The 56,979-nt window shown below is 74.2% G+C and carries 51 protein-coding genes (2 of these 51 cut by a window edge); 12 read left to right on the top strand and 39 right to left on the bottom strand.

The window, feature by feature from the left end; translation table 11 throughout:
- The 3 genes in view from ACZ7LB_RS19895 to ACZ7LB_RS19885 are tightly spaced (at most 56 nt apart) and all read right to left on the bottom strand, a layout consistent with a single transcriptional unit that may run on beyond the window.
- Positions 1-1,035, bottom strand: the 5' portion of a protein-coding gene (locus ACZ7LB_RS19895) for an ABC transporter ATP-binding protein (RefSeq protein ID WP_471469811.1). 147 nt of this gene lie to the left of the window's left edge; 1,035 of the gene's 1,182 nt are visible here — the first part of the coding sequence; the start codon lies at positions 1,033-1,035; the stop codon falls past the left edge of the window.
- 5 nt (positions 1,036-1,040) lie between these two features.
- Entirely contained in the window at positions 1,041-2,288 is a 1,248-nt protein-coding gene (locus ACZ7LB_RS19890; RefSeq protein ID WP_471469793.1) for a polyamine ABC transporter substrate-binding protein, read from the bottom strand.
- 56 nt (positions 2,289-2,344) lie between these two features.
- Positions 2,345-3,880, bottom strand: coding sequence for a gamma-aminobutyraldehyde dehydrogenase (locus ACZ7LB_RS19885; protein WP_471469791.1), 1,536 nt, complete (start codon positions 3,878-3,880; stop codon positions 2,345-2,347).
- A gap of 203 nt (positions 3,881-4,083) precedes the next feature.
- On the opposite strand from ACZ7LB_RS19885, the gene ACZ7LB_RS19880 reads away from it, so the two are divergent.
- On the top strand, positions 4,084-4,713 hold the full coding sequence (locus tag ACZ7LB_RS19880; RefSeq protein WP_471469789.1) for an NADAR family protein: 630 nt from the start codon (positions 4,084-4,086) through the stop codon (positions 4,711-4,713).
- Between the two features lie 261 nt (positions 4,714-4,974).
- Here the strand turns inward: ACZ7LB_RS19880 and ACZ7LB_RS19875 are convergent, their stop codons facing one another.
- Positions 4,975-5,754 (bottom strand): DUF4190 domain-containing protein, encoded by a 780-nt coding sequence (locus ACZ7LB_RS19875; RefSeq protein ID WP_471469788.1) that lies wholly within the window; start codon positions 5,752-5,754, stop codon positions 4,975-4,977.
- A 595-nt stretch (positions 5,755-6,349) separates the two neighbouring features.
- Here ACZ7LB_RS19875 and ACZ7LB_RS19870 point away from each other — a divergent pair.
- Both ACZ7LB_RS19870 and ACZ7LB_RS19865 read left to right on the top strand, forming a co-directional pair.
- On the top strand, positions 6,350-7,414 hold the full coding sequence (locus ACZ7LB_RS19870; RefSeq protein WP_471469786.1) for an adenosine deaminase: 1,065 nt from the start codon (positions 6,350-6,352) through the stop codon (positions 7,412-7,414).
- A complete protein-coding gene (locus tag ACZ7LB_RS19865; protein WP_471469785.1) occupies positions 7,411-8,124 on the top strand; it encodes a glycerophosphodiester phosphodiesterase in 714 nt (237 codons plus the stop codon). The genes ACZ7LB_RS19870 and ACZ7LB_RS19865 overlap by 4 nt, the downstream gene beginning before the upstream one ends.
- A gap of 593 nt (positions 8,125-8,717) precedes the next feature.
- Here ACZ7LB_RS19865 and ACZ7LB_RS19860 read toward each other — a convergent pair.
- Entirely contained in the window at positions 8,718-10,157 is a 1,440-nt protein-coding gene (locus ACZ7LB_RS19860) for a gamma-aminobutyraldehyde dehydrogenase (protein WP_471469784.1), read from the bottom strand.
- Between the two features lie 182 nt (positions 10,158-10,339).
- On the opposite strand from ACZ7LB_RS19860, the gene ACZ7LB_RS19855 reads away from it, so the two are divergent.
- From ACZ7LB_RS19855 to ACZ7LB_RS19830, 6 genes are all read left to right on the top strand, one after another.
- On the top strand, positions 10,340-10,855 hold the full coding sequence (locus ACZ7LB_RS19855; protein ID WP_471469810.1) for an Lrp/AsnC family transcriptional regulator: 516 nt from the start codon (positions 10,340-10,342) through the stop codon (positions 10,853-10,855).
- A gap of 2 nt (positions 10,856-10,857) precedes the next feature.
- The gene (locus tag ACZ7LB_RS19850; protein WP_471469783.1) at positions 10,858-12,231 is read left to right on the top strand and encodes an aspartate aminotransferase family protein; all 1,374 of its coding nucleotides are present in this window, start codon (positions 10,858-10,860) and stop codon (positions 12,229-12,231) included.
- A 217-nt stretch (positions 12,232-12,448) separates the two neighbouring features.
- Positions 12,449-13,213 (top strand): ABC transporter ATP-binding protein, encoded by a 765-nt coding sequence (locus tag ACZ7LB_RS19845; protein ID WP_471469781.1) that lies wholly within the window; start codon positions 12,449-12,451, stop codon positions 13,211-13,213.
- Positions 13,195-14,667: a hypothetical protein gene (locus ACZ7LB_RS19840; RefSeq protein WP_471469780.1), complete on the top strand. Its 1,473-nt coding sequence runs from the start codon at positions 13,195-13,197 to the stop codon at positions 14,665-14,667. The genes ACZ7LB_RS19845 and ACZ7LB_RS19840 overlap by 19 nt, the downstream gene beginning before the upstream one ends.
- 245 nt (positions 14,668-14,912) lie before the next feature.
- The gene (locus ACZ7LB_RS19835; RefSeq protein WP_161226056.1) at positions 14,913-15,320 is read left to right on the top strand and encodes a VOC family protein; all 408 of its coding nucleotides are present in this window, start codon (positions 14,913-14,915) and stop codon (positions 15,318-15,320) included.
- Positions 15,321-15,600: 280 nt separating this feature from the next.
- A complete protein-coding gene (locus tag ACZ7LB_RS19830; RefSeq protein WP_471469778.1) occupies positions 15,601-16,389 on the top strand; it encodes an LAETG motif-containing sortase-dependent surface protein in 789 nt (262 codons plus the stop codon).
- Positions 16,390-16,643: 254 nt separating this feature from the next.
- On the opposite strand, the gene ACZ7LB_RS19825 is transcribed toward ACZ7LB_RS19830, so the two are convergent.
- From ACZ7LB_RS19825 to rpsB, 10 genes are all read right to left on the bottom strand, one after another.
- Entirely contained in the window at positions 16,644-17,450 is an 807-nt protein-coding gene (locus ACZ7LB_RS19825) for a maleylpyruvate isomerase N-terminal domain-containing protein (protein ID WP_471469776.1), read from the bottom strand.
- Between the two features lie 46 nt (positions 17,451-17,496).
- Positions 17,497-18,516, bottom strand: a complete 1,020-nt coding sequence (locus ACZ7LB_RS19820; RefSeq protein WP_471469774.1) for an ABC transporter ATP-binding protein — start codon at positions 18,514-18,516, stop codon at positions 17,497-17,499.
- Between the two features lie 2 nt (positions 18,517-18,518).
- Entirely contained in the window at positions 18,519-20,120 is a 1,602-nt protein-coding gene (locus ACZ7LB_RS19815) for an ABC transporter permease (protein WP_471469772.1), read from the bottom strand.
- Between the two features lie 203 nt (positions 20,121-20,323).
- Positions 20,324-21,436 carry a thiamine ABC transporter substrate-binding protein gene (locus ACZ7LB_RS19810; protein ID WP_471469770.1) on the bottom strand — a complete coding sequence of 371 codons (1,113 nt, stop codon included), beginning with the start codon at positions 21,434-21,436 and terminating at the stop codon, positions 20,324-20,326.
- A 228-nt stretch (positions 21,437-21,664) separates the two neighbouring features.
- Positions 21,665-22,771, bottom strand: a complete 1,107-nt coding sequence (rlmN, locus tag ACZ7LB_RS19805) for a dual-specificity RNA methyltransferase RlmN (protein WP_471469768.1) — start codon at positions 22,769-22,771, stop codon at positions 21,665-21,667.
- 740 nt (positions 22,772-23,511) lie between these two features.
- The gene (locus ACZ7LB_RS19800) at positions 23,512-24,651 is read right to left on the bottom strand and encodes a phosphatidate cytidylyltransferase (protein WP_471469766.1); all 1,140 of its coding nucleotides are present in this window, start codon (positions 24,649-24,651) and stop codon (positions 23,512-23,514) included.
- Entirely contained in the window at positions 24,651-25,208 is a 558-nt protein-coding gene (gene frr, locus ACZ7LB_RS19795) for a ribosome recycling factor (RefSeq protein WP_161226064.1), read from the bottom strand. The genes ACZ7LB_RS19800 and frr overlap by 1 nt, the downstream gene beginning before the upstream one ends.
- A gap of 182 nt (positions 25,209-25,390) precedes the next feature.
- Positions 25,391-26,149 (bottom strand): UMP kinase, encoded by a 759-nt coding sequence (pyrH, locus tag ACZ7LB_RS19790; RefSeq protein ID WP_161226065.1) that lies wholly within the window; start codon positions 26,147-26,149, stop codon positions 25,391-25,393.
- Between the two features lie 202 nt (positions 26,150-26,351).
- A complete protein-coding gene (gene tsf, locus ACZ7LB_RS19785; RefSeq protein ID WP_471469764.1) occupies positions 26,352-27,197 on the bottom strand; it encodes a translation elongation factor Ts in 846 nt (281 codons plus the stop codon).
- A gap of 83 nt (positions 27,198-27,280) precedes the next feature.
- A complete protein-coding gene (gene rpsB, locus ACZ7LB_RS19780) occupies positions 27,281-28,195 on the bottom strand; it encodes a 30S ribosomal protein S2 (RefSeq protein ID WP_471469762.1) in 915 nt (304 codons plus the stop codon).
- Positions 28,196-29,060: 865 nt separating this feature from the next.
- Here rpsB and ACZ7LB_RS19775 point away from each other — a divergent pair.
- Entirely contained in the window at positions 29,061-29,582 is a 522-nt protein-coding gene (locus ACZ7LB_RS19775) for a peptidoglycan DD-metalloendopeptidase family protein (RefSeq protein ID WP_471469760.1), read from the top strand.
- Between the two features lie 62 nt (positions 29,583-29,644).
- Here the strand turns inward: ACZ7LB_RS19775 and ACZ7LB_RS19770 are convergent, their stop codons facing one another.
- The 17 genes from ACZ7LB_RS19770 to ACZ7LB_RS19690 form a co-directional block, all read right to left on the bottom strand.
- Positions 29,645-30,202: a TetR/AcrR family transcriptional regulator gene (locus ACZ7LB_RS19770; RefSeq protein ID WP_161225576.1), complete on the bottom strand. Its 558-nt coding sequence runs from the start codon at positions 30,200-30,202 to the stop codon at positions 29,645-29,647.
- Between the two features lie 92 nt (positions 30,203-30,294).
- Complete coding sequence (whiG, locus tag ACZ7LB_RS19765) at positions 30,295-31,137, bottom strand: RNA polymerase sigma factor WhiG (protein WP_471469758.1); 843 nt, start codon at positions 31,135-31,137, stop codon at positions 30,295-30,297.
- A gap of 273 nt (positions 31,138-31,410) precedes the next feature.
- Positions 31,411-32,712 (bottom strand): DNA-processing protein DprA, encoded by a 1,302-nt coding sequence (gene dprA, locus ACZ7LB_RS19760; RefSeq protein ID WP_471469757.1) that lies wholly within the window; start codon positions 32,710-32,712, stop codon positions 31,411-31,413.
- A complete protein-coding gene (locus ACZ7LB_RS19755; protein WP_471469756.1) occupies positions 32,709-34,334 on the bottom strand; it encodes a YifB family Mg chelatase-like AAA ATPase in 1,626 nt (541 codons plus the stop codon). Before ACZ7LB_RS19755 ends, dprA begins: the two co-directional genes overlap by 4 nt.
- Positions 34,334-34,696 (bottom strand): YraN family protein, encoded by a 363-nt coding sequence (locus ACZ7LB_RS19750; RefSeq protein ID WP_265296245.1) that lies wholly within the window; start codon positions 34,694-34,696, stop codon positions 34,334-34,336. Before ACZ7LB_RS19750 ends, ACZ7LB_RS19755 begins: the two co-directional genes overlap by 1 nt.
- A gap of 411 nt (positions 34,697-35,107) precedes the next feature.
- Positions 35,108-35,416, bottom strand: a complete 309-nt coding sequence (locus tag ACZ7LB_RS19745; RefSeq protein ID WP_161225568.1) for a DUF2469 domain-containing protein — start codon at positions 35,414-35,416, stop codon at positions 35,108-35,110.
- Between the two features lie 56 nt (positions 35,417-35,472).
- Positions 35,473-36,000 carry an NUDIX hydrolase gene (locus ACZ7LB_RS19740; protein WP_471469755.1) on the bottom strand — a complete coding sequence of 176 codons (528 nt, stop codon included), beginning with the start codon at positions 35,998-36,000 and terminating at the stop codon, positions 35,473-35,475.
- Positions 35,990-36,763: a signal peptidase I gene (lepB, locus tag ACZ7LB_RS19735; RefSeq protein ID WP_471469753.1), complete on the bottom strand. Its 774-nt coding sequence runs from the start codon at positions 36,761-36,763 to the stop codon at positions 35,990-35,992. The genes ACZ7LB_RS19740 and lepB (ACZ7LB_RS19735) overlap by 11 nt, the downstream gene beginning before the upstream one ends.
- 345 nt (positions 36,764-37,108) lie before the next feature.
- The gene (lepB, locus tag ACZ7LB_RS19730; protein WP_471469751.1) at positions 37,109-37,963 is read right to left on the bottom strand and encodes a signal peptidase I; all 855 of its coding nucleotides are present in this window, start codon (positions 37,961-37,963) and stop codon (positions 37,109-37,111) included.
- On the bottom strand, positions 37,884-39,092 hold the full coding sequence (gene lepB / locus ACZ7LB_RS19725) for a signal peptidase I (RefSeq protein ID WP_471469749.1): 1,209 nt from the start codon (positions 39,090-39,092) through the stop codon (positions 37,884-37,886). Before lepB (ACZ7LB_RS19725) ends, lepB (ACZ7LB_RS19730) begins: the two co-directional genes overlap by 80 nt.
- Positions 39,085-39,807 carry a signal peptidase I gene (gene lepB, locus ACZ7LB_RS19720; RefSeq protein WP_471469748.1) on the bottom strand — a complete coding sequence of 241 codons (723 nt, stop codon included), beginning with the start codon at positions 39,805-39,807 and terminating at the stop codon, positions 39,085-39,087. The genes lepB (ACZ7LB_RS19725) and lepB (ACZ7LB_RS19720) overlap by 8 nt, the downstream gene beginning before the upstream one ends.
- Positions 39,808-39,852: 45 nt before the next feature.
- A complete protein-coding gene (rplS, locus tag ACZ7LB_RS19715) occupies positions 39,853-40,203 on the bottom strand; it encodes a 50S ribosomal protein L19 (RefSeq protein ID WP_161225563.1) in 351 nt (116 codons plus the stop codon).
- A gap of 136 nt (positions 40,204-40,339) precedes the next feature.
- Positions 40,340-41,173 (bottom strand): tRNA (guanosine(37)-N1)-methyltransferase TrmD, encoded by an 834-nt coding sequence (gene trmD / locus ACZ7LB_RS19710; protein ID WP_471469746.1) that lies wholly within the window; start codon positions 41,171-41,173, stop codon positions 40,340-40,342.
- The gene (gene rimM / locus ACZ7LB_RS19705; RefSeq protein ID WP_471469744.1) at positions 41,173-41,814 is read right to left on the bottom strand and encodes a ribosome maturation factor RimM; all 642 of its coding nucleotides are present in this window, start codon (positions 41,812-41,814) and stop codon (positions 41,173-41,175) included. The genes trmD and rimM overlap by 1 nt, the downstream gene beginning before the upstream one ends.
- 86 nt (positions 41,815-41,900) lie before the next feature.
- Positions 41,901-42,140, bottom strand: coding sequence for an RNA-binding protein (locus ACZ7LB_RS19700; protein WP_003973401.1), 240 nt, complete (start codon positions 42,138-42,140; stop codon positions 41,901-41,903).
- 2 nt (positions 42,141-42,142) lie between these two features.
- The gene (gene rpsP, locus ACZ7LB_RS19695) at positions 42,143-42,571 is read right to left on the bottom strand and encodes a 30S ribosomal protein S16 (protein WP_471469742.1); all 429 of its coding nucleotides are present in this window, start codon (positions 42,569-42,571) and stop codon (positions 42,143-42,145) included.
- Positions 42,572-42,842: 271 nt separating this feature from the next.
- Entirely contained in the window at positions 42,843-43,439 is a 597-nt protein-coding gene (locus ACZ7LB_RS19690) for a hypothetical protein (protein WP_471469741.1), read from the bottom strand.
- Between the two features lie 564 nt (positions 43,440-44,003).
- Between ACZ7LB_RS19690 and ACZ7LB_RS19685 the strand changes: the two genes are divergently transcribed.
- Complete coding sequence (locus ACZ7LB_RS19685) at positions 44,004-44,636, top strand: hypothetical protein (RefSeq protein WP_471469739.1); 633 nt, start codon at positions 44,004-44,006, stop codon at positions 44,634-44,636.
- Positions 44,637-44,789: 153 nt separating this feature from the next.
- Here ACZ7LB_RS19685 and ftsH read toward each other — a convergent pair whose 3' ends face one another.
- The 4 genes from ftsH to nsdA form a co-directional block, all read right to left on the bottom strand.
- Positions 44,790-46,739 (bottom strand): ATP-dependent zinc metalloprotease FtsH, encoded by a 1,950-nt coding sequence (gene ftsH / locus ACZ7LB_RS19680; protein WP_471469738.1) that lies wholly within the window; start codon positions 46,737-46,739, stop codon positions 44,790-44,792.
- 210 nt (positions 46,740-46,949) lie between these two features.
- Positions 46,950-48,500 carry a signal recognition particle protein gene (ffh, locus tag ACZ7LB_RS19675; protein ID WP_471469736.1) on the bottom strand — a complete coding sequence of 517 codons (1,551 nt, stop codon included), beginning with the start codon at positions 48,498-48,500 and terminating at the stop codon, positions 46,950-46,952.
- A gap of 179 nt (positions 48,501-48,679) precedes the next feature.
- Positions 48,680-50,053, bottom strand: coding sequence for an ammonium transporter (locus ACZ7LB_RS19670; RefSeq protein WP_471469735.1), 1,374 nt, complete (start codon positions 50,051-50,053; stop codon positions 48,680-48,682).
- A gap of 358 nt (positions 50,054-50,411) precedes the next feature.
- Entirely contained in the window at positions 50,412-51,902 is a 1,491-nt protein-coding gene (gene nsdA / locus ACZ7LB_RS19665) for a transcriptional repressor NsdA (RefSeq protein WP_471469734.1), read from the bottom strand.
- Between the two features lie 446 nt (positions 51,903-52,348).
- On the opposite strand from nsdA, the gene ACZ7LB_RS19660 reads away from it, so the two are divergent.
- On the top strand, positions 52,349-53,029 hold the full coding sequence (locus ACZ7LB_RS19660; RefSeq protein WP_471469732.1) for a bifunctional DNA primase/polymerase: 681 nt from the start codon (positions 52,349-52,351) through the stop codon (positions 53,027-53,029).
- Positions 53,030-53,080: 51 nt separating this feature from the next.
- Here the strand turns inward: ACZ7LB_RS19660 and ftsY are convergent, their stop codons facing one another.
- The 3 genes from ftsY to smc form a co-directional block, all read right to left on the bottom strand.
- A complete protein-coding gene (gene ftsY, locus ACZ7LB_RS19655) occupies positions 53,081-54,292 on the bottom strand; it encodes a signal recognition particle-docking protein FtsY (protein WP_471469808.1) in 1,212 nt (403 codons plus the stop codon).
- A gap of 194 nt (positions 54,293-54,486) precedes the next feature.
- Positions 54,487-55,905 (bottom strand): sugar porter family MFS transporter, encoded by a 1,419-nt coding sequence (locus tag ACZ7LB_RS19650; protein WP_471469730.1) that lies wholly within the window; start codon positions 55,903-55,905, stop codon positions 54,487-54,489.
- 454 nt (positions 55,906-56,359) lie between these two features.
- Positions 56,360-56,979: the end of a chromosome segregation protein SMC gene (gene smc / locus ACZ7LB_RS19645; protein WP_471469728.1), read on the bottom strand. The gene runs 2,941 nt beyond the window's last position; only the last 620 of its 3,561 coding nucleotides appear in the window; its start codon lies beyond the right edge, outside the window; the stop codon is at positions 56,360-56,362.

Genomic DNA, 56,979 nt, shown 5'->3' with positions numbered 1-56,979 from the left:
GTTCTGGACGTAGACCTCGAAGCCGGGGCAGGCCGCGCAGTCGACGAGGTACTGGGTGGAGACGCCGATGAAGCTGGTGCCGGTGATCCGTCCGCGGAGCCGGTTGCGGCCCTCGGGGACCGAGTCGGCGTCGTCGGCGTGGGTGATGCCGGTCTTCTCCGGGCGGACGCCGACGAGGACGGTGCCGCCCCGGCCCACCGGGGCGGGGCAGCGGGCGGCGGGCAGCGTCAGGCGGTCCCCGGCGGCCCGCACCACGACGTCCTCCCCCGAGCCGCCCTCGGCCTCGGCCGCTATCAGGTTGGAGGTGCCCAGGAAGTTGGCGACGAAGGTGGTCCGCGGGTTCTCGTAGAGGTCGGCGGGGGCGCCGAGCTGCTCCACGCGTCCGCCGTTCATCACGGCGACCGTGTCGGCCATCGTCATGGCCTCCTCCTGGTCGTGCGTGACGTGCACGAAGGTGATGCCGACCTCGGTCTGGATGCGTTTGAGCTCCAGTTGCATCTGGCGGCGCAGCTTGAGGTCGAGGGCGCCGAGCGGTTCGTCGAGCAGCAGCACCCGGGGGTGGTTGATCAGGGCGCGGGCGAGCGCGACGCGCTGCTGCTGCCCGCCGGAGAGCCGGTGCGGCTTCTTGCGGGCCTGCTCGCCGAGCTGGACGAGCCCGAGCATCTCGTCGACCCGCTTCTTCACGCCCCTGACGCCGCGCCTGCGCAGTCCGAAGGCGACGTTCTCGAAGATGTCGAGGTGCGGGAAGAGGGCGTAGGACTGGAAGACGGTGTTCACCGGCCGCTTGTACGGCGGCAGGGCGGTGACGTCCTGGTCGCCGAGGTGGACGGTGCCGGTGCTGGGCTCCTCCAGCCCGGCGATCATGCGCAGGGTGGTGGTCTTTCCGCAGCCGGAGGCGCCGAGCAGGGCGAAGAAGGAGCCCTGGGGCACGGTCAGGTCGAGCGGGTGCACCGCGGTGAAGGAGCCGTAGGTCCTGCTGATGCCGGTGAGGCGGACGTCGCCGCCGCGGCCGGTCGCGTCTGTGCTGGTCTTCATCGTCGTCACGCCCCAGTGAGCTTCGCGAACTTCTCTTCGCAGGCCGTCTCTTCCTTCGCGCCGAGCGAGCGGAAGGAGTGGGACCCGGCCTGCATGGCCCGGTCGGGAATGATCAGCGGGTTCTCCGCCGCGTCCTCGTCGATCCTCGCCAGTTCGTCCTTCACCCCGTCGACGGGGCAGACGAAGTTGATGTACGCGGCCAGCTCCGCGGCCTGCCGGGGCTCGTAGTAGTGGTCGATGAGCCGTTCGGCGTTGGTCTTGTGCCGGGCCCGGTTGGGGATCAGCAGGTTGTCGCTGGAGGTGATGTAGCCGCTCTCGGGGATGACGAAGCCCACGTCCGGGTTGTCCGCCCGGAGCTGGACGATGTCACCGGCCCAGGCGAGGCAGGCCGCCAGATCGCCCTTGGTGAGGTCGGAGGTGTAGTCGTTGCCGGTGAAGCGGCGGATCTGGCCCCGGTCGACGCCCTTCTGGAGCCGGGCGACGGCCGCGTCGTAGTCGTCGGCGGAGAAGCGGGCCGGGTCCTTGCCCATGTCCAGCAGCATCATTCCCATGGTGTCGCGCATCTCGGTGAGGAAGCCGACGCGGCCCTTGAGGCGGGGGTTGTCGAGCAGGTCGGAGACGGAGCGCACCTCGATGCCGTCCAGGGCCTCGCGGTTGTAGGCGACGACCGTGGAGATGCCCTGCCAGGGATAGGAGTAGGCGCGCCCGGGGTCCCAGTCGGGGCTGCGGAACTGGGCCGAGAGGTTGGCGAAGGCGTGCGGCAGGTTGGCCGGATCGAGCTTCTGCACCCAGCCCAGCCGGATCAGCCGGGCGGCCAGCCAGTCGGTGAGGACGACGAGGTCGCGGCCGGTGTCCTGGCCCGCGGCGAGCTGGGCCTGGATGCGGCCGAAGAACTCGCTGTTGTCGTTGATGTCCTCGTTGTAGGTGACCTTGACGCCGGTGCGGCGGGTGAACGCCTCCAGCGTCGGATGGCGCCGGCCGCTGTCGTCGACGTCCATGTACTCGGTCCAGTTGGAGAAGGTGACGGTCCGCTCCTCCTCGGACCGGTCCTCGGCGGCGGTGCCGCCCCCGGTCCGGCCGGCCGGGGGGATGCCGCAGCCGCCCAGCGCCAGGGCACCGCCGGCCGCGAGCGCCCCGCCCGCCGAGGCGCGCAGCAGCGAGCGCCGGGTGAGCGCGGCCCTGCCGTTGGTGAGGCTGCGCCGCAGGGCGGCCGCTCGGGCCGGGGAGAGGCGGTCGGGCTCGTACTGCTCCATGCGCGTGGTGCCCTTCCGGGTGGGCGGCCGCGGTCGGCGGCCGGGCGTCGTGGTGGCTATCGGTCCCCGAAGACGGTGCGGTGCCAGTCCTTGCGGACCACCGCGGTGTTGTCGAACATGACGTGCTTGAGCTGGGTGTACTCCTCGAAGGAGTAGGCGGACATGTCCTTGCCGAAGCCGGACGCCTTGTAGCCGCCGTGGGGCATCTCGCTGATGATCGGGATGTGGTCGTTGACCCAGACGCAGCCCGCCGCGATCTCCCGGGTGGCGCGGTTGGCGCGGAACACGTCCCGGGTCCAGGCGGAGGCCGCGAGCCCGTAGGGGGTGTCGTTGGCCAGCCGGATGCCCTCGTCGTCGCCGTCGAAGGGCAGGACGACCAGGACAGGGCCGAAGATCTCCGCCCGGACCGCCTCGCTGTCCCGGGGGGCGCCGGCGATCAGGGTGGGCCGGTAGTAGGCGCCAGCGGCGAGGGCTCCGCCGGGTGCCGCGCCGCCGGTCACGACGCGCGCGTAGCCGCGGGCGCGGTCGACGAACCCGGCCACCCGGTCCCGGTGGGCGTGGCTGGCCAGCGGGCCGAGGTCGGTGCCGGGGGCGAAGGGGTCGCCGAGGCGGACGGTGTCCATGAGGGCGGCGGTCCGCTCGACGAACGCCTCGTACAGGGGCCGCTGCACATAGGCGCGGGTGGCGGCGGTGCAGTCCTGGCCGCTGTTGATGAGGGAGCCGGCGACGGCCCCGTTGACGGCGGCGTCCAGGTCGGCGTCGTCGAAGACCACGAAGGGCGCCTTGCCGCCGAGTTCGAGGTGGACGCGCTTGACGGTGGCGGTCGCCAGCTCCGCGACCCGGCGGCCGACGGCGGTGGAGCCGGTGAAGGAGGTCATGGCCACGTCGGGGTGGGAGACGAGGTGCTCCCCGGCCACCGGCCCGGTGCCGGTGACGATGTTGACGACTCCGTCGGGCAGCCCCGCCGCGGTCGCCGCCCACGCGAACATCAGCGAGGTCAGGGGGGTGGTCTCGGCGGGCTTGAGGACGATGGTGTTGCCCGCGGCGACGGCCGGGAGGATCTTCCAGGCGGCCATCTGGAGCGGGTAGTTCCAGGGGGCGACGGAGCCGACGACGCCGATCGGCTCGCGCCGGACGTACGAGGTGTGGCCGCCCTCGTACTCCGCCGCCGCCTGGCCCTGGAGCCGCCGGGCGGCGCCCGCGAAGTAGGCGGTGTTGTCGATGGTGCCGGGCACGTCGAACTCGCGGGTCAGCTTCAGCGGCTTGCCGCACTGGAGGGACTCGGCGTGGGCGAGGTCCCCGGCCTGCTCGGCGAGGACGGCGGCGAAGCGGTGCAGGACGTCGGAGCGTTCGCCGGGGGTCGCCCCGGCCCAGCCCGGGAACGCCTCGCGGGCGGCGGCGACGGCCGCGTCCACGTCCGCGGTCCCGGCCAGCTCGTAGGCCAGCACCTCGGCGCCGGTCGCCGGGTCGACGACGGTGTGCGTGGCGCCCGAGGTGCCCCGCGCCGGGCGGCCCGCGATGTACTGCGCCCCCTCGGCGAAGCGGTCCCCGGCGGGAAGGCGCCGGGGGGTGGCGTGACCCGGATCGGGCATGTCGGCTCTCCTCCGTGTCCCCCTGCGCCCGGACCCGGAGGGGGAACCGGACGGGGGGCGGCGTGGTACGGGCTCGATGTGAGTGCCGATCCTGACAGAGCACCGGATCACCAACAAGTGATTCCGTTGTTGCCTTTTGATTACGCGACGGAATCTGTCGACCAGATGTCGAGTCGCCACGGAAAAGGGCGGACGGAGTGTCCGTGGCGCGTGCCAGACTCGCGTGCGACGGCGACGGGACGGCACCGGAGGGACGGGACGTGGGGACGGCGATCGACGACAGAACGGCGCTGGTCCGCCTGGTGGAGGGCGGCGCGCGGGTCCGGTACCTGTTCTTCTGGGGCCACCGGCCGGAGCGGGACGGCACGCCCGGCCGCGGCTGCCTCAGCCAGTGGTGGCCCGCGCCGTTCACCGTGGACGGCGTGGAGTACCCGACGGCCGAGCACTGGATGATGGCCGCCAAGGCCCGCCTGTTCGGGGACGCGGAGGCCGAGCGGCGGGTGCTGGCCGCGGGGCATCCGGCGGCGGCGAAGAGGGCGGGCCGGCTGGTGCGCGGCTTCGACGAGGCGGTGTGGCGCCGGGAGCGCTTCCGCGTGGTGACCGAGGGCGGCGTCCACAAGTTCGGCGCCGATCCCGCGCTCCGCGCCCACCTGCTGTCCACCGGCGACCGCGTGCTGGTCGAGGCCAGCCCCGTGGACCGGATCTGGGGCATCGGCCTGTCCGCCGACGACCCGGCGGCGGGCGACCCGCGCCGCTGGCGGGGCGAGAACCTGCTGGGCTTCGCCCTGATGGCCGCCAGGGACCGGCTGGCCCGGGAGACGGAACGGGACTGAGCCCGGGGCACGCGGACGCGGGTCCCCGCGGGGCGCCAGGCGAGCGGTGCCGGGCACAGGGGGCATCGTGCCCGTGCGGGCGGCCCGGCACGGGGCCTTCGCCCGGGGGCTCCTGGCGAGCGCCACCGGGCACGCACCGGGCGGGTGCGGAGCGCCCGGCACGGGCCCTCGCCGGGATCCGGACGGGTGTCCCGGACACCGTGCCCGGGACGGCCGGGCCGGGACGGCCGGGCCGGGCAACGGCCCACGCCCTTGGGCGAGTTACGGCACGAAGATGACCAGGGCCCCGAAGCCGAGGCCCAGGACGATGCCCGCGGCACCGCAGATCACGCCCGCCAGCGCCTGCCCGGGGTTGCCCGCCTCGCCCCGGCGGGCCTTGCCCCGGCCGATGGCGCCGAACACCACGCCCAGCACGCCCACGACGATCGCCAGCGGCCACAGGCAGAAGCCGACGGCGGCGATGATCCCGAGGACCAGTCCGGCCGTGCCCATGCCGTCGCCGCTTCCCGGGGCCGCCCCCGGCCAGCCGTAGTAGCCGTACGGCTGCGCGCCCGGGTACGGGTGACCGGGACCGCCGGGGTAGCCCGGGTAGCCGTAGGGCGGCACCGGACCGGGGCCGTCCGGCGCGATGGGCGGCGGCGGGACCCCGGGGCCGGGGCCGTACGGCGCCCCGGCGACGGGCGGTGCGAACGGGTCGGCCGCGCCGTACGGGGGCGCGGCCGCGCCCGGCGGCGCGAAGGGATCGGCGGCGGGGGCCGCCCACGGCTGCGGTGCCCCGGCCCCGGGGAAGGACGCCATCGTCCGCTGGTCGTGGAGGGAGGGCACCGCCGGGTACGGCGCGACACCACCGCGCGGACCGGCGTCCTCGGCCGGCGGCGCCCAGGAGTCGGCCGGCACGGCGGGCGGCACGGCCCCGGACTCCGGCGCCGCGGCGAACGCCGCCGCCCCCGCGCCACCGGCGGCACTCGCCACCCCGGCCGCCCCGGAGCCCCCGGCGGACCAGGACTCCCCGGCGGGCCCGGCGGTACTCGCGGCAGCCACGGGCTCCGCGGCCCCGACGCCTCCACCGGCCCGCGTCGCTCCGGCTGTTCCGGTCCCCCCGGCGGTGCTCGCGGGCCCGGCGGGCTCGTGGGCCCCGGTGGCCACGGACCCCGCGCCACCGGCGGGACCCGTCCCCCCGACGGGCTCGGAGCCCCCGGTGGTACTCGCCGCGTGTCCGGGCTCGGCGCCTCCGGCCGCGCTCGTCACCCCGGCGGGTCCCGCGGGCCCCGGCTCCCCGGCGGCTCCCGCCGTCACCCCGGTCCCGCCCGGCTTGTCCAGGGCCACCGCCGGCCGGGGCTCCCCCGGCACCGCCGCGGGCCACGGGCCGTCGCCCGGAACCCCCGGCGCTCCCGGGCCTCCCGGGCCTTCCGGCGCTCCCTGGGTCCCGGGCGCCCCCGGCGCCCCGGCTCGCGGCTGCTGCGCGTCCTCAGGCATGCGCGGGTCCCCTCTGTTCGAACGTCACGTCATGCTACGGCCCGCCACCGCGCGGCCCCGCCCCGGCCTACGATGATCCCGGACCGCCGATCAGCCGATCACCCACGTCCCGCCGGCGCCCCACCGGGCGGCCCGGGGGCACCGCCCGGGGGAGGAACCCTTGACCGAGCCACTCGTCGACCCCGACGTCCCCGGCGGCCTGCGCGCCTTCATCGCCGGGCTGCCCAAGGCCGAACTCCACGTCCACCACGTCGGCTCCGCCTCCCCGCGCATCGTCGCGGAACTGGCCGCCCGGCACCGCGACTCCCGGGTGCCCACCGACCCCGAGGCCCTGGCCGGCTACTTCACGTTCACGGACTTCGCGCACTTCATCGACGTGTACCTGTCCGTCGTCGACCTGATCCGCACCCCCGAGGACGTCCGGCTGCTCACCTACGAGGTGGCCCGGGACATGGCCCGCCAGCAGGTGCGCTACGCCGAGCTGACCATCACCCCGTTCTCCTCCACCCGGCGCGGCATCGACGCCGCCGCCTTCATGGACGCCATCGAGGACGCCCGCAAAGCCGCCGAGGCCGAGTTCGGCACCGTGCTGCGCTGGTGCTTCGACATCCCCGGCGAGGCCGGACTGGAGGCCGCCGAGGAGACGGCGCGGCTGGCCACCGACGACCGGCTGCGCCCCGAGGGCCTGGTCTCCTTCGGGCTGGGCGGACCCGAGATCGGCGTCGCGCGGCCCCAGTTCAAGCCGTACTTCGACCAAGCCGTCGCCGCCGGGCTGCGCTCGGTGCCGCACGCGGGCGAGACCACCGGCCCCGGCACCGTGTGGGACGCGCTGACGTATCTGCGCGCCGACCGCATCGGCCACGGCACCAGCGCCGCCCGGGACCCGGAGCTGCTGGCGCACCTGGCGGACCGGGGCGTCGCCCTGGAGGTGTGCCCGACCTCGAACATCGCCACCCGCGCGGTGCCCGACCTGGCCGAGCACCCGATCCGGGCGTTCGCCGAGGCGGGCGTCCTGGTCACCGTCAACTCCGACGACCCGCCCATGTTCGGCACCGACCTGAACAACGAGTACGCCGTCGCCGCCCGCCTCCTGGACCTGGACGAGCGGGGCGTGGCCCGGCTCGCGAAGAACGCCGTCGAGGCGTCCTTCCTCGACCCGGCGGGCAAGGCCCGCGTCCACGAGGAGATCGACTCGTACACCGCGTCCTGGCTCGCCGCCCGGTGAGCGCCGGGCACCCGGTGGGCACCGGGCACCGGGTGACCGTCGTCGCCCACCGCGGCGACCCCTACCGCGTCCGGGAGAACACGGCCGCCTCGCTCCGCGCCGCCCTGGACGGGGGCGCGGACGCGGTCGAGATCGACGTCCGGCCGACCCGGGACGGCGTGCCGGTGCTGCTGCACGACGACACGCTGAAGCGGCTGTGGGGGCACGACCTGCCGCTGGGCTCGCTGACCGCCGCGCGGGTGCGGGAGCTGACCGGGGGCGGGGTGCCGACCCTGGCGGAGGCGCTGGCCGCGACGGAGGGCGGCCGGGTGATGATCGACCTGCCGGGCGGTCCGGACGGGCGGACGGTGCGGCGGATCGTGGACACCGTCCGGGCGTGCGGCGCGGGCGGCCGCGTGTACTACTGCGCGGGCCCCGCCGCCATGCTGGCCGTGCGGGCCGCCGACCCGGCCGCCGAGATCGCGCTGACCTGGACGACGCTGGCCCCGCCGCGCCCCGTCCTGCTGGCGGCGGTGCGCCCGCGCTGGCTGAACTACCGGTTCACGCTGCTCGACCGGGCGCTGGCCGACCGCGTCCGCCGGGACGGCTGCCTGGTCTCCGCCTGGACCCCGGACACCCGCCGCTCCCTGCGGCGGCTGCTCGCGCTGCCGGTCGACTCGATCACCACCAACCGGCCCGCCCTGCTCTCCGCCCTGCGCACCCGCGGCTGAGGGCGGCGGGGCTCAGCTCGGCCGGGGACCGCCGCCCTCAGCCGCGGGGTCCGGCCGCGGACGGCCCGCCGGGCCACCGTGTGCGAGAGGACGGTCGCCGCGTTGTCGTCGGTCTCCTCGGCGTAGTCGACGAAGACGCCCGCCCGCTCCCGGAACGCCTCCAGCGTGGGACGGCGGCCGGGGTCTTCGTCGTCCGTGTCGATGTAGAGCGGCCGGTTCGCCCGGGTGAGCCGGTGTTCGACGGCGAACCGGTCGGCGGCGGCACGGTCGCCGGGGGCGGCCCGGGCGGCCGGCACGCCGCGGCCGGTCTGCGCGGCGGCGCCGCCCAGGCCGCGCGGCAGGGAACGGCGGGAGGGGGCGGGCGGGGGCGGCTGGAGGGGCATGGGCGCAGGATGCCGCTCCCGCCGACGGCGGACAACCGACGCTCCGCCGAGCGCGGCCCGCCGTCGCGGACACCTTGTCGACCCCCGCGGGCCCGGGCACGCGGACGGCCCCGGCCGGGAGGGCCCGGGGCCGGGACCGCGCGCGGACCAGGGTCTCTCGTCTGGAATGGGCCGGACCCCGCGAGCCCGGCCCGATCCAAACGAGAGGCCCTACACCTCCAGGGAGGTCATCACGTGCTTGATCCGGGTGTAGTCGTCGAAGCCGTACGCGGACAGGTCCTTGCCGTAGCCGGACTTCTTGAAGCCGCCGTGCGGCATCTCGGCGACCAGCGGGATGTGGGTGTTGATCCACACGCAGCCGAAGTCCAGCCGCCGGGAGAGCCGCATGGCGCGGCCGTGGTCCCGGGTCCACACCGAGGAGGCGAGCGCGTAGTCGACGCCGTTGGCCCACTCCACGGCCTGGTCCTCGTCGCGGAACGACTGGACGGTGATGACGGGGCCGAAGACCTCGTTCCGGATGATCTCGTCGTCCTGGAGGAGGCCCGAGACGACGGTGGGGGCGTAGAAGTAGCCGCGGTCGCCGACCCGCCGGCCGCCGGCCTCGACCCGGGCGTGGGCGGGCAGCCGGTCGATGAACCCGGCGACGCGTTCGAGCTGGTCGGCGTTGTTCAGCGGGCCGTAGAGCACGTCCTCGTCGTCCGGCGGGCCGGTCCTCGTCTCGGACGCGGCCTTGGCGAGCGCGGCGACGAACTCGTCGTGGATGGACTCGTGGACCAGGACGCGGGTGGCCGCGGTGCAGTCCTGCCCGGCGTTGAAGAAGCCCGCCACCGAGATGTCCTCGACGGCCTTGGGGATGTCGGTGTCCTCGAAGACCACGACCGGGGCCTTGCCGCCCAGCTCCAGGTGGACCCGCTTGAGGTCCCTGGAGGCGGACTCGGCGACCGCCATGCCCGCCCGCACCGAGCCGGTGATGGAGGCCATCGCGGGGGTGGGGTGCTCGACCATCAGGCGGCCGGTGTCGCGGTCGCCGCAGATGACGTTGAAGACGCCCGGGGGCAGCACCGAGCCGATGATCTCCGCGATCAGGACGGTGGAGGCGGGGGTGGTGTCGGAGGGCTTCAGGACGACGGTGTTGCCCGCGGCGAGGGCCGGGGCGAACTTCCAGACGGCCATCATCATCGGGTAGTTCCAGGGCGCGACCTGCGCGCAGACGCCGATCGGCTCGCGGCGGACGAAGGAGGTCAGGCCCTCCATGTACTCGCCGGCGCTGCGCCCCTCCAGCATCCGGGCGGCGCCCGCGAAGAAGCGGATCTGGTCGACCATCGGCGGGATCTCCTCGGTGCGGGTGAGCCCGACGGGCTTGCCCGTGTTCTCCACCTCGGCCGCGACGAGTTCCTCGGCCCGCTCCTCGAAGGCGTCGGCGATCCTCAGGAGGGCCTTCTGCCGCTCGCCGGGGGTGGTGTCGCGCCAGCCGGGGAAGGCCGCGGCGGCGGCGGCCATCGCGGCGTCCACGTCCGCGGGCCCCGACAGGGGCGCGGTCGCGTAGGGCTCACCCGTGGCGGGGTTCACCACCGGGGTGGTCCGTCCGTCGGCGGCGTCCCGGAACCCACCGTCGATGTGGTTGCGCAGACGACGCAGCTCGGTGCTCACTGCCGGCCCTCCAAGGTCGGGTGTCCATTGACACGGGGTGTCCATCGACTGAGACACCCAGCCTAATCCGTGCTCCGACGTTTTCAACACCCCCGCCCCGCCCAGCGTTGCGAAATCCGCAGAGTCTGATGCTCCAAACGACGGATTTCATCGCATCATCCTTGCGGAACTGTGGATACGTGGTGCACAGTGTCGCCGTGGCCAGTCGAAGCGCAGACCAGAGGGACTCCCGCGAGTCCAGGAACGGCGGCTCCCCGCCGGACGCCGTCTCCCTCGCCATCATCGAGCAGCTCCAGGAGGACGGCCGGCGGCCGTACGCCGCGATCGGCAAGGCCGTCGGCCTCTCCGAGGCGGCCGTGCGCCAGCGCGTCCAGAAGCTGCTCGACCAGGGCGTCATGCAGATCGTCGCCGTGACGGACCCGCTCACCGTGGGCTACCGCCGCCAGGCCATGGTCGGCGTCCGGGTCGAGGGCGACGTCGAGGCCGTCTCCGACGCGCTGGCCGCCATGTCCGAGTGCGAGTACGTGGTGATGACCGCGGGCTCGTTCGATCTGATGGTGGAGGTCGTCTGCGAGGACGACGACCACCTCCTGGAGGTCATCAACCGACGCGTCCGGGCCGTCCCCGGAGTGCGCTCCACCGAGAGCTTCGTCTACCTCAAGCTCAAGAAGCAGACCTACATGTGGGGATCCCGATAACCGTGAGCAGCGACAGTCCCAAGGACCTCAGCAGAGCCGCGTACGACCACCTGTGGATGCACTTCACCCGCATGTCCTCGTACGAGAACGCCCCCGTGCCGACCATCGTCCGCGGCGAGGGCACCCACGTCTTCGACGACCGGGGCAAGCGGTACCTCGACGGTCTCGCCGGCCTGTTCGTGGTCCAGGCCGGACACGGCCGCGCGGAGCTGGCCGAGACCGCCCTGAAGCAGGCCCGGGAGCTGGCCTTCTTCCCCATCTGGTCCTACGCCCACCCGAAGGCCGTCGAGCTGGCCGAGCGTCTCGCCCACGAGGCCCCCGGCGACCTCAACAAGGTCTTCTTCACCACCGGCGGCGGCGAGGCGGTCGAGACCGCCTGGAAGCTCGCCAAGCAGTACTTCAAGCTCACCGGCAAGTCGACCAAGTACAAGGTCGTCTCCCGCGCGGTCGCCTACCACGGCACCCCGCAGGGCGCCCTGTCCATCACCGGCCTGCCGAGCCTCAAGGCCCCCTTCGAGCCGCTCGTGCCGGGCGCCCGCAAGGTGCCCAACACCAACATCTACCGCGCCCCGGTCCACGGCGACGACCCCGAGGCCTTCGGCCGCTGGGCCGCCGACCAGATCGAGCAGCAGATCCTCTTCGAGGGGCCGGAGACGGTCGCCGCCGTCTTCCTGGAGCCCGTGCAGAACGCGGGCGGCTGCTTCCCGCCCCCGCCCGGCTACTTCCGGCGCGTGCGGGAGATCTGCGACCAGTACGACGTCCTGCTCGTCTCGGACGAGGTCATCTGCGCCTTCGGCCGCCTGGGCACCACCTTCGGCTGCGACAGGTTCGGCTACGTCCCGGACATGATCACCTGCGCCAAGGGCATGACCTCGGGCTACTCCCCGATCGGCGCCTGCGTCGTCTCCGACCGCCTGGCCGAGCCGTTCTACCGGGGCGACAACACCTTCCTGCACGGCTACACCTTCGGCGGCCACCCGGTCTCCGCCGCGGTGGGCCTCGCCAACCTCGACCTGTTCGAGCGCGAGGGCCTCAACCGGCACGTGCTCGACAACGAGGACGCCTTCCGCGCCACCCTGGAGAAGCTGCACGACCTGCCGATCGTCGGCGACGTCCGCGGCAACGGCTTCTTCTACGGCATCGAACTGGTCAAGGACAAGCACACCAAGGAGTCCTTCACCGACGACGAGACCGAGCGCGTCCTGTACGGCTTCCTCTCCGGGAAGCTCTTCGAGAACGGCCTGTACTGCCGTGCCGACGACCGCGGCGACCCGGTCATCCAGCTCGCCCCGCCGCTGATCTCCACCCAGGAGACCTTCGACGAGATCGAGCAGATCCTGCGCGCGACGCTGACGGAGGCGTGGACGAAGCTCTGAGCCCGCCCGCCCGCGCGGGCCGTCCGTCCCCCGGACGACCGCCCCGGCCCCGGAGCCGCCCGTTCGAGTGAGAAACGGCGGCCCGGGGCCGCGTGCTGTCCGGCGCTCCCCCGGCGACTGCCTACCGTGCCACGTGACCCATCGGCCGCCCCCTCCCGCTCCCCCGTACAGGGGACACGGCCGGGGGAGCAACGGATCAGAACCGAGGTGTACGCCCATGGAGGCCCCGCCGGACAACGACGTGCTGTGGGCCCGCGCCCTGCACCACCGCCACGACGACGGCTCCCCCGCCCTCAACGGCGTCTCGCTCGGTGTCCGCGAGGGCGAGATCCTCGCCGTCAGCGGCCCGCGCGGCAGCGGCAAGACCACCCTCCTGCGGTGCCTGTCCGGACTGGTCCGCCCCCGGGACGGCGAGGTCTGGTTCAACAGCCTCCCCCTGCACGCCATGGGCCCGGCCCGGCGCCGGCGGCTGCGCCGCGAACGGTTCGGCTGGATCGACCCCGCCCCCTCCCTCGTCCCCGAACTCAGCGCCTGGGAGAACGCCGCCCTGCCGCTGATGCTGCGCGGCACCCCCCGGCGCCGGGCCAAGACCGCGGCCCTGGAGTGGCTGGAGCGCCTCGACGTCGGCGACCGCGCCCGCCGCCGCCCGCACCGGCTCCAGCAGGCCGAACGCCAGCGCGTCTGCATCGCCCGCGCCCTCGCCGTCGGCCCCGCCGTCCTCTTCGCCGACGAGCCCACCGCCCCCCTGCACCGCGCCGACCGCGCCCACGTCCTGCGCACCCTCACCACGGCCGCCCGCTCCCACGGCATCACCGTCGTCCTCGCCACCACCGACGCCCGCACCGCGGCCCTCGCCGACCGGGGCGTGGCCCTGCTGGACGGCCGCCGGGTGCACACCGTGCACCTGCCGCCGGCCGCGGAACCCGCCGGGTCCGGCACCCCCGGAACGGAGGGCCGGGCGGCGTGCTCGCTCTCCGTCTGACCCGCGCCGCCCACCTCGCCGTCCAGTCGCGCCGCCTGCTGGTCGCGCTCGCCTCGGCCGGCACGGGCTTCCTGCTGCTGTGCGCCCTCGGCTACGCCCTCGCCCACCCCGGCACGCCCGGCGCCGCCGCCCTGCGCCTGGCCTGGTGCGCGGTGCCGCTCGCCGCCACCGTCCACCTCGCCGTCGCCGTCTCCCGCACCGACCCGGGCACCCGGCCCCGCTCCGGGCTCTCCGCCATCGGGCTGGGGCCCGGCCGCCTGATGGCCGTCTCGGCGGCGACCACCGCCCTGTCCGCCGCGCTCGGCTCGCTGCTGGCCCTGCTCGCCTTCCTCGAACTGCGCGGCGCCGCCACCGGCCTGCCCCTGGCCGAGCGCCACGCCCTCCCCGCCCCGGCGATCACCACCCTGCTCGCCCTGGTCCCCCTCGCCGCCTCCCTCGCCGTCGCCCTGGCCCTGCGCCCCCGCGAGGGCGCCACCCGGCCCAACACCAACCGGGGCTTCGGCCGCTTCGGCGCCTACGGCTGGGGCCGGGCCCGGGAGACCTTCGGCTCCTACGCCCGCTACGGCACCCGCCGCTCCCCCCGGCCCGGCAGCGCGGCCCCCGGCCCCGACGGCACCGGCGGGGACACCGCGACCGGCGCCACGACGGCCACGGCCACCCTCCCCACCGCCGTCGCGGCGGCCCCCCCGGCCGACGGGAAGCTGGTCATGGCGGCGGCCACCGCGGGAACGGGCCCGGCGGACGGCGGTGCCGTCCCGGCCGACGGCGGGGACACCGCCCCCGGCACCATCCTGGCCGCACCGGCCGACACCACCCGGCCCGCCGCCACCGCCGACGGCACCGCCCCGCCGACGGACCCGGCCGCGCGCCGCTCCCCCACCGCCGCCCTCCCCTGGGGCATCACCGCACTGGCCGCCGGCCTCGCCGCCGAGACCTACGCCGGTGCCGGGGGACGCGGGGACGCGCCCACCGCCGGGGTCCTGCTCGGCTGGTCCCTCACCGCCCTGGGCCTCGCCCTCGTCGGACCCGGCCTCACCCATCTGTGCGGGCGGCTCCTCCAGGCGGCCCGCCCCGGCGCCCCGCGCCTGCTCGCCGGGCGCGTGCTCATGGAGGAGGCGGGCCGCATCGGACGCCCCCTCGGCGTGGTCTGCGCCGTCGCCTCGGCCGCCTACGCCGCCGTCGCCCTGTCCGGCACCGACGGCGGCCCCTCGTACGGCCCGCTCGGCCTGCTCGGCGCCTCGGTGGTGGCCGCCTGCACCACCGCCACCCTCCTCATCAGCGCCGTCGGAGCCCGGCAGGACCGCGCGGGCACCCACGACGCCCTGCTCCGCCTCGGCGCGCCCCCGGCCACCCTGCGCGCCACCGCCGCGCTCCGCGCCGGGGCGCTGCTCGCCCTCTTCGGACCGCTCACCCTGCTCGTCGCGGAACTGGCGGCCCTGCCCCTGACCCGCTGACCCGCCGCCCCCGGGCACACGGCCGGGACGGGCCCGGGCGCGGGCGCGGGCGCGGGCGCGGGCCCGCTGCAGCGTCCCGGCCGGGCACGGCGGCCGGGCTCCGGCCCCGGAGCGCGGCGGACGGCCCCGGGCGAACCCTCGAAAAGAATTTCGAAGAAACTTCCGCCGCCACCGATGAGTTCCGCACGCCCCCGCCGTCCACCCCTGCGAACGCCACGACAACGCGACCCCACGGGAGTACACCCATGTACCAGCAGATGATCTTCGTGAACCTGGCCACCTCGGACCTGGAGGCCGCCAAGACGTTCTTCACGAAGCTGGGCTACACGATCAACCCGCAGTTCAGCGACGACACCGCCGCCTCCGTGGTGATCAGCGACACCATCTTCCTGATGCTGCTCACCGAGGAGAAGTACGCCCAGTTCACGAAGAAGGAGATCGTGGACGCGACCCGGTCCAGCGAGGTGCTGCTCGCGCTGAGCGCCGAGAGCCGCGAGAAGGTCGACGAGCTGGTCGGCAAGGCGGTCGCCGCGGGCGGCTCGGTCACCGGTGAGACCCAGGACCACGGCTTCATGTACGGCCGGGCCTTCGACGACCTGGACGGCCACACCTGGGAGGTCGTCTGGATGGACCCGGCGGCCGTCCAGGGCTGAGCCCGCACCTTCGGCGGGAGGACGCCGGTGCGCCGGGGAGCCTCCCGGCGCGGTGGCCGCCGCGAAGGGCGTGCCCGGCGGGGCGGGAAGGGCCGATCGGGGTGGCGGAACGTCTCTGTGGCCGGATGGCGACGCTGCGTCACCTTTCTTGGCCGACATGTGCGTTGCCCGGCTCCGGTCGCGCTTGTAGACCAGAAGCCCATGGGTGTGCCGGTGGCGCGGGAGCGCGTTCCGGCCCCCTCTTCGCCCCCCGCATACGCGCCTTCCGAAAAGGACCAACGTGGCCGTCCTGACCTTACTCAGCCGCACGGCGACCCGCCGCGGCGCCCGTGCCCTCGGTATCGCCACGGCCTCGGTGGCCCTGGCGGTCGGCACCGCCGGAAACGTCTTCGCCTGCGAGATCTCGGACTTCACCGCCGCCGCGGTGTGCGAGGAGGGCGAGGGCGTCATCACCGTCACCGACGTGGACCCGGGCGGCGCCCGGGCCACCGTCACCGTCTACCTGGTCGGCGAGGGCGCCGACGAGAAGGTCGGCGAGCAGGTGGTGACGGGCTCCGAGAAGGGCACCACCGTCACCTTCGCCACCGGCTGGAAGCCCCGGGCCGAGTACCGGATCCACGTCCGGGCCGAGCCGTCGCTCGACGAGGACATCGAACCGAACCTCGTCACGCCGGACACGCCCTGCGCGCCGGAGGAGTCCCCGACGCCGACCCCCACTCCGACCCCCACGCCCACCCCCACCCCGACGCCCACGCCGACCCCCACGCCGACGCCGACGCCGACGGACATCCCGTCGGGGTCACCGTCCCCGTCGGACAGTGGGAGCGGGACACCGGTCCCGTCGCCGTCGGTGCCGGCCCCGGTCCCCACGCCGAGCGAGAGCACCGCTCCCGCGCTGCCGGTGCCCGTGCCCAGCGGGCTGCCGTCCCCGGCGGGCGGCTCCCACCTCGCCGAGACCGGCGCGAGTTCGAGCACCGGGCTGATCGCCGGTGCCGCCGCCGCCCTGGTCGTCGTGGGCGGGGGCGCAGTCTTCCTCGGCCTGCGCCGCCGCGGAGCCGGCGGCCGCTGACCCCCCGCGGGAACCGTACGAAGCGTGGCCCGTCCCCGGCCGTCATGGTCCGGGGGCGGGCCGTCGCCGTACCGCCCCGCCGCACGGCTCACGTCCCGGCGTCACGGCGCCCCGCCGCACGTCCCGTGCCCCGCCGCCCCGCCGCACGTCCCGCGTGACGGCGTCACGGCGCACGGCCTGCGCCACCGCGTCACGGCGTCACGGCGTCACGGCGTCACGGCGTCACGGCGTCACGGCGTCACGGCGTCACGGCGTCAGCCGAACGACGCGCGCTCCAGCCAGAAGTCCAGCAGCTCCCGCTCGCCGAGCACCTCCAGCTCCGGGGCGTCCGGGGACAGCCGCCGGTAGAAGGCGAACAGCACGGAGTCGAGCGGCCCGCGCAGCGCGACGGCCGCCTTCTCGTGGCCGCGCCGCCAGGCGATGCCGTCCTCGGTCAGCTCCACCAGCCATTCGGCGTCCAGCTCCGGCGGGGCGTCGGTGGCGTGCAGGTGGAGGGTGCGGCCGGGGCCGCCGCGCAGCTCCCGCTCCCGCCCGTCGGGCAGGGCCCGCTGGGCGAAGCGGAGGATCTCCAGCCACTCGTCGATCGCGTCGGCCGCCACGTCGGCCGGGACCCCGGGGAGCGGCCGGCCCGTGGCCAGCACCGCGTCGGCCCCGTGCACCACCAGCTCGTGGGTCATCCGGCGGGCCCAGAAGTCCGCCCGGTGCACGGCGGCCCACGACCAGACGGCCGCGTCCGGCCCGGCCTCGCGCAGCGCCTCCACCAGCCGTGCCCCGGCCTCGGCGAGCCACGCGTCCAGCGCCCCGGCGTCGCCGGGGACCGCGGGGGCGGTGCTCCCGGGCACGGCGTCCACGGGGACGTGCTCCGTGGCCCGGGTGCGCACCAGGTACCCGGCCCACCGCAGGGCGCGGCCCGTGTGCAGGGCCAGTTCCTCCAGGGTCCACTCCGGGCAGGTCGGCACGGTGGTGGACAGGGCGGTGCCGGAGGTCACCGCGGACCTCAACTCCCCGAGCCCGCGCGGGATCTCGTCGCAGTACCGGTCGTACTCCAGTGGCGTCGTCATGATCGTCACCCTATGAGCGGACGGCGCCCCGCGACACCGCGATTCCTCACCCCAGGACGACGACCTCCTCCGCGTCGAACTCCACCCCGACCTCGTCCCCGACGCCGGGCGCCGACCGCAGCGCGCAGGCGGCCTCCAGCCGGGGCGCGTCCCGGGGCTGGAGCCGCACGGTGACATGGGTGCCGCGGAAGGCGCGGGCGACGACCGTGCAGCGCAGCCCTTCGCCGGGGGCGACGACCCGGACGCCCGCCGGGCGCACCAGCAGCGTGCGGCCGCCCTGGGGGGCGTCCGCGGGGACGGGCACCGTGCCCCAGGGGGTGGCGGCGGCGGTCCCGGTGACCGTCGCCCCGGCCACGTTGTCGAAGCCGAGGAAGCGTGCCACGAAGGCGTCGGCCGGGCGCCGCCACACCTCCAGCGGCGTTCCGGTCTGGGCGATCCGCCCCTCCCGCATCACCACGACCCGGTCGGCCAGCGCGAACGCCTCGCCCTGGTCGTGGGTGACCGCCAGCACGGTGGTGCCCAGCCGGCCGAACAGCTCCCGCAACTCCCCCACCAGCCGCTCCCGCAGCGAGCGGTCGAGCTGGCCCAGCGGTTCGTCCAGCATCAGCAGCCGGGGCCGGGGCGCGAGGGCGCGGGCCAGCGCCACCCGCTGCTGCTCGCCGCCGGAGAGCGCGGCGACGGAGCGGCCGGCGGCGCCGGGCAGGCCGACGAGCTCCAGCAGTTCCGCCACGCGTTCGCGCTGTGCGGCGCGGGACGCGCCGCGCATCCGCGGTCCGAAGGCGACGTTCCCGGCCACGTCCCGCTGCGGGAAGAGCTGGTGGTCCTGGAACATCAGGCCGACGCCGCGCCGGTGGGCGGGGACGGCCGCCTGGTCCCGTCCGTCGAGCAGCACCCGGCCCTCGTCCAGGGGCTGGAGTCCGGCGACCGCGCGCAGCAGGGTGGACTTGCCGCTGCCGCTGGGGCCGAGCACGCACACCACCTCGTGCTCGGCCACGTCCAGGCCGACGGCGTCGAGCACCGCGCGCCCCCCGAAGCGCACGGTCGCCCCTTCCAGGCTCAGCAGCATTCCTAGAACTCCCCGCTCCGGTCGGTGCGCAGCCGTTCCAGCACGATCAGCGCCACGGCGCACACCACCATCAGAATCGTGGACAGGGCCATCGCCTGTCCGTAGTTCAGCTCCCCGGGCCGTCCGATCAGCCGGGCCACGGCGACCGGCAGCGTCGGGTTGTCGGGGCGCGCGATGAACACCGTCGCCCCGAACTCGCCGAGCGACACGGCGAACGCGAACCCGGCCGCGACCAGCAGCGCCCGCCGCACCATCGGCAGGTCGACCTCACGCCAGACCCGCCACGGGGAGGCCCCGAGCACGGCGGCGGCCTCGCGCAGCCGCCCGTCCACGGCCCGCAGCACCGGCAGCATGGTGCGCACCACGAAGGGGACGCCGACCAGCGCCTGGGCGAGCGGCACCAGGATCCACGAGGAGCGCAGGTCCAGCGGCGGTTCGTCCAGGGCGATGAGGAACCCGAAGCCGACCGTCACCGCCGAGACGCCGAGCGGCAGCATCAGCAGCGCGTCGAAGCCCCGCACCAGGCGGCCCGCGTCCCGCCGGGCGAGCGCGGCGGCGGCCAGGCCGCCGATCACCACGGCGATGGCGGTGGCGGCGAGGGCGTAGCGCAGGGAGTTGCCGACCGCCTCGATGGGCGGGACGAGGAAGGTGCCGCCGTCCTCGCGGGTGAGCGCCCGGTAGTAGCCGAGGCCGGGCGCGTCCAGCGAGCGCCGGACGAGGACGCCGAGCGGGAGGACGATCAGCACGGCGGCGGTCGCGAGCACCCCGGCCAGCAGCGTCCACTGGCCCGCGCCGCGCGGGCGGCGGGCGGTGGTGGCGGCGTCCACCAGCCGCAGCGCGGACTCCCGGCGCCGCACGGTCCAGGCGTGCACGGCGAGAACGGCGCCGACGGCGGCGAACTGGACCAGGGTCAGCACGGCGGCCGTGGGCAGGTCGAAGACCTGGGAGGTCTGCCGGTAGATCTCCACTTCCAGGGTGGAGAAGGCGGGGCCGCCGAGGATCTGGACGACACCGAAGGAGGTGAAGGTGAACAGGAAGACCATCAGCGCGGCGGCGGCCACGGCGGGGCCGAGCGCGGGCAGGGTGACGCGGCGCCAGGCGCCGGCCCGGGAGGCGCCGAGCATCCGGGCCGCCTCCTCCTGGCGCGGGTCGAGCTGTGCCCAGAGTCCGCCCACGGTGCGGACGACGACGGCGTAGTTGAAGAAGACGTGGGCGAGCAGGATCGCCCAGACCGTGGTGTCCAGCCGGACGCCCCAGAGGTCGTCGAGGAGTCCGCCGCGGCCGACGAGGGCGAGGAAGGCGGTGCCGACGACGACGGTCGGCAGGACGAAGGGGACGGTCACGACGGCGCGCAGCAGGTTCTTGCCGGGGAAGTCCAGGCGGGCGAAGACGTAGGCGCCGGGCAGGGCGACGAGCAGGGTGAGCGCGGTGGAGGCGAGCGCCTGCCAGGTGGTGAACCAGAGCACCTGGCGGATGTCGGGCTGGGCCAGCACCTCGGTGATCCGGCCGAACCGCCAGACACCGTCGGCGTGGAGGCCGCGGGCGACGATGGCGGCGACCGGGCGGGCGAAGAAGACGGCGAAGAACGCGACGGGCACGGCCATCAGGGCGAGCCGGGTCGCGTTCCCGCGCCACCGCCCGCCCCGCCGCCCCGGGGCGGCGGGGCGGGCGGGCCGGGGAGCGCCGGGCCGCGGGCCGCCGGGCCGCCGGGGGGCGGCGGACGGCGGTCCGGCGGCGGGGCGGGACGCTCCGGCGGGGCGAGCGGTCCCGGTTTCGCGGGGGGTGCCGGTGGCGCGGGGGGTGCCGGTCACGTCCGGACGAGCGTCTTCCACGTCTTGACCCACTCGTCGCGGTGGTCGGCGATGGCGGCCGGGTCCATGGTCTGCGGCTTCTCGGCCTGCGGGCCGTACTGGCTGAACTCCGGCGGGACCTGGGCGCCCTCGCGCACCGGGTAGACGAACATGTTGAGCGGCATGTCCTCCTGGAACTCCTTGCTGACCAGGAAGTCGAGGAGGGCCTTGCCGCCCTCGGGGTTCCTCGCGTTGCTCAGCAGGCCCGCGTACTCGACCTGGCGGAAGCAGGTGCCGGTGGCGACGCCGGTCGGCGCGGTGTCCGGCCGGGGGTCGGCGTAGATCACCTCGGCGGGCGGCGAGGAGGCGTAGGAGACGACGAGCGGGCGGTCGCCCTTGGCCTTCCTGCCGCTGGCGGAACCGGAGAACTCCTCGTTGTACGCGTGGTCCCAGCTGGCGACGACCTTGACGCCGTTGTCGACGAGCTTCTTCCAGTAGTCCTGCCAGCCGTCGGCGCCGTACTGGGCGACGGTGCCGAGGAGGAAGCCGAGACCGGGCGAGGAGCCGGCGGCGTCCTCGGTCACGAGGAGGTCCTTGTACTCGGGCTTGACCAGGTCGTCGAGGGACCGCGGCGGTGCCAGCTCGTGCCGGGTGAAGTACGCCTTGTCGTAGTTGACGCAGACGTCGCCGGTGTCGATGGGGGTGACCCGGTGCTTGTCCTGGTCGGCCCGGTACTCGGGGCGGATCGCGTCGGCGCCCTCGGGTTCGTAGGGCTGGAAGACGCCGCCGTCGAGGGCGCGGGAGAGGAGGGTGTTGTCGACGCCGAAGAGGACGTCGCCCTGGGGGTTGTCCCGGGTGAGGACGGCCTTGTTGACGGCCTGGCCGGCGTCGCCGTCCTCCAGGACCTTCACCCGGTAGCCGGACTTCTTCTCGAAGGCGGCGACGACCTCCTTGGAGGCGGCCCAGGAGTCGTGGCTGACGAGGGTGACGGTCCGGGAACCGCCGCCCCCGCCGGAGCCGCTGCCGGAGTCGTCGGACGACCCGCAGGCGGTGAGTCCGCCGGCCAGGCCGAGGGCGGCGACGGCCGCGGCGACGCGCCTGCTGGTGACGCGCTTCGTGGTGATGCTCAAGGCATTCCTCCTGGAGTGGACCAGGAAGAGACGCGGCCCTGCCCGGGGCCCTCCGACGGGCTCCGGGCAGGGCGCAACGGCTGGAGTGGTGACCGATCTCCCTACCCGGAATGACCCGGGCGAGGTTCGGAGGGTCTGCGGCCGGTGCCGCACTCTCAGCGCTGTGGCGCTCCCCTGTCGGAATATGCAGATGTACGACGATATGAAGTTGTACGGACGCCGGTCAGACTACCTCTCGCTCGCCGCGAGCTGACCACACGCCCCGTCGATCTCCTGGCCACGGGTGTCCCGGACGGTGACCGGCACCCCGTGCGCCGCGACGGCCTCGACGAACGCCTTCTCGTCCTCGGGCCGGGACGCGGTCCACTTCGAGCCCGGCGTGGGGTTCAGCGGGATGAGGTTGACGTGCACCTGCTTGCCCTTGAGCAGCCGCCCGAGCCGGTCGCCGCGCCACGCCTGGTCGTTGATGTCCCGGATGAGCGCGTACTCGACGGACAGCCGCCGCCCGGACTTCTCCGTGTACGCGAACCCGGCGTCCAGCACCTCGCGCACCTTCCACCGCGTGTTGACGGGGACCAGGGTGTCGCGCAGCTCGTCGTCGGGGGCGTGCAGCGAGATCGCCAGCCGGCACTTCAGGCCCTCGTCGGCGAACCGGTGGATGGCGGGGACCAGGCCCACGGTCGAGACCGTGATGCCGCGCTGGGACAGGCCCAGCCCGTCCGGCTCGGGGTCGGTGAGCCGGCGGATGGCTCCGACGACCCGGTTGTAGTTGGCCAGCGGCTCGCCCATGCCCATGAACACGATGTTGCTGAGCCGCGAGGGACCGCCGGGGACCTCGCCGTCCCGCAGCGCCCGCATGCCGTCCACGATCTGGTGGGTGATCTCGGCCGTGGACAGGTTGCGGTCCAGGCCCGCCTGGCCGGTGGCGCAGAACGGGCAGTTCATGCCGCAGCCGGCCTGCGAGCTGATGCACATCGTCACCCGGTCCGGGTAGCGCATCAGCACCGACTCGACGAGCGTCCCGTCGAACAGCCGCCACAGCGTCTTGCGCGTGGTGCCCTCGTCGGTCGACAGATGCCGGACGACCGACATCAGCTCGGGCAGCAGCGCCTCCTGGAGCCGGGCACGGGAGGCGGCCGGAATGTCCGTCCACTGCTCCGGGTCGTGCGCGTACCGGGCGAAGTAGTGCTGCGAGAGCTGCTTCGCGCGAAACGGCTTCTCCCCGACGGCGGCGACCGCCTCCTTGCGCTCGGCCGGCGTGAGGTCGGCGAGGTGCCGCGGCGGCTTCTTGGCTCCGCGGGGGGCGACGAAAGTGAGTTCTCCGGGCTTGGGCATGGTGGTACCAGTGTCGCAGATCCACTCGGGTGACCTGCGGCTGTCGGCCCGGGCGGCCGTCCCGGCCGTCCCGGCCGTCCCGGCCGACACCGCCCACCGGCCGGGGCACCCGGGGCGGGCCCCGGCGTCCGGGCCCGCCGGCGTCAGTCGTCGGTGCCGGCGGGGGCGGACGCGGTCGACCGGGACCACTCGGCGCCCCGGGTGTGCTCCCCGGGCACCTCCCCCCGGAGCCTCTCCGCGCGTTCACCCGGGTCGTACCCGGGGCCGCCGCCCTCGACCGGCACGAGGTCCCCCCTCGACGTGATCGGCCCGCGGCCGCAGGATCTCCCCGTACCCGGGGACTCGTACCGGGCGCGGGCCTCGGCCACGCCGGGGAACCCGATCAGCACCATGCTGCCGGGCCGGCCCCCTCCACCGCTTCCGTCGGCGGACCGTGGACCGGGAAGCGGCCGCGGAACGGGGCGAGGGTGTCCGGGTGGTGGCGGCGGTGACGCGGGTGCGCGAACCCGTACGCGGGCACCTCCGGCTCCTTCGTTCGTTCTGCTGGGACGCCAACGTAGTCAGGGGCGCCGGACGCCACGATGGCCCCGGAGGCAGGCGCCGGACCCCTCCGGCGGGTGGTCCCGTCCGGCCCGGCGACGACGGCGTGCCACCGACGGACGTCAGCGGGCGGCGAAGGCCGACGAACGGAGAAGGGCCCGCCGTCCGGTGGACGACGGGCCCCCGCGGGAAACCGCGGATCAGCCCGTGCCGACGAAGAGGACCAGCAGGAGCCAGACGACCGGCGCCGTGGGCAGCAGGGAGTCCAAGCGGTCCATGATGCCGCCGTGGCCCGGCAGCAGCGTGCCCATGTCCTTGATGCCCAGGTCCCGCTTGATCATGGACTCGCCGAGATCGCCCAGCGTGGCGCTGACCGCGACGGCCAGACCGAGCAGCAGCCCCTGCCACCAGGAGCCGCCCTCGATGAGGAACTGCATGCACAGCGCCCCGGCGGCCATCGCGAACCCCACCGCGCCGAACAGTCCCTCGCGGGTCTTGCCGGGGCTGATGCGCGGCGCCAGCTTCTTCCGGCCGAACCGCCAGCCGACCGCGTAGGCGCCGGTGTCGCTCACCACCGTCAGCAGAAGGAAGGTCAGCACCCGCCACGAGCCGTCGTCGGCCGCCAGCATCAGCGCGACGAACGTGGCCAGGAACGGCACGTAGAAGGCGGCGAACACCCCCGCCGTGACGTCCTTGAGGTAGCCCTCAGGCGGCGCCGTCATCCGCCACACCAGCACCGCCAGCGCGGTGAGCGCCATCGCGATCCAGGCGCCCTCGGCACCCCGCACATACCCGGCGATCACCATGGCGGCACCGCCGACCGCCAGCGGAACCAGGGGCGCCCTGATGCCCTTGCGCTCCGCCAGCCGCGAGGTCAGCTCCCAGAGCCCCACCACGACCGCGGCCGTGATCACGCCCACGAACACGGCCTTGACGACGAACAGCGCCGCGATGATCACGACGCCCAGCCCGACCCCGACCCCTATGGCCGCGCCCAGGTCACGCCCCGCGCTCTTCTTCTGCGGCTGCGCCGGCTGCGGGGCGTCGGACATGGGCACCGGATTCTGCGTCTGCGGCGCCGCGGGGTGCGGCACCTGGGGGGTCTGGCCGGGAATCGTCCCGTCACCGGCCGGGGCGCCGCCCGGCCGGGCGGTCCCCCCGGCGTCGGGCCGGCCCCCGCCGGGTTCGGGTGCGCCGGGCACGATCGGCATGGGGCGGGTCTGCTGCGCGTAGTGCGCATCGTACGCGGGACCCGTCGGGGCAGCCCCCTGGACGGGTCCCTGGTCGGACGGCCCCCCGTACCCGGCTCGGGGCGGCGCTGCCCGGGAAGAGTCGTTCATCAGACCTCGAGCAGTTCGGCTTCCTTGTGCTTCAGGAGCTCGTCCACCTGGGCGACGTACTTGGCGGTGGTGTCGTCGAGCTCCTTCTCCGCACGGCGGCCCTCGTCCTCGCCGACCTCCCCGTCCTTGACCATCTTGTCGATGGCGTCCTTGGCCTTGCGGCGCACGGCGCGGATCGAGACCTTGGCGTCCTCGCCCTTGCCCTTGGCGACCTTGATGTAGTCGCGGCGGCGCTCCTCGGTCAGCTCCGGGAACACCACGCGGATGATGTTGCCGTCGTTGCTCGGGTTGACGCCCAGGTCGGAGTCGCGGATCGCCTGTTCGATGTTGCGCAGGGCGCTCTTGTCGAAGGGGGTCACCACGGCCATGCGGGGCTCGGGCACGGAGAACGAGGCCAGCTGGTTGATCGGCGTCGGCGCACCGTAGTACTCGGCCACGATCTTGTTGAACATCGCCGGGTGCGCACGCCCGGTGCGGATCGCGGCGAAGTCCTCCTTGGCGACCACGACGGCCTTCTCCATCTTCTCCTCGGCTTCGAGGAGGCTCTCTTCGATCACCACTTGCTCCTGCGTGTCTTGAGTAGGCCCGGCCGCGGCCCCCTCGGGACCCCGGCCGGCTGCGTCGCGTCTTCTTCCTGCACGGTTCCCGACCGGCGGGACATTGTCCATCCCCCGGCCCGGCTCCGCCCCGTCCGTCCCCCGGACAGGTGGTGTCCGTGGCCGGAGGGTGGCTGCCCGGGTCAGTCCCGGCCGCTCTGGTCACCCACCAGCGTGCCGATCTTCTCACCCTTGACGGCGCGGGCGATATTGCCGGCCTTCAGCAGCTCGAAGACGACGATGGGGAGGCTGTTGTCGCGGCAGAGCGTGACGGCCGTGGCGTCGGCGACCTTGAGGTCCCGCGTGATGACCTCGCCGTAGCCGAGGGCGTCGAACTTCACGGCGTCCGGGTTGGTCTTCGGGTCGGAGTCGTAGACCCCGTCCACCCCGTTCTTGCCCATCAGCAGGGCCTCGGCGTCGATCTCCAGGGCGCGCTGGGCGGCGGTGGTGTCGGTGGAGAAGTACGGCATACCCATGCCGGCGCCGAAGATGACCACGCGCCCCTTCTCCAGGTGCCGCACGGCCCGCAGCGGAATGTACGGCTCAGCGACCTGGCCCATGGTGATGGCGGTCTGCACCCGGCAGTCGACGCCCTCCTTCTCCAGGAAGTCCTGGAGGGCCAGGCAGTTCATGACGGTGCCCAGCATGCCCATGTAGTCGGAGCGGGCCCGGTCCATGCCCCGCTGCTGCAGCTCGGCGCCGCGGAAGAAGTTGCCGCCGCCGATCACGATCGCGATCTGCGCGCCGCCGCGCACCACGGCGGCGATCTCCCGGGCGATGGCGTGCACCACGTCGGGGTCGACGCCCAGCCCCCCGCCCCCGGAGAAGGCCTCTCCGGACAGTTTCAGCAGAAACCTGCCGCCCGCTTTGCCGTCGCCGCTCTTCTCGGCCTTCGTCGTCATGGAGATCTCGCCTCTTTACGTGGGTCGCACACACGAAGAAGGCCACTGCCGGTGGGGGCGGGTATCGCTTCCCATACGCGGCAATGGCCTCCTCGTCAGTTCTGCTGTCGTCCTCCGCCGCGCGCGGACGCGGGGCGGCGTGCACCGACGGCGGACGGCTTCCGTCGACCCTACCGGGCCGCGCGTCCGTCGCGGTACGGACTCAGATGCCGACCTTGATGCGCGCGAAGCGCTTCAGGGTGACACCGGCCTCGTCCAGGACCTTCTGGACGGTCTTCTTGTTGTCCAGCGCGTACGGCTGGCCGAGCAGCGTGGCGTCCTTGAAGAAGCCGTTGAGGCGACCCTCGACGATCTTCGGCAGGGCGGCCTCGGGCTTGCCCTCGGCGCGGGTGGTCTCCTCCGCGATGCGGCGCTCGGACTCGATGACCTCGGCCGGGATGTCCTCCTTGGCCAGGTACTTCGGCGCGAACGCGGCGATGTGCTGGGCGATGCCCTTGGCGACCGCGGCGGCGTCGTCCGTCTGCTTGTCCAGCTCGACGAGGACACCGATCTGCGGGGGCAGGTCGGGCATCGTGCGGTGCATGTAGGCGCTGACGTAGCCGTCGGAGAACTGGGCGAAGCGGTCCAGGACGATCTTCTCGCCCAGGTTCGCGTTGGCCTCGTCCACGTACGCCTGCACGGTCTTGCCGGGCTCGATCTCCGAGGCGAGGAGCGCCTCGATGTCGGCCGGGGCGGCCTTGGCGACGTGCTGGGCGATGGCCTCGGCCACACCCTGGAACTTGTCGCCCTTGGCGACGAAGTCCGTCTCGCACTTCAGCTCGACCAGCACGCCCGAGGTGTTGTCGTCGGCGATGATCGAGACGACGGCACCGTTCTCGGCCGAGCGGCCCTCGCGCTTGGCGACGCCCTTCTGGCCCTTGATGCGGAGCGCCTCGACGGCCTTGTCGACGTTGCCCTCGGCCTCGTCCAGCGCCTTCTTGCAGTCCATCATGCCGGCGCCGGTGAGCTCACGAAGCTTCTTGACGTCGGCGGCGGTGTAGTTCGCCATGAGTCTGTGAATCTTTCTCGGAAGTCGCAACGGCGGGAGCGGTCGTGGTGTCACCGCTCCCGCCGTCGACGCTGACGGGAGGGTCAGGCCTGGTCGGCCTCGGTGGCCGGCGCGGCCTCGGCGGCCGGGGCCTCGGCGGCCGGGGCGTCCTCGGCGGGGGCCTCGGCAGCGGGCGCCTCGGCGGCCGGAGCCTCCGCCTCGGCGGGCTTGTCGGCGTCGGCCTTCTTCTCGCCCTCGAGCAGGTCGCGCTCCCACTCGGCCAGCGGCTCGCCGGCGGCCTTCTCGCCCTTGTCACCGGTGTTGACGCCGGAACGGGAGATGAGGCCCTCGGCGACGGCGTCGGCGATCACGCGGGTGAGCAGGGTGACGGAGCGGATGGCGTCGTCGTTGCCCGGGATCTTGTAGTCGACCTCGTCGGGGTCGCAGTTGGTGTCGAGGATGGCGACGACCGGGATGTTGAGCTTCCGGGCCTCGCCGACCGCGATGTGCTCCTTCTTGGTGTCCACGATCCACACGGCGCTGGGCACCTTGGACATCTCGCGGATACCGCCGAGGGTCTTCTCCAGCTTGGCCTTCTCGCGGGAGAGGACCAGCAGCTCCTTCTTGGTGAGGCCGGAGGCGGCCACGTCCTCGAAGTCGATCTGCTCGAGCTCCTTGAGGCGCTGCAGACGCTTGTAGACGGTCGAGAAGTTGGTGAGCATGCCGCCCAGCCAGCGCTGGTTGACGAAGGGCATGCCGACGCGGGTGGCCTGCTCCGCGATGGCCTCCTGCGCCTGCTTCTTCGTACCGACGAACATGACCGTGCCGCCGTGGGCGACGGTCTCCTTGACGAACTCGTAGGCGCGGTCGATGTACGACAGCGACTGGAGCAGGTCGATGATGTAGATGCCGTTGCGCTCGGTGAAGATGAAGCGCTTCATCTTCGGGTTCCAGCGACGGGTCTGGTGACCGAAGTGGACGCCGCTCTCCAGCAGCTCCCGCATCGTGACGACGGCCATGGCCGTATCTCCTTGGTGTTCTCGGTTGTGCCGCGGGAACCGGACGGTTTCCGCGCCTGACGCCCGCGTTGCGCCGTGCCGCGAAGGACCGAGGGGCGCTGACACCGGCCGGTGAGGGCCTCGTGTCGGGGCGTGCGAAGTCGACCCGGTGACCCGGGTCGCCACCAGAAGTGTACGGGACACGCGGAGCACCGGGTGACGCGGTTGTCCACAACCGCGCGTTGATCCACAGGCCCAGGCGGACCCGGCCGGAATCCGGCACGGTTTCCCCATGCGAACGGAGCGACGGACGGGTACGGCGGCACGGGGACGGACGCGAGCGGGGACGCGGGCACGGGGAGGGGGACGGGCGCGAGCGGGCGCATGGCTGCGGGCCCGGGCCCGGCCACGCGAGCAGCTCCGGGCCCGGCCTCGGGAACGGCTCCGGGAACGGCTCCGGCTCCTGGCTCGGGCCCGCGCGAGGCTCCGGTTCCTGGAGCGGGACCGCACCCGGGCACCGGCGGGGGCGCGGGCGCGACGAACGGTGGGCATGACGGGCGCGGTCGCGGGAGCGGCCGTGGCGCTGATCACCGCGGCGGGCGCGACCGCCCTGACGGCGACGGCCGAGGGGCCCGCGCGGGCCGAGGCGCCTGCGGGGTTGTGGGTGACCGCGGAGTCGGAGGCGGGTGCGAAGTCCGGGGTGCCTGCGGGCGCCGCGGCGGCCGGAGCCGCCGCGACCACGGGAATCGCCGGACCGGCGGCAGCCGCCGAGGACGCGGGAGTCGCCGGACCGGCGGGTGCGGCGGGTGCGGCGGGTGCGGCGGGTGCGGCGGGTGCGGCCGGAGCCGCTCGACGGCCCGTGCTGCCCGGGAGGGCGGCGCGGGGAGTGACGGAGGAGGGACCGGGGGGCGGGGTGGGGAGGGGGGAGGGGGAGGGGGTCCCCCGGGTGGCCCGGCTCTGGCCCGTCGGGACCCGCCCTCCGGTGCTGCGCGGCTGGGATCCCCCGGCGACGCCCTACGGCCCGGGGCACCGGGGTGTCGATCTGGCCGCGGCGGCGGGGGCGCCGGTACGGGCGGTGGCGGCGGGGCGGGTGACCTTCGCGGGGCGGGTGGCGGGGTACGGCGTGGTCTCGCTGGAGCTGGCCCGGACCGGTGAACCGCCGTTGCGCACGACCTTCGGGCCGGTCACGGCCTCGGTCGAGCGGGGCGCGACGGTTGCCGCCGGTGAGGTGCTGGGCAGGGTGGAGCCGGCGGGCCCGCACTGCGTGGGCTGTGTGCACTGGGGGCTGCTGCGCGGCGGCGCCTATCTGGATCCGCTGGCCCTGCTGCCTCCGTATCTGCTCAACGGCGGCCCGGCCCGGCTGCTGCCGGTGCTCGGCGTGCCCCTGCCCGGCGGCGGTGCCGCCTGAGGGCGGTGGCGCGGCGGCGCGCCGGCCGGGAGGGGGCGGGGGTTGACGGAGGTGGAGCGGGGTCAGCCGCTGACGCCTCGCAGGGCCATGGCGACGGCCGCCTCGGTGATCGCCGCCGGGTCCTCCGCCGCGCCGAGTTCGAGCCGGCGCACGGCCGCGTCGACGACGCCCTGGAGCAGCATGGCGGCGAGCCTCGGTTCGGTGTGGCCCATGTCGGCCAGGGCCTCGACGATCAGGACGATCAGGCCGCCGTGCGCGGCGCGGATCTTCTCGCGGGCTCCGGCGTCCAGTTCGCTCGCGGAGATCGCCACGACGGCGCGGTGGCGCCGGTCCCCGACGAGTTCGAGTTGCTTGCGGACGTATGCCTCGGTCTTGCCCTCGGGTGTCGTGGCGCTCTCCATCGCCGCCTCGACCTCCGCGGCCCAGACGGGGAAGTCGACGGCGCACAGCTCCTCGACGACCGCCCCGCGCGAGCGGAAGTACTCGTAGACGGACGACCGGGCGAGGCCCGTGCGTTCCGCGAGGGCGGGGAAGGTCAGCGCCTCCGTCCCGCCGTCGGACAACAGGGAGCGTGCCGCGTCCAGCAGGGCGGCACGCTGCATCGACCGGTGCTCGGCCACGGAGGCCGCTCGAATCCTTGGCACGTCTCCACTGTACGGACGTGCCGCCGCCTGTGGGAGTCACCGGCCGTCCGGCGGGGCGTCGGTGCAGGTCAGCGGCCGAAGCCTGCCAGCTTGGCGCGTAGCTGGAGGACGGACTTGGTGTGGATCTGGCTGACCCGGCTCTCCGTGACGCCGAGTACGTGGCCGATCTCGGCGAGGGTGAGCCCCTCGTAGTAGTAGAGGGTGACGACGGTCTTCTCCCGCTCGGGCAGGGTGTTGATCGCCCGGGCGAGGAACCGCCGCAGTTCCCGGTCCTCGGCCACCTCCACCGGGTTGTCGGCGGCGGTGTCCTCCAGGGTGTCCATGAGGCTGAGCCGGTCCCCGCCCTCGCCGCCGGCGTGCAGCAGCTCCTCCAGGGCGACGACGTTGGCCAGTGAGAGTTGGCTGAAAACCGCGTGGAGGTCCTCCACGGCGATGCCCATCTCGGCGGCGACCTCGCCCTCCGAGGGGGTGCGCCGGTGCCGTGCCTCCAGGGTGGCGTAGGCGCGCTCGACGTTGCGAGCCTTCTGTCGTACGGAGCGGGGGATCCAGTCCAGGGCCCGCAGTTCGTCGATCATCGCGCCCCGGATGCGGGTGATCGCGTATGTCTCGAACTTGATCTCCCGGTCGAGGTCGAACTTCTCGATGGCGTCGATCAGTCCGAAGACGCCGGAGGAGACGAAGTCGGCCTGATCGACGTTGGACGGCAGCCCGACGCTGACCCGGCCGGCCACGTACTTCACGAGGGGCGAGTAGTGCAGGATCAGCTGTTCCCGCAGCCGTCCGTCCCCCGTCGCCTTGTACGACCGCCACAGCTCGTCGAGCGTCGAGGGGGCGGACGGTCGCGCGCTGCCACCGTCGCGGGCGGCTGGGGGGATCGCCGCCCGGTCGGACCCGGAGGTGTGCTGGGGCATTCGTCGCCTTGTGCCGTTCTGCCGTATGTGTGCGCCTGGGGAGGCCGCCGGTTCGCTGCCTGGTCGTCGCCTGTCTTCACGGGGGGTCTTCGTGAGCGTAGCGTGACTGAGCCGTCGCGGTGTGCGAAGAGTCACTCGGGAGCGGTGCGCAGATACGTTCCGCTGGGCGCCCCCCAGCGAGGATGATGATCAACCCGGATGATCACTCGAACACCTCAACTGCGGTCATTCACAAGGGTGTCGGGGTTCCCCCGGACGGCCGAACACGCTCCGTCAACGCGGATCGTGGCCGCCTCGAACGGAGATCATCGTCTGGCGTGTCAACTTCCAGTCGTCGCCGTGTCGTTCGACGTAACCGAGTGCTCGAAGCTCGTACAGTCTCGCGACGGCGTCGTCCGGTGCCGTCCCGGCGCCGCGGGCGATCTCGGCGGCCGGTACCGCTCCCCGCGCGGGGAGCGCGGCCAGTACCTGCCGGGTGCCGGCCTCCAGCAGGTCGGTGGGGAGGACGGGGCCGCGCCGTTCGGGGGCCAGCTCGCCCATGCCGCCGACCAGTTCGGTGATCTCGTCGGCGTCGGTGACGAGGACGGCCTCGCCGCGCAGCAGTTCGTGGACGCCCGCGGAGAGCCCGCTGGTGGCCGGTCCCGGGACGCCCATGACGTGCCTGCCGAGGCGGGCGGCGGCGCGCGCGGTGACCAGGGAGCCGCTGCGGTGGGCGGCCTCGACGACCACGGTGCCCCGGGTGAGCGCGGCGATCACGCGGTTGCGCAGGACGAATCGGCTGGGGGTGGGGTGGTCGCCGGGCGGCAGTTCGCCCAGGACGAGCCCCTGCTCCGCGATGCGGGTGAGCAGGGCGGTGTGGCCGGGCGGGTAGGGCCGGTCGACACCGCAGGCGAGGACGGCGGCGGTGGCCCCGCCCGCGCCGAGGGCGCCGCGGTGGGCGGCGCCGTCCACGCCGTAGGCGCCGCCGGAGACGACGACCCAGCCGCGTTCGGCGAGGCCGGCGGCGAGGGTGGCGGCCATGTGGGCGCCGTACTCGGTGCAGGCGCGGGCGCCGACGACGGCCACGGAGCGCAGCGCCCAGACCCGGAGGCCGGGCCGGCCGCGCACCCAGAGTCCGAGCGGCCGGGCGTCGCCGAGGTCGTCGAGCTGGCGGGGCCATTCGGCGTCGCCCGGTGCGACGAACCGCACGCCCGCCTCCCGGGCCGTCGCCAGGTCGCCCCGCGGGTCGGCCGCGGCGGCGCGGGCGCGGAGCCCTGACCACCGCTTCCGGGTGACGCCCGGCAGTGCCCGGCCGGGGCCGAGGAGGCACCGCACGACATCGGGGGCTCCCCGTTCGCGCACCCATCGTCCGCCGGTCGCGTCGCCGGGTTCGAGGACGCGGGTGAGGAGGACCCTGGCGAGCCTCTCCCCGTCGGCCGCGCCGTCGCGGTCCGGTGCTCCTCCCCCGCAGGGCGGGAGCGCGCCGCGCCACGGGGTCCCGGTGGCGCCGGTCCCGTCCCGCGCTCCGGGTGCTCCGAGGGCATCCGTCGCTCCCGTCGCCCCGGCCGAGCCCGTCGGGTCGCCGTCGGCCGTCATACCGGGGCCCCGATGGCCATGGGGACGCCCCTCGGGACGCCGGTGCGGAGCTGGAGGGCCAGCCCCACGTCCGTCGCGTCGGGGCGGCCGTGGCCGACGAGGTCCGCCACGGTCCAGGCGACGCGCAGGACCCGGTCGAGTCCCCGGGCGGTGAGGACCCCCCGTTCGAGGCAGCGCTCGGCCTCGTCCAGGGCGCCGGGGGCCGGGTGCCAGGTGCCGCGCAGCTCCCGGCCCGGGACCTCGCTGTTGGCGCGCCACGGGGTGCCCGCGAGCCGGGCCGCCGCCCGGTCCCGGGCCGCCCGTACCCGGTCGGCGACGGTCGCTGTGGAGTCCCCGGGGCCACCGCGGCCGGCCAGCTCGGCGCGGGTGACGCGGTTCACCTCGACGCGCAGGTCGACCCGGTCGAGCAGCGGGCCGGAGAGCCGGGCCTGGTAGCGGCGGACGGCGGCCGGGGAGCACTCGCACAGCTCGCCCCGGCGGGAGAAGCGCCCGCACGGGCACGGGTTGGCGGCGAGCACCATGAGGAACCGCGCCGGGTAGCGCACCATGCCCGCGCTGCGCGCGATCACGATGTGGCCCGCCTCCAGCGGCTGGCGCAGGGCGTCCAGGACGCGGCCGCTGAATTCCGGGGTCTCGTCAAGAAAGAGCACGCCCCGGTGGGCCAGGGAGACCGCGCCGGGCCGCGCGGCTCCCGGGCCGCCGCCGACGAGGGCCTGCATCGTGGCGGAGTGGTGCGGGGCGCAGTACGGCGCGGTGTCGATCAGGGGCTTGCCCGGGGGCAGCAGCCCGGCCACCGAGTGCACCGCGGTGACCTCCAGGGAGGCGGCGCGGTCGAGCCGGGGCAGGACGGCGGGCAGTCGTTCCGCGAGCATCGTCTTGCCGGCTCCGGGCGGGCCCTCCAAAAAAAGGTGATGGCCGCCGGCCGCGGCGACCTCCAGCGCGGTGCGCGCGGCGGTCTGGCCGACGACGTCGGCGAGGTCGTGCCCGGTGTCGTGCTGTGCCGCGGCCCCGCCGTACATGCCGGTGGCGGCGCCCGTGCCGGGCATCCGCAGTCCGGCCAGCAGCGGGTCGGGGCGGCCCTGCTGGTCCGGGGGCTCCTCGGGCACCGGTTCGTCGGCGAGGACGGCGATGAGCTGGCGGAGGCTGCGCACGCCGAGGACGGAGACGCCGGGGACCAGGGACGCCTCGGCGGCGGCGCTCTCGGGCACGACGACCTGTTCGTATCCGGCGTCGGCGGCCGCCAGTACCGCCGGGAGGATGCCCCGTACCGGGCGCACCCTGCCGTCCAGGCCCAGCTCCCCGATCATCACGATGTCGGCCAGGATCCGGGGGTCGACGCGCTCGGTGGCGCCGAGCACGGCGGCGGCGACGGCGATGTCGAAGCCGCTGCCGCTCTTGGGCACGGAGGCCGGGCTGAGCCCCACGGTGAGCTTCTTCTGGGGCCACTCAGCGCCGGAGTTGACGACGGCGGCCCTCACCCGGTCGCGGCTCTCGGTGAGGCTCTTGTCGGGCAGCCCCACCAGGGTGAAGGCCGCGACCCCCGGTTCCAGGTCGGCCTGGACCTCGACGAGCACGCCCTCGACGCCGACCAGGGCGACGGAGCAGGTGCGGGCGAATCCCATCACGCCACCCCCCGCGCGTGCTCGACGACGGGGGCGCCGCGGCGGGGCAGGAGAACGCCGACGAGGTCGATGCGGACGCCGCCGGGCGGGGCTCCGCCGTGGGTCTGGATCCATCGTTCGGCGAGCTGCCGCAGCCGTCGCGCCTTGCCGGGGGTGACCGCGGCCATGGGGTGTTCGAACCATCCCGTCCTGCGGGTCTTGACCTCGCAGACGACGAGGGTGTCGCCCTCCCGGGCCACGATGTCGATCTCGCCGGTCCGCCCGCACCGCCAGTTGCGGTCGATCACGGTCATCCCGGCTTCGCCCAGCCGGCGGGCGGCGAGCTTCTCGCCGTACTGTCCCAGGGCACCTCGTGCGTTCATGTCGGCACCACCTCCGGCGCCAACGATGCGGGGCTTCCGGCGGGCCTGTGGATCTTGGTGGACAGCGGGCGGGTTGTGGAAAACTCCGCCACTCCTCCGGGTGATTCTCACCCTCTTCCGAGGGAATCCCGGGCGCCGCGAGGACCGGCCCGGTCAGGTGGCGGCACCGACGGTGCCGCCCCCGGCCGGCACCTCACACAGCCGCACCGCGCCACCGCGCCACCGCGCCACCGCGCCACCGCGCCACCGCGCCACCGCGCCACCGCGCCACCGGCAGCATGCCGGTCACCGCCATGCCGCCCGCGCCGACGGCGGCGGCATCGGCGCCCCACCGGCAGGCGCACCACCGTCACCCGTGTCCGCACCCCGCCCCGGCGCCGCCGGACCCACGCCCCGGTGCGCCGCCCCGCGTCACCCGCCGGGCAGCTCCAGATCGCTCTTGTTCAGCTCCTCGATGTTGACGTCCTTGAACGTCAGGACCCGCACCTGCTTCACGAACCGGGCCGGGCGGTACATGTCCCACACCCAGGCGTCGGCCATGGTGACCTCGAAGAACACCTCGCCCTGGACCGAGTGCACCTGCATCTCGTAGTCGTTGGTGAGGTAGAAGCGCCGCTCGGTCTCGATCACGTATGTGAACAGTCCGACGACATCGCGGTACTCCCGGTAGAGCTTCAGCTCCATCTCGGTCTCGTACTTCTCGAGGTCCTCGGCGCTCATGGCATGTTCCCCTTCAGCCGTGCGGTCCCCCCATTGTGCGCCAGCCCACTGGGCCCCTAGACGATTTCGGTGTCCAGGGTCAGCGGGCCGGCCGGAGGACCTTCGTCGAGCAGCGTGCGCAGCAGCCCGGCGAGTCTGGTCGGATACACCGTCTCATGTGCCCGGGTCAATTCCCGACACGTCCACCAGCGGGCTCCGGCGACGCTGCGCCGCTCCAGTTCGGTCAGCGCGGTGGGCCGGGTCTCGGTCCGGGTGGTGCGGGCGAGGTAGTACCACTCGTCCTGGTCCCAGCGGCGTCCGGCGAACGGGAAGGAGCAGCGGCGCCGCCACAGCACGGGGCCGAACGCGGCGTCGGTGATGCCGGTCTCCTCGGCCAGTTCGCGGCGGGCGGCCTGTTCGTGGGTCTCGTCGCCCTCCAGGCCGCCGCCGGGGGTGAACCACCAGTCGTCGGCGGGGTCGTCCGGTTCGTGGCCGTGGAGCAGGAGGATGCGGTCGTGCGGGTCGAGGAGGACCACGCGGGCGACCCGGCGCAGTCCGCCCCGGTAGTCGTCGTCGGCCCCGGCGGGGAGCGGTTCAGGCGGCACGGCCGGGCTCCGTCCCGGTCCGGGCGCGGGCGGCGGCGCGCCGGGCGACCGGGCCGTGGGCGGCGCCGGCGAGGATCAGCACGGCGCCGGCGGCGATCAGGGCCACGACGGTGCGCAGCGGTCCGGGCGGGGAGAGGCCGCCGAGCGCGGCGAAGCCGCCCGGCCGTTCCAGCATGCCTTTCATGGGCCAGACCACGGCGTCCACGCGGGCGTCGACGGCGTCCCGGGCGACGGTGCCGACGGCGGCGTCGGTGAGGTGGGCGGTGGAGTCCACGGAGTTGCCGCGTTCGTCGCCGAGGAGGAAGAGGCGTCCTTCGGGCACGGTCACGGTGGGGAAGCCGGTGATCTCGGCGGGCCGTCCGGCGGGCAGGTAGGTCTCCTCGACGGCCCTGCCGTTGACCTCCAGCCTGCCCTCGCGGCAGCAGGAGACGGTGTCGCCGCCGACGGCGACGACGCGCTTGACCATGGGCACGTTGGCCCAGGTGGTGTCCTGGAAGACGACCACGTCGCCGCGGCGGACCTCGGTGCCGTCGACGCGCTGGGCCAGGACGCGGTCGCCGGCGTCGATGGTCGGCGCCATCGAGCTGGTCGGGACGGTGTAGGGCTGGTAGACGACGGCGCCCCAGACGAAGCCGCCGAGGAAGAGGGCGAGGCCCAGTGCGACGGCCAGTCCGGAGAGCCGCCGCCCGGTCCGGCTCCCGGCCGGGTTCCCGTGCGTGCCGCCGCCTCGCGACGCCGTCTCCGTCGTGCTCTCGCCACCCATGGACCCGCACCCTACCCGTCGGTACCGGGGCCGGGCAGCCCCTTCGGGTTCATGGGCCACCGCCGGGACCGGCGGCCGGGGCCGGGGGCGGCCGGCGGCCCGGGATCGCGTGGCGGCTCCCGGAGGCCGGGGCGCGCGCTGCGGCGGCGGGGGGCCGCCACGGCTCAGGGGGCGGCCCCGGATCGCGGGGCGCGGACGACCGGACGGGCTGCCGGACCGCGGGGCGGCCGGGCGACCGGGCGGTCCGGTGCACGGGCTGCCGGACCGCGGGGATGCGGACGGCGCGGGCCGCGGGGATGCCGGACCGTTCCCCGCCCGGAGGGGCAGGGCGCCGCCCCGGGCGGGTCAGCGGGTGACGGCCGGGCCCTTGCGGCGGCGCCACCAGACGACCGGGACCACTCCGGCGAGGGCGAGGCCCTGCGGGGCGACGGTCAGCGCGGCCGCGGCGGCCCGGTCCTTGAGCCCGGGCTGGTCGAAGGTGTCGGGGACCGGCAGGGTGCTCCAGTGGCCGATGGGCCAGGCGACGACGACGGCGCGGCCGACGACCTCCTTGACCGGGACCATGCCGCTGTACTTGTCGGCCTGGTTGTAGCGGGAGTCGGCCGAGTTCTGCCGGTGGTCGCCCATGACCCAGAGGAAGCCGTCGGGGACCTTCACCTTGAACTGGCCGCCCTGGTCGTCGACACTGCACGGGGTGTTGCCGGCGTAGACGTAGGGCTCGTCGAGGGCGACGCCGTTGACCTTCAGCGGGCCGGTCTTGTTGCACTCGACGGTGTCGCCGCCGACCCCGATGACCCGCTTGATCAGGTCCTTCTCGTCGGCCGACGGCATCAGGCCGATCCAGCTCAGGAAGGTCTGCAGCCCGTTCTGGTCGGGCGTGGGCTCGCCCGCCAGCCACTGGTCGGGGTCGTGGAAGACGATGACCTCGCCGCGCTCGGGCTCCGAGCCGAACCACGGGGTGAGCTTGTCGACCAGGACCCGGTCGCCGATGGTGAGGGTGTTCTGCATCGACGCGGACGGGATGGAGAACGCCTGCACCAGGAAGGTCTTGATCAGCAGCGCGAGCACCAGCGCGATGCCGATGAGGATCGGGAGCTCCTTCCAGAAGGAGCGCGGTGCGTCACCGCGGGGCGGTTTCTTCCCGCGGGTCCTCCCCGGTGTCCCGTCGCCGTCGGGTCCGTCGTGCTGTTCGTCCGTCACACTGCCGTCCTCGAGGGTCCCGGGGGCGTTCCCCGGGGCCGGGGCGCCGTCCGTCACCGGGCCGGACGCGTGCGCAGGGCGTTCGCGGTCCTCTTCGCCGTCGTGTCCGGACCGTGCGCCAACCGCCACATCCCCCACGCCAACTCCTCACTCTCTGCCGCCGCCCGCCCCGTACGCGGTGCAGGCCCACCACTCCCATAACGAGCGGGAGTTCCGCAGGGATCGGGAGTCGATTCGTCGCGTTCCGGTGGAGCGCGTTCCGATGGTAGGGGGCAACCCTATGCGACGGGGCGGGGGCGGCCGTCGAGGCGGCGCCCGCGTCGGCCACGGAGGCGAAGGCGTCCCGTTCGCCCAGGGTCCTCCAGTGGCCGAACGGCCAGGCCACGACGACGGCCCGGCCCACCACGCCGTCGACGGGGACGGTGCCCGAGTCGGCGCCCTGGTGGGCGCGGGAGTCGGCCGAATTGGACCGGTGGTCGCCCATCACCCACAGCCGCCCCTCGGGGACGACGACGTCGAAGGGGGTCTGGGAGGGCGCGTCGCCCGGGTACAGGTAGTCCTCGTCCAGGGGGACGCCGTTGACGGTGATCCGGCCCCGTTCGTCGCAGCACCGGACGTGGTCGCCGCCGACGCCGACGACGCGTTTGATGAGGTCCTGTTCGTCGTCGGAGGGCAGCAGTCCGATGAAGGTGAGGCCCTGCTTGATCTGCCGGACGACGACGGGGTCGTCGTCGCCGCCGGAGGGCCCCTCGCCGCCGAGCCAGCCGCCGGGGTCGCGGAAGACGACGACGTCGCCGCGCCGGGGCTCGGACCCGAACCAGGGGGTGAGCTTGTCCACGAGGACGCGGTCGCCGATCCGGATCGTCTGTTCCATGGAGCCGGAGGGGATCACGAAGGCCTGGACGAGGAAGGTCTTCAGGATCAGGGCCATGAGCACGGCGACGCCGAGGAAGAGGGGGATCTCCCGGACCGCTCCGCGCCGTCGGCGGCGTCTGACCTTGCGCTGGAGCCTGCGGCGTTCGGCGCGGGTGCGGCCGTCGGCCGGGGTCTCGCTGTGCCAGCGCGCGCCCGGCGCCGGTGTCCGCCCGGTCGGGGCGGGGGCGCGGCGCGGGCGGCCCCGGCTACCCATTCCCGCTCCGGTCGGCGGGCCCGGGCACCCGCGCGTAGGCGTCGGGGCGGTCGAGGCCGGTGGCGTGTCCGAAGGGCCAGACGATCCAGTCGGCGCGGCCGATGACGGAGTCCACCGGCACCATGCCGCCGCCGGGTGAGCCGAGGTGGTCGCGGGAGTCGCTGGAGGCGGCGCGGTGGTCGCCGAGGACGAAGAGGCTGCCGTCGGGCACGACGACGTCGAAGCGCGCGTCGGACGGGCTGTCGCCGGGGTGCAGGAAGGCCGACTCGTCGGTGGACCGGCCGTTGATCCGGAGCCTGCCGTCGCGGTCGCAGCAGATCACCCGGTCACCGCCGACGCCGACGACGCGTTTGATGTAGTCACCGGCGCCGAAGCGCCCGGTGCCGTCGAAGACGACGATGTCGCCGCGGCGCGGGGTGCTCCCGAAGCGGTAGGCGACCTTGTTGACGAGGACCCGGTCGCCGATCCTCAGCCCGGGTTCCATGGAGCCGCTGGGGATCTGGAAGGGCCGCAGGACGAAGGTGGTCAGCAGCAGGAGGCAGACCATCGCGGCGAGCAGGGCGACGGTGATCCGGCCGCCGGGCACCCATTCCCGGATCCGGCCGGAGAACGCGGAACGCGACCGCGCCTCCGGGCCCCCCCGGTCCGAGCGGTGCTCGGCCGGGACGGGGCGGGAGGAGCGGTCGCGCTCCGTTTGCTGTGCTTCGGTGTCCATCGGGGCCCGATGCTATCGGGCCCCGAACCGGACGCTCCGGCGCGCTCAGCTCTCGCGCTTCTCCTTGATCTTCGCGGCCTTGCCGCGAAGCTCGCGCAGGTAGTAGAGCTTGGCGCGGCGGACGTCACCGCGGGTGACCAGCTCGATCTTCTCGACGATCGGGGTGTGCACCGGGAAGGTGCGCTCGACGCCGACGGAGAAGGAGACCTTGCGGACCGTGAAGGTCTCACGGACGCCGGAGCCCTGGCGGCGGATCACGACGCCCTTGAACTGCTGCACACGGGAGCGGTTGCCCTCGATGACGCGGACGTGCACGTTGACGGTGTCGCCGGGGCGGAAGGCCGGGACGTCGCTGCGCAGCGACGCGGCGTCGACGGTGTCGAGCAGGTGGGACATGTCTTCTGCTTTCCTCGCTGATGCCACAGGTCATCAACGGAAACTAGTCATACGGTCGGATGTGCTGTGCGGATCGGGGCGGACGTCGTCTCCCCCCGTGGCAGGGGCGCACGCCGGACCGGCACACAACAGCGGCCTATTCTTCCACGCCGTCGGTCCTGCGCCAAAATCGGCCGTACGGCTCCCCGTCCGGGTCGGGGCTCCAGCCCAGGATGGAGAGCATCTCGCGGTCCTTCTTGTCGAGCGTGCCGGGGGCGCAGCGCTCGATCAGGTCGGGCCGGTTGACGGTGGTGCGGCGCAGGGTCTCGTCACGGCGCCAGCGGGCGATCCTGCCGTGGTGGCCGCTGAGCAGCACCTCGGGGATGTCCCGGTCGCGCCACACGGGCGGCTTGGTGTAGACGGGCCCCTCCAGGAGGCCGGCCATGGCGCCGGGGGCGAAGGAGTCGTCCCGGTGGGACTCGGCGTTGCCGAGGACGCCGGGCAGCAGCCGGGCCACGGCCTCGGTGATGACCAGGACGGCCGCCTCGCCGCCGGCGAGGACGTAGTCGCCGATGGACACCTCGTACACAGGCATCCGGGTGGCGTACTCGTCGACGACCCGGCGGTCGATGCCCTCGTAGCGGGCCGGGGTGAAGATCAGCCAGGGGTGCCCGGAGAGGTGGAGGGCGAGCTCCTGGGTGAAGGGACGGCCGCTGGGGGTGGGGACGACGAGGGCGGGTCCGCCGGCGCCCGTCTCGTAGCCGTCGGCGAGGACGGTGTCGAGGGCCTCGCCCCAGGGCCCGGTCTTCATGACCATGCCGGGGCCGCCGCCGTACGGGGTGTCGTCGACGGTGTTGTGCCGGTCGTGGGTCCATGCGCGCAGGTCGTGCACCCGGACGTCGAGCCGGCCGCGGGCGCGGGCCTTGCCGACGAGGGAGACGTTCAGCGGTTCGAGGTACTCGGGGAAGATCGTGACGACGTCGAGCCGCATTACGCCCGCGCCTCCGGCCCGCCCGGTGCCCCGGCCCCGCCCGGCCCGGCCGGTCCGTCCGGCTGCTCCGGCCCGTCCGCCGCCGTCCGCTCCCCCGGTCCGTCCGGCGTCCGCGCGGAGGCGATCTCGGCGCGGTCGTCGATCAGGCCGGGCGGCGGGTCGATGACGGCGCGCTGGGCGTCGAGGTCGATGGCGGTGACGATCTCGGAGACGAACGGCACGTAGACCTCGCTGCCGTCGGGCCGCTCCACCACGAAGAGGTCCTGGGAGGGCAGGTGCGAGATCTCGGTGATCCGGCCGACCTCGGTGCCGTCCGCGGTCACCACGTCGAGGTCCATGAGCTGGTGGTCGTAGTACTCGTCCTCGTCCTCGGGCCGCTCGTCGGGGTCGACGTCGGCGATGAGGAGGATGTTGCGCAGCGCCTCGGCGCCGGTGCGGTCGTGGACGCCCGCGAAGCGCAGCAGGAGCCGGCCGCTGTGCACCCGGCCGGTCTCGATGGTCAGCGGCCCGGCGGAGGCGGGGTCGGTGGCGAGGACGGCGCCGGGCCCGAGCCGCAGCTCCGGTTCGTCGGTGCGGACCTCGACGGTCACCTCGCCCCTGATGCCGTGGGCGCGGCCGATGCGCGCTACTACCAGCTGCACTGTGCTTGCTCTCCTGTCGTACGACTGCGGGCCGGGGACGGCCCTGTGGCCCTCCCCGGCCCGAGCCGGTGCTGCGGTGCGAAGCGTCAGCGGACGTGGTCCACGTCGACGAGGTCGACCCGGACGCCGCGTCCGCCGATGGCACCCACGACGGTGCGCAGAGCGCGTGCGGTGCGGCCGTTGCGGCCGATCACCTTGCCGAGGTCGTCCGGGTGGACCCGGACCTCCAGCACACGCCCGCGGCGCAGGTTGCGCGAGGCGACCTGCACATCGTCGGGGTTGTCGACGATGCCTTTCACGAGGTGCTCCAGAGCCTCCTCAAGCACGCTCAGGCCTCGGTCGACTCAGACGCGGCGGACTCGGCGGCGGCCTCGTCCTTCTTGTCGGTCTTCTTCTTCTGGGTGATGGCCTCGCCCTTGCCGTCGGCGTCGCCGCCGAGCGCCTCGAAGGACGGACGGGCCGGCTTCTCGGCGCGCTGGAGCAGCGGCGCGGGGGCGGGCTCGCCCTTGAACTTCTGCCAGTCGCCGGTCTTCTTCAGGATGGCGAGGACGGGCTCGGTGGGCTGGGCGCCGACACGGAGCCAGTACGCCACGCGGTCCGCGTCGACCTCCATCACCGACGGGTTGTACGTCGGGTGGTACTTGCCGATCTCCTCGATGGCCCGGCCGTCACGGCGGGTACGGGAGTCGGCGACGACGATGCGGTAGTGGGGCGAACGGATCTTGCCCAGACGCTTCAGCTTGATCTTGACTGCCACGGGAGTGGACTCTCCTGTTTTTGACGTGGTTGGGCACGACGGATGTGCCGCGTGGGGTTGCGGTACCCGAGTGCCCGATGGACGCGTCAGCCGGAGGAGAGAGGGGTCCTGTGCGACTGTCGAGTACAGCTAGCCATTGTGCCACACCCGCCGGGTCGTCCCGGCCGGGGCCCCGGGCAGGGGGAAGCGGCACCCGGGGGCCGTTTCCGGCCGTCCGGGCGCCGCTCGGGCCGGAGACACCGCGATCCGGCTGCCACGAGCAGCCGGATCGTCAGCCCACCCCGGCGCCGACCACCTCCGGGATGCGGAACGGCTTGCCGCACCCGCCGCACACGATGGGCGCCTGGGCGAGGACCGACGGGACGACCCGCACGTTGCGGCCGCAGTCGCAGACCGCCTTCACCCGGACCCCGCCGCCGGAGGAGCCGTGGCGGGCGGCCGGACCGCGGAAGCTGCGGGCCGAGTCGGCCGCGGTGGCCGCGGAGTGGGCCTTGAGCGCGCGCTGGAGGCGCTCGATCGTCGGGCGGTAGCGGCGCTTCGCGTCGGAACTGAGGGTGACCAGTGAGAAGCCGCTGCTGGGATGCGGCTCCTCGGGATGGTCCAGGCCCAGCTCCTCGGCGATCGCGAGGAAGCGTCGGTTGTGGTAGCGGCCGGCGCGGGAGGTGTCACGCACTCCGCGGGCGGCGGCGATGCCGTGGACTGCCTCATGGAGCAGTCGTTCGAAGGAGAGTTCGTGCCCGCAGGCGGACGACGACTCTCCGATCAGGGACTCGGGGGCGGCAAGATCGGGCAGCTCGGGGTGGTGCCGCTGAATGTCGGCCCACGCCTGCGCCAGCTCTGCGGCGAGTACAGGTGGTGTCGTGCTCACGTAATGACAACGAGCCGGGGTGCCCCTGTGTTCCTATTCCGGGCATCCCAAATAATTTGCCCGTACCCGTCAGTTGCCCCTGTTGGGTCACGACGCGGGCGGGTGCGCTGATCTGCGGAGAAGCGGCGCAGCTCGTGGCAAGCCGGTGCGTACCGAGACGTAGGCGCCGGTGCGTCCCACCCGTTCGCGCGCCGGGGCACGGAGTGCGCCGGGGGCGCAAGGGGTCTTTCGGCCACGCGTCGGCCGGATCCGCGGGGCTCCGTCCGGCCGGCGCCGGAGGCCCCGCCGCCGACCGGCCGGTGACGGTCCGCCCGTCCCGTCGGACGGTGCGGCTGCGGAAACGGTTTCCGCGACGTTACCCGGTGCGCCCCCGGCGTCCGGCACCGGGTCCTCCCCGTTTTTCCGGAAAGAGGGATTCCGCCCGGCCCCGGGCCTCCGGGCGGCGCGGCCGGGGCCGCCGGGCCGGTTCCGCCGCCGTTCACCCGGCGCGGCCCCGCCCTCCGGGCCCTTCCTCTAGGGTGATCCACCGTCCCGGGCAGGACACATCCGCACACAGGAGCCGCCGTGCCGCACCACCCGACCGCGCCCCGTCGCGCCGCACCCGCCGGCGCCCCCGCCCCCGCCCTGGCCCTGGCCCTGGCCCTGGCCCTCGCACTGGCTCTGAGCGCCTGCGGCGGCGGGGACGACGACGCGCGGGGCACCGGCGACGCGCGGGTGTCGGCCCAGGAGGCCCCGCCCCCCGCCTCCGGGGGGCGCCCCGCCCAGGGCGAGAGCGTCACCGGCGCCGTCGTCGAGGCGCCGGGCCGGGTCACCTACGAGGTCCTGGCCCAGCGGGTCGAGGTGGGCGGCCCGGCCGCGGCCGCGGAGGCGGTGGCCGATCCCGCGGACGCCCGGGGCAGGGTGCTCGCGGTGGCGTACGTCCGCTACACCCACCGCGCGGGACCGCCGCTCACCGCCGTCCCCGGGGTGCGGGACACCACCGCCGTGTTCGCCGACGGGGAGCGCGGCGGCCTCCTCGCCGGGGCCCCCGGGTCCGCCCCGGGCTGCGAGGACCCCTACGGGGTGACGGGCTGGGAACGGGACGAGAGCCATGTCTTCTGCGCCGCGTACCTCGTCCCGGCGGACGCGGGGAGCATCGAGGTCCACTGGTCGGACGAGGGCGGGAACCCCTTCGTCTGGACCTTCCCGCAGGGCTGAGCCGAGGTCCCGGCCGGGCCGGGGACCGTGGGCACGGGGGGTGCGCACGGCCGCCCGGCCCGGCCGCCCGGCAGCCCCGGCCGACCCGAACGACCCCGCCTCCGCCGACCCCGCCGACCCCGCCGACGGCACCCTCCGCCGAGGGGGCACCGGTCACTCCCCCGGGTCCTCCTTCGCGAGCCGGGGCACCCCGGCGATCCGGTAGGCGTCCGCCTCGTCCAGCGTCTCCTCGGCCAGCAGCGCCTCGGCCAGCGCGTCCAGACGGGCGCGGTGCTCGCGCAGCTTGTGCACGGCCTCCGCGTAGCACTCGTCGACCACCCGGCGCATCTCCCCGTCGATGGCGTCGAGGGTGGCCGGGGCCGCCGCCAGCCCGTACGCCTGCTGGGCGTCGCCGGGGAGGGCGGAGAGCCTGCCGACCCGCGCGCTCATGCCCCAGCGGCCGACCATGCCGCGGGCGATGCCGGTGACCTGCTCCAGATCGCTCTCCGAGCCGGTGGTGATCACGTCGTACACCACGTGCTCCGCGGCCATCCCGCCGAGGGCGCCGATGATCCGGCCGCGCAGGTACTCCTCCGTGTACGCGTACTTGTCGGCGTCCGGCGTGGAGAGCGTCACGCCGAGCGCCCGGCCGCGCGGCACGATGGTGATCTTGCGGACGGGGTCGGCGCCCGGCTGGAGCATGCCCAGCAGGGCGTGGCCGCTCTCGTGGTAGGCGGTGCGCCGACGCTCCTCCAGCGGCATCACCAGCGGGCGTTCGGCGCCGAGCTGCACCTTCTCCAGGGCCTCGGACAGGTCGCCCTGGGTCACCCGGTCCTGCTTCCGCTTGACCGCGAGGAGGGCGGCCTCGTTGGCGAGGTTGGCCAGTTCGGCGCCGGTCATGCCCGGGGTGGTGCGGGCGACCTGGGCGAGGTCGACGTCGGGGGCGAGGGGGATCTCGCGGGTGTGGATGGCGAGGATGGCCTCCCGGCCGTCCCGGTCCGGGGGCGAGACGGTGACGACCCGGTCGAAGCGGCCGGGGCGGGTCAGCGCGGGGTCCAGGATGTCGGCGCGGTTGGTGGCCGCGATGACGACGACGCCCTCCGAGCCGGAGAAGCCGTCCATCTCGGTGAGGATCTGGTTGAGGGTCTGCTCGCGCTCGTCGTGGCCGCCCATGCCGGAGCCGCCGCCGCGGGCCCGGCCGATGGTGTCGATCTCGTCGATGAAGATGATCGACGGCGCCACCTTGCGGGCCTCGGCGAACAGCTCCCGCACCCGGGAGGCGCCCACGCCCACGATCATCTCGATGAACTCGGAGGCGGAGGCCGAGAAGAACGGCACCCCCGCCTCCCCGGCGACGGCGCGGGCCAGCAGGGTCTTGCCGGTGCCGGGCGGTCCGGTGAGCAGGACGCCCCGGGGCATCTTGGCGCCCATGCGGCGGTAGGCGTCGGGGTTCTTCAGGAAGTCGACGACGTCGTTCAGCTCGCCCTCGACCTCGTCGATCCCGGCCACGTCGGCGAAGGTGGTGCGCGGTTTCCCCGGCTCCAGCTCGACCGGCCTGGGCGGGGCCTTGCGGCCGAGCATCCCGCCCGCTCCGCCGCCCATGGCGCGGCTCATCCGCCGGGCGATGAAGATCCACAGGGCGACCAGGAGCAGCATCGGGGCCAGTGAGATCAGCAGGTTGGAGAGGAAGCTGCGGTGCTGGACGACGGGCTCGGCCGTGACGGTGACGTGGTGCCGGGTCAGCTCCTCCCAGAGCCGGTCGTCGGCGAAGGTCGGCCGCTCGGTCTGGAACTTGGTGTAGGTGCCGTCGCCGCCGGGCCGGTCCCGGGCCTTCTTGAGCTGGCCCTGGATGGCGTCGCCCTTGGCGTAGATCCGGCTGACGTTGCCCTCGTCGACCTGCTTGCTGAACTCCGTGTAGGAGATGGTCGGTTCGCCGCCCTCGTTGAAGAAGGAGAGGACGAGGTTGGCGATCAGGTAGACGGCCAGGGCGGCGATGATCAGGCTCCACCAGCCGCCGCGCATCCGCCGTCCGCCGCCGGGCGGGGGCTTCGGCGGTTCGTCGGGCGTGCCCTCGGTGCGCCAGGGCGGCTCGGCGGCCTTGCGCGGCGGGGAGGGGTTGGTCATATCCGGACGGTACGACAGGAAAGCCCCACCGGCATGCGCGTGGATGCCCCGGGGGCCGCCCCGGCCCGCCGCCCTCCCGGGGGTGTCCGGACCACCGCGCACCCACCCGGCGGGGCCCGCCCCCCGTCACCGCGTACGCCCCTGGGGGCGCCCCGCGGAGAGCGGGCGCCCCCAGGGGCGTACGGAGTGCGGACGGCGGCGGGCGGACCGTCAGCCCATGAACTTCTTGAACTCGTCCGGCAGCTCGAAGTCCTGGCCGCCCTGCTGCGGCAGGCCGAGCGCACCGCCGGACTGGGCGGCGGCGGCGCGGCGGGCGGCCTCCTCCTGCTCCTGCTGCTTGCGCTTCATCGGGTTGCCGGAGCGCTGCTTGCCCTTGGCCTTCTTGGGCTGCTTCTTCGTCCGGCCCGGACCGCCGCCCATGCCCGGCATCCCCGGCATCCCGGGCATGCCGCCGCCCTGGGCCATCCGGGACATCATCTTGCGGGCCTCGAAGAACCGCTCGACCAGCGACTTCACGGCGCTGACCTCGACGCCGGAGCCCTTGGCGATACGGGCGCGGCGGGAGCCGTTGATGATCGTCGGGTCGTGGCGCTCGCCCGGGGTCATCGACTTGATGATCGCGGCGGTGCGGTCGACGTCCCGCTCGTCGAGGTTGCTGATCTGGTCCTTGATCTGGCCCATGCCGGGCAGCATGCCGAGCAGCTTGGAGATGCTGCCCATCTTCCTGACCTGCTCCATCTGGGCCAGGAAGTCGTCCAGGGTGAAGTCCTGGCCCTTCTTGGACGCCAGCTTGGAGGCCATCTTCTCGGCCTCTTCCTGGCTGAACGTCTTCTCCGCCTGCTCGATCAGGGTGAGCAGGTCACCCATGTCGAGGATGCGGGAGGCCATCCGGTCGGGGTGGAAGGCGTCGAAGTCGTCGAGCTTCTCGCCGTTGGAGGCGAACATGATCGGCTTGCCGGTGACCGAGGCGATCGACAGGGCGGCACCGCCGCGGGCGTCGCCGTCGAGCTTGGAGAGGACCACGCCGTCGAAGCCGACGCCGTCGCGGAAGGCCTCGGCGGTGTTGACGGCGTCCTGGCCGATCATGGCGTCGACGACGAAGAGGATCTCGTCGGGACGGACCGCGTCGCGGATGTCGGCGGCCTGCCGCATCAGCTCCTGGTCGATGCCGAGGCGGCCGGCGGTGTCGACGATGACGATGTCGTGGACCCGGGACTTCGCGAACTCGACGGAGTCCTTGGCGACCTTCACCGGGTCGCCCACGCCGTTGCCCGGCTCGGGGGCGTAGACGGCGACGCCGGCGCGCTCGGCGACGACGCTGAGCTGGTTGACGGCGTTGGGGCGCTGGAGGTCGCAGGCGACCAGCAGCGGGGAGTGGCCCTGGTCCTTGAGCCACTTGCCGAGCTTGCCCGCGAGGGTGGTCTTGCCCGCGCCCTGGAGGCCCGCGAGCATGATCACGGTGGGGGGCTGCTTGGCGAAGCGCAGGCGCCGGGTCTCGCCGCCGAGGATGCCGGTCAGCTCGTCATTGACGATCTTGACGAACTGCTGGGCGGGGTTGAGGGCCTTGGAGACCTCCGAGCCCAGCGCCCTCTCCTTGACGCTCCGGATGAAGGTGCGGACGACCGGCAGGGCCACGTCCGCTTCCAGGAGGGCGACCCGGATGTCGCGCGCCGTGGCGTCGATGTCCGCTTCGGACAGCCGTCCCTTGCCACGCAGGTTCTTGAACGTCGCTGAGAGGCGGTCGGAGAGAGTATCGAACACGGCGGCGTCGGTCCTCGGAGTCGGGGGCGTTCTGGGCTGCCCTCCAGGGTATCCGTCCCGGCGAGCAAATCCTCCCCGCCCGGTGACCCCGGTGGCCGCCGGGGCCCGCGGCCCGGGGCCGCGGGCGCCCCACCGGCCCCGCAGGGCCCGGGCGCCCGGGCCCCCGGGCGGTGGCGGGGTCAGCCGCCGGCCGGCCTGCCCGCCGGTTCCGGCTCGGGGGCCGCGGCCGTCACCGGGGCGGCGGGCCGGGCCCCCGGACGGACGGCGGGCCGGGCGGCGGGAGTGTCCGCTCCCTCGAAGTCGTAGGCGTCCTCGGCGTGTTCGGCCCGGTCGAGACCCGCGGCCCCGGTCTCCGCCGGGACCCGCATCCCGATGGTGCGGTCCAGCAGCAGGGCGAGGGCGGCGGAGGCGGCCAGGGAGTAGGCGAGGACGCCCAGGACCCCGGCGCACTGCTTCCAGAGCTGCCCGGCCCCGCCTCCGTAGAGGAGCCCGGTGGCGGCGGACTGCCCCTCGCCGGTGGCGAGCAGGCCGACGAGCAGGGAGCCGACGATCCCGCCGACGAGGTGGACGCCGACCACGTCGAGGGAGTCGTCGTGGCCGAAGCGGTGCTTGAGGCCGACGGCCATGGCGCACAGCACCCCGGCGGCGGCGCCGACGGCGAGCGCGCCGAGCGGGGAGACCGCGCCCCCGGCCGGGGTGATCGCGACGAGCCCGGCGACGGCCCCGGAGGCGGCGCCGAGGCTGGTGCAGGCGCCGCGGCGGATCCGGTCGTGGGCGAGCCAGGCCAGCATGGCGGCGCCGCTGGCGACCTGGGTGTTGACGGTCATCAGGGCGCCGACGCCGTCGTCGTTGCCGAGCCCCGACCCGGCGTTGAAGCCGAACCAGCCGAACCAGAGCAGGCCGGTGCCCAGCATGACCAGCGGGAGGCTGTGCGGACGGGCGGACCGCGCGGGGAACCCGTCCCGGCGGCCGACGACGAGGACCACGGCGAGCGCGGCGGCCCCGGCGTTGATGTGCACAGCGGTGCCTCCGGCGAAGTCGATCACGCCGAGTTCGCGGGCCCAGCCCCCGGCCCCCCAGACCCAGTGGGCGACGGGGAAGTACACGGCGGTGGCCCACAGGGCGACGAAGAGGGTCCAGGCGCCGAACCGGACCCGGTCCGCGAGGGCGCCGCTGATCAGGGCGGGGGTGAGGACGGCGAACATGAGCTGGAAGACGAGGAAGGCGAGGACGGGCACGTCCCCGCCGTCCCACAGCTCCCCCGGCGCGATGCCGGAGAGGCCGAGCCACTCGGGGTTCCAGCCGATCAGGGACCCGGTGTCGGGGCCGAAGGCCAGGGAGAAGCCGTAGAGCACCCACAGCGCGCTGACGACGCCGAGACCGACGAAGCTCATCATCAGCATGTTCAGGGTGCTCCTGGCGCGGACCATGCCGCCGTGGAAGAGGGCCAGGGCCGGGGTCATGAGCATCACCAGGGCGGAGCAGAGGAGCAGGAACCCGGTGTTGGCGGCGGAGAGCCGCGGTTCCGCGGCGAACAGGGCGGCTGAGGTCATCGGCGTCTCCTCGTCGTCGGTACGGCCCGGGGCGGGTCCCCGGCGAGGGGCGGTGGGCCGTTACGGACGAGCGTGACGCGGCCCGGTTTCGGTCCGCGGCTCCGGGTGTTTCCCGCCGGTGACGGGTGCGGCGCCCGTGTTTCGCCCCGGTGAACGCACGGGGGCGGCCGGGGGCGGAGGGCGGCCGGGGAAGGGGGTGGCCCTGGACCGGGACGGCGGCCGGGGCGGGCCGGGCCCCGTGGGCGCGGCGCCGTCCGGTGCGGACGGGAACCGGCCGCGGCGGCCTCCGAATGACCTGGCATGGGGGAGCCGAGTCGGGCTGTTCCGGGAGGTCCGGCCGCGGCCGGGGCTGGTGGGGTCAGACCGCCTCGGCGGTCTCCGGCAGTTCGGCGGCGAGCCGCTCGGTGAGGTCGACGACCTCACCCAGGTCGCCGAAGTCGCGTGCGGCGGTGTCGACGGTCTTGCGGATGCGGGTGGTGACGCGTTCGGAGCGGACCTTCTTGGCGATCCGCAGGGCCTCGGTGGCGAGGACGGCGCTCTCCTCGGGCTCCCGGCGCAGCAGGTGCACCGTGGCCATGCCGATCAGGTTGAGCGCGTACGAGCGCTGGTGCTCCTCGTCCCGGGAGAACAGGTCGACGGCGCGCCGCATCAGGGGCTCGGCCAGGGAGGCGTAGGCGGGGCTGCGGCCGGCGACGTAGGCGAGGTCGCGGAAGGAGTGGCTGTTCTCGCCGTGCAGTTCGGCCTCGGAGAAGAAACGGATCCAGTCGGGCTCGGGCTCAAGGGCGTCGTCGGCGTCGGCGAAGGTGTCCTCCGCCATGCGCACGGCGCGTTTGCAGCGGCCGGGGCGGCCCATGTTGGCGTAGGCGCGGGCCTCCATGGCGTAGAGCATCGCCTGGGTGCGGGGCCCGGCGCAGTCGCGGCTGCCGTACTGGGCGAGGTGGATCAGCTCCAGGGCGTCGTCGGGCCGCCCGAGGTGGATCATCTGGCGGCTCATGCTGGAGAGGATGTACGAGCCGAGCGGCCGGTCCCCCGCCTCCTTGGCGGCGTGCAGGGCGAGCACGAAGTACTTCTGCGCGGTGGGCTGGAGCCCCACGTCGTACGACATCCAGCCGGCGAGCTCGGCCAGCTCGGCGGCGACCTTGAACAGCTTGGCGCGGGTGGTCCCGCTGTGCGGTTCCTGGAGGAGGTCGGTCACCTCGTGGAGCTGGCCGACGACGGCCTTGCGGCGCAGTCCGCCGCCGCACTGGGCGTCCCAGCGGCGGAACATCACGGCGGTGGACTCCAGCAGCTCCAGCTCGGGGCCGGAGAGCCTGCCGCGGGAGCGGGAGGCGGGCGCGGGGTCGGGCTCGGCCGGGGCGGGCGGCGAGGGGACCAGCCAGCGCTGCATGGGCTCGATGAGGCCGGGTCCCGCGGACAGGGCCAGCGAGGAGCCGAGGAAGCCGCGCCGGGCCAGCATCAGGTCGCTGCGGGAGAACTCGCTGAGCAGGGCCACGGTCTGCGGCCCCGTCCAGGGCAGGTCGACGCCGGTGGCGGAGGGGACGGGGCGGGAGGCGCGCAGGCCGAGGTCCTCGACGGAGACCACGACGCCGAAGCGTTCGGAGAACAGCTCGGCGAGGATGCCGGGGATGGGCTCGCGCGGGTTCTCCCCGTCGAGCCAGCGGCGCACGCGGGAGGTGTCGGTGGAGATGTGGTTGGCACCGAGCCCGCGGGCCCGGCGGTTGACCTGGCGGGCCAGCTCGCCCTTGGACCAGCCGCTGCGCGCGAACCAGGAGGTGAGCAGCTCGTTGGGGCGCTTCCCGGAGGGCGCGGCGCTGCCCGCGCCCGTACCGCTTCCGCCGTTGCCGCTCACTGGAACGCCCCCATCCCTGAGACCACCTGTACGCCGAGTGCGCCAAGCCTTACCAGAATGCCGGTGGCGGTGACCGTCCGTCCGGTGTGTGTCACCCCCCGAACGGAATGTCGGGTTGCCCGCGGCATACGCGTACCTGCATGTGCCCCGAGGCCTCATGCACACAAAGTAATCCTACGATCACCCGTCCGGCCATGGCGAACTCCGAAACGCCACCATTCGCCACCCCTTCGAATGAACTCCCGCCGACCTCCACGCGATTGACTTGACAGTGATCAACCCGCGAGCGGTGCACGGATGCACATCGGGGCGCACACCACGGCGCACACACCCGGTGGAGCTTCAACGCGCTGCCTGAACCGCGCCGCACCGGGGAGGTAGGGACAGAGCGTCACATGTGACGTCCGCTGCGTAACCGCCGGTACGCCGGACCCGTTGGAGGGGGCATGGGCTTCACGATCGGCAGCATCGGCAGTGGGCGGGGCATCCGCGATCTCCGGTCCGGCACCCGCCGGCGGGGTCGCGCGGTGACCCCCGAGTGCACGGCGGTGGCGGAGTTCACCGGGCTGTGGGGCTGGGACGTGGTGCCGGGGGCGCGGGCCGGCGGCGGCCGGTGCTCCTGCGGCCGGGCCGACTGCGCCGAGCCGGGCGCCCATCCGCTGGTCTTCGCGCCGGAGATCCCCGCCGGGGCGCCGCTGGACGAGGCGTGCGCGGCCTGGGCCCGGTACCCGGGGGCCGCGGTGATGCTGCCGGTGGGGCGGGCCTTCGACGTGATCGAGGTGGCGGAGGCCGCCGGGCGCCGGGCGCTGACGCGGCTGGAGCGGCTGGGCGTGCCGCTGGGCCCGGTGGTGGTCACCCCGCAGGGCCGCGCCCAGTTCTTCGTCGCCCCGGGCTCCGCCGACGGGCTGCCCGGGCTGCTCTACCGGATGGGCTGGGACGACCGGGCCGCCCTCGACCTGCACGGGCTGGGCCCCGGGAGCTGGATCACCGCCCCGCCGTCCGACCGCGGTGGCCGGGGCCCAGCCCGCTGGCTGCGCCCGCCGTCCCTGGACTCCGCGGCCCGTCCCCCGGCGGCCCCGCTGCTGCTCGGCGCCCTGGCCTACGTGGCCCACCGGTCCCGGGCGTGAACGACGGAGCGCCCGCCCCCGGTGGGGGCGGGCGCTCCGGGACGGACGGGGTCAGTCCCCGATGAGGGCGTCGACGAAGGCCTCCGGTTCGAACGGGGCCAGGTCGTCCGGGCCCTCCCCGAGCCCGATCAGCTTGACCGGCACGCCCAGCTCGCGCTGGACGGCGATCACGATGCCGCCCTTGGCGGTGCCGTCCAGCTTGGTGAGGACGATGCCGGTGATGTTGACGACCTCGGCGAAGACCCGGGCCTGGATCAGACCGTTCTGGCCGGTGGTGGCGTCGAGCACGAGGAGCACCTCGTCCAGCGGGGCCTGCTTCTCCACGACCCGCTTGACCTTGCCCAGCTCGTCCATGAGCCCGGTCTTGGTGTGCAGGCGCCCGGCGGTGTCGATGAGCACGACGTCGGCGCCGGTCTCCTTGCCCTCCTTGACCGCGTCGAAGGCGACGGAGGCCGGGTCGCCGCCCTCGGGGCCGCGCACGATGTGGGCGCCGACCCGCTCGCCCCAGGTCTGGAGCTGGTCGGCGGCGGCGGCGCGGAAGGTGTCGGCGGCGCCGAGGACCACCCCGCGGCCGTCCGCGACCAGGACCCGGGCCAGCTTGCCGGTGGTGGTGGTCTTGCCGGTGCCGTTGACCCCGACGACCATCACGACGCCGGGGCGGCTGCCGCCCGGTTCGGTCTTCACCTCCCGGTCCATGGCGGGGTCGACCAGCGCGAGCAGCTCCTCGCGCAGCAGGCCGCGCAGCTCGGCGGGGGTGCGGGTGCCCAGCACCCTGACCCGCTCGCGCAGCCGCTCGACCAGCTCCTGGGTCGGCTGCACGCCGACGTCGGCGATGAGCAGCGTCTCCTCGACCTCCTCCCAGGTGTCCTCGTCGAGGTGCTCGCGGGAGAGCAGGGTCAGCAGGCCCTTGCCGAGCGCGTTCTGCGAACGGGAGAGGCGGGCACGGAGCCGGACCAGACGGCCGGCGGTGGGCTCGGGAACCTCGACCGGAGGGACCTCGAGCTCTTCGACGACGGGCGGCTCCTCGACGGTGGCGGGGGCGCCGCCGCCGTCCGGGAGGTCGGCCTCCTCTATCGTCCGGCGCGGTTCGTCGCGGGGCTTCTCGGCCTCGTCGCCGACGTGCGGCTCGGCCGGAGGGGCGGTGATGTCGGGCGTCGAGGGCGGCGGAGGCAACTGCTTCCTGCGGCGGCTGCCCACCACCAGCCCGCCGAGCGCGCCGATCACCACCACGGCGATGACTACAGCAAGGATGACGATGTCCATAACTCGTCCAGTATCAGCCATGGCCTTCCGGCACAGCCCCTTTGCGGTGTCTCCCGGGGGCGGCGGGGGTCCGGGGCGGCGCCGCGCACCGGCACGGCGCGGGGGCCGGGACCGCCCCCGCGGTCGTCCGGCCCCGGCGTCCGGCCCCGGCGGGCGGGCCCCGCGCGCGGCCCCGGCCGCGCGGTCCGCCGCCGTCAGCCCATCTCCTCCAGGGCCTTGCCCTTCGTCTCCTTGACGAACCTCAGGACGAACGGGATGGAGAGCGCGGCGAAGCAGGTGTAGATCACGTACGTGCCGGACAGGTTCCAGTCGGCCAGCGAGGGGAAGCTCGCGGTGATGGCCCAGTTGGCGATCCACTGCGCCGAGGCGGCCACGCCCAGCGCGGCGGCGCGGATGCGGTTGGGGAACATCTCGCCGAGGAGGACCCAGACCACGACGCCCCAGGAGAGGGCGAAGAAGAGCACGAACCAGTGGGCGGCGAGCAGCGCGACCCAGCCCTGGGTGGCCGGGAGCTTCCCGTCGACCAGGTCGTAGGAGAAGGCCCAGGCCTCCATGGAGAGGCCGATGACCATGCCGACCGAGCCGATCAGGGCGAGCGGCTTGCGGCCGATGCGGTCCACGAAGATCATCGCGATCACGGTGCCGATGATGTTGATGATCGAGGTGGTGAACGAGTAGAGGAAGGAGTCCGTCGGGTCGATGCCGACCGACTGCCACAGCGTCGACGAGTAGTAGAACGCCACGTTGATGCCGACGAGCTGCTGGAAGGCCGAGAGGCCGATGCCGACCCAGACGATCGGCTTGAAGAAGTGGCTCCCGCCGCGCAGGTCCTTGAAGCTCGACTTCTCCTCGCGCCGCATCGCGTGCTCGATCTCCGCGATCCGGGCGTCGAAGTCGATGTGCTCGCCCTCGACCTCGGCGAGGATCCTCCGGGCCCGCTCCCGCTTGCCGACGGAGACCAGGAAGCGGGGCGACTCGGGGATGGCGAAGGACAGCAGCCCGTACAGGACGGCCGGGACGACCATCACCCCGAGCATGACCTGCCAGGCCTCCAGCCCCATCAGCCGGCCGCGCTGGTCGCCCCCGGCGGCGTTCAGCAGCCCCCAGTTGACGAGCTGCGACACGGCGATGCCGACGACGATGGCGGCCTGCTGGAAGGAGCCCAGCCGGCCGCGGTAGGCGGGCGGCGAGACCTCCGCGATGTAGGCGGGGCCGATCACCGAGGCCATGCCGATGGCGAAGCCGCCGATGATCCGCCACATGGCGAGGTCCCACAGCGCGAAGGGCAGGGCCGAGCCGACGGCGCTCACGGTGAAGAGCACCGAGGCGATCTGCATGCAGCGGATGCGGCCGATGCGGTCCGCGATCCGCCCGGCGGTGGCGGCGCCGATCGCGCAGCCGATCAGCGCGATGGCGATGACCTGGGCCAGCAGGGCGGAGCCCACGTCGTAGCGGTCCCGGACGGCCTCGACCGCGCCGTTGATGACGGAGCTGTCGTAGCCGAAGAGGAAGCCGCCCATCGCGGCCGCCGCCGCGATGAAGATGACGTGCCCGAGATGGTCGGGATGGGCCGTCCGGGCCGCTGGACCGGGTGTCTGAGGCGCGTTGGCCACGTGTACTCCTCCGACTGCCGGCAACGCTGCCGGGCGGTCCGTCCTCCCTGAACCCGAAAGGACATTCCGGATAAAAGCAACGTTGCAGAGACTATGCCTTCACATTCCGAAGTCAAAAGGACGAAGGCTCTCCGGTATTTCTGCGTCGAGACGCGTCACCACTCCTGTCCCGACTTCCGGAACTCATGTCGGGACTCCGGGGACGGAGCCCCCCGGACGGGGCCCGGGGGGCGGGGCGCTCCGGGCGGACGGGCCGTCGCGTTCGGCGGATGAACACCCGGCCGACGGGCATCGGGCACCCGCCCCCGGGCCCCGGGCACCGGCCCCGGCGCGCACCCGGCCGGCGGGTGCCTCGGGCGGGGGTTACCGGCGGCCCCGGCGGCCGGTCCGGAGCCGGTCCCCGGCGCGGACGGTCCCGGCGCGGACGGCCCAGGTGCGGACCGCCCCGGCCCGGCTAGCGGAGGCGCTGGCTGATGACCTTCGAGACTCCGTCGCCCTGCATGGACACGCCGTAGAGCGCGTCGGCGACCTCCATCGTCCGCTTCTGGTGCGTGATCACGATGAGCTGGGAGACCTCCTGGAGCTCCCGCATGATCCGGATCAGCCGCTGGAGGTTGGTGTCGTCGAGCGCCGCCTCCACCTCGTCCATGACGTAGAAGGGGCTGGGCCGCGCCCTGAAGATGGCCACCAGCAGGGCCACGGCGGTCAGCGACCGCTCGCCGCCGGAGAGCAGCGACAGCCGCTTGACCTTCTTGCCCGGCGGCCGGGCCTCGACGTCCACGCCCGTGGCGAGCATGTCGCCGGGGTCGGTCAGCACCAGCCGCCCCTCGCCGCCGGGGAAGAGGCGGCCGAAGACGCCCTCGAACTCCCGGGCCGTGTCCCGGAAGGCGTCCGTGAAGACCTGCTCGACCCGCTCGTCGACCTCCTTGACGACCTGGAGCAGGTCGGCGCGGGTCTTCCGCAGGTCCTCCAGCTGCTCGCCGAGGAACTGGTGGCGCTCCTCCAGCGCCGCGAACTCCTCCAGGGCCAGCGGGTTGACCTTGCCCAGCTGCTGGTGGGCCCGCTCGGCCGCCC

The sequence above is a fragment of the Streptomyces sp. NPDC107521 genome (genome assembly GCF_055598485.1).
This window is presented reverse-complemented; position numbering and strand designations above follow the sequence as displayed.

Bases quoted from the DNA above. Each gene is read 5' to 3' on its own strand.
- rlmN (WP_471469768.1), bottom strand. From the start codon at position 22,771: ATGCCCAAGCCCGGAGAACTCACTTTCGTCGCCCCCCGCGGAGCCAAG.
- ACZ7LB_RS19755 (WP_471469756.1), bottom strand. From the start codon at position 34,334: ATGGGATTCGCCCGCACCTGCTCCGTCGCCCTGGTCGGCGTCGAGGGC.
- lepB (WP_471469749.1), bottom strand. From the start codon at position 39,092: ATGGGTAGCCGGGGCCGCCCGCGCCGCGCCCCCGCCCCGACCGGGCGG.
- ACZ7LB_RS19660 (WP_471469732.1), top strand. From the start codon at position 52,349: ATGGGCTTCACGATCGGCAGCATCGGCAGTGGGCGGGGCATCCGCGAT.
- rplS (WP_161225563.1), bottom strand. From the start codon at position 40,203: ATGTCCCACCTGCTCGACACCGTCGACGCCGCGTCGCTGCGCAGCGAC.
- tsf (WP_471469764.1), bottom strand. From the start codon at position 27,197: ATGGCGAACTACACCGCCGCCGACGTCAAGAAGCTTCGTGAGCTCACC.
- ACZ7LB_RS19825 (WP_471469776.1), bottom strand. From the start codon at position 17,450: ATGACGACGCCACTGGAGTACGACCGGTACTGCGACGAGATCCCGCGC.
- ACZ7LB_RS19820 (WP_471469774.1), bottom strand. From the start codon at position 18,516: ATGCTGCTGAGCCTGGAAGGGGCGACCGTGCGCTTCGGGGGGCGCGCG.
- ftsY (WP_471469808.1), bottom strand. From the start codon at position 54,292: ATGGACATCGTCATCCTTGCTGTAGTCATCGCCGTGGTGGTGATCGGC.
- ACZ7LB_RS19890 (WP_471469793.1), bottom strand. From the start codon at position 2,288: ATGGAGCAGTACGAGCCCGACCGCCTCTCCCCGGCCCGAGCGGCCGCC.
- ACZ7LB_RS19845 (WP_471469781.1), top strand. From the start codon at position 12,449: ATGGAGGCCCCGCCGGACAACGACGTGCTGTGGGCCCGCGCCCTGCAC.
- ACZ7LB_RS19835 (WP_161226056.1), top strand. From the start codon at position 14,913: ATGTACCAGCAGATGATCTTCGTGAACCTGGCCACCTCGGACCTGGAG.
- dprA (WP_471469757.1), bottom strand. From the start codon at position 32,712: ATGACGGCCGACGGCGACCCGACGGGCTCGGCCGGGGCGACGGGAGCG.
- ACZ7LB_RS19750 (WP_265296245.1), bottom strand. From the start codon at position 34,696: ATGAACGCACGAGGTGCCCTGGGACAGTACGGCGAGAAGCTCGCCGCC.
- lepB (WP_471469748.1), bottom strand. From the start codon at position 39,807: ATGGACACCGAAGCACAGCAAACGGAGCGCGACCGCTCCTCCCGCCCC.
- ftsH (WP_471469738.1), bottom strand. From the start codon at position 46,739: ATGACCAACCCCTCCCCGCCGCGCAAGGCCGCCGAGCCGCCCTGGCGC.
- trmD (WP_471469746.1), bottom strand. From the start codon at position 41,173: ATGCGGCTCGACGTCGTCACGATCTTCCCCGAGTACCTCGAACCGCTG.
- rpsB (WP_471469762.1), bottom strand. From the start codon at position 28,195: ATGGCCGTCGTCACGATGCGGGAGCTGCTGGAGAGCGGCGTCCACTTC.
- ACZ7LB_RS19745 (WP_161225568.1), bottom strand. From the start codon at position 35,416: ATGAGCGCCGAGGACCTCGAGAAGTACGAGACCGAGATGGAGCTGAAG.
- pyrH (WP_161226065.1), bottom strand. From the start codon at position 26,149: ATGACGACGAAGGCCGAGAAGAGCGGCGACGGCAAAGCGGGCGGCAGG.
- ACZ7LB_RS19815 (WP_471469772.1), bottom strand. From the start codon at position 20,120: ATGGCCGTGCCCGTCGCGTTCTTCGCCGTCTTCTTCGCCCGCCCGGTC.
- ACZ7LB_RS19885 (WP_471469791.1), bottom strand. From the start codon at position 3,880: ATGCCCGATCCGGGTCACGCCACCCCCCGGCGCCTTCCCGCCGGGGAC.
- lepB (WP_471469753.1), bottom strand. From the start codon at position 36,763: ATGGGTGGCGAGAGCACGACGGAGACGGCGTCGCGAGGCGGCGGCACG.
- ACZ7LB_RS19670 (WP_471469735.1), bottom strand. From the start codon at position 50,053: ATGACCTCAGCCGCCCTGTTCGCCGCGGAACCGCGGCTCTCCGCCGCC.
- ACZ7LB_RS19800 (WP_471469766.1), bottom strand. From the start codon at position 24,651: ATGAACGACTCTTCCCGGGCAGCGCCGCCCCGAGCCGGGTACGGGGGG.
- whiG (WP_471469758.1), bottom strand. From the start codon at position 31,137: ATGCCCCAGCACACCTCCGGGTCCGACCGGGCGGCGATCCCCCCAGCC.